Raw genomic sequence first — 43,526 nt, forward strand, 5'->3', positions numbered from 1 at the left:
CCGATGGTGGCAATTGCAAGCACCCTTGACCGGTGGGCGGAGCGGTCACTACTGCAGTATGCCCCGTAAGTCCGCATCCAGCCTGCCCTACCCCACGGACCTTGAATCTGGCGAGCTTCGCAAGAGTGCAGACACGCGCCGACGCATCATGGACGCGACCGTGCACTGTCTCGCACATTTCGGCTATGCCGGGACAAATGCGATCACAGTCGCTGAGCTGGCGAAGATGACGCGTTCGGCCCTGCTCTACCATTTCCCGACGCGGATGGACCTGATCGGCGCGGCGATCCACTACGTGACCCTGCGGCGAATCGAGATGTTCGAGGTCGCGATGAGCAAGATCGAGCCGGGGCACGACCGGGTGGCCGAGGCGATCGACGAGGCCTGGCGGCAGAACCAGACGGAGGAGTACCGCGCCTACAGCGAACTCTCGAACGCCGCTCACACCGACCCCGATCTCGCCGCAGTCTTTCGACCCGCGATGGCCGCCTACGACCTTGCGCGACGCAAGACTGCGATGGCTCTGTTTTCCGCTCAAGAAAAGCGTGCCGAAGGCTTTCATCTCAGGCGCGACGTCACGCGTTTTCTGCTGGACGGCCTCGCCACGCACGGCTGGTTCGGCGACGACGGCGATACGCGCGCAGCGCAAATCCTGCAGTTCCTGAAGGTGCTGGCTCGCGAACCGGAAAGTCGCCGCCTGCTTGCAAAGGCCGCGCGTGATGCGACCGCGCGACCTGATCGACGCGAGCCCCGGAAGCCGCCGTCGCGGCGGGGATAGGGGGGACAGCGTCGAAGCTGCCACATTCGCGCGCATCCTGGCCCGGGCCAGCCGAGACCGTGCTTTGGAAAGGGTCAGCCGACCTGCAGCAGCTGCTTACCCAGATTTTCGCCGGCGAAGAGACGCATCAGTGTGCGTGGTGCGTTCTCGAAACCTTCCTGGACGTCTTCCCGCGTGCGGACACGGCCTTCCCGAATCCAGGCCGCCATGCGCCTTCGCGCCATCGGGTACTCGCTCACCCAGTCCAGCACGATGAAGCCCTGCATCGTGGCGCGCATGAAAATGAGGTTGAAGTAATTCTCCGGCCCCGCTGGCATCTTGCCGAGCGTATATCGCGAAATGCCGCCACAGATAACGACCCGGGCATGCATTGCGATCTTAGCAAGCATATCGTTGAGGATGACGCCGCCAACATTGTCGAAGACGACGTCGATCCCATCCGGACAAAGCTCACCAAGGCGGTCACGCACATTCTCCGCCTTGTAGTCGATCGCTGCGTCGAACCCGCACTCGTCGACGATCCAACGACACTTCTCAGCGCCGCCTGCAATGCCGACCACGCGGCAACCGGCGATCTTCGCGATCTGGCCGACGACCGAGCCCGTCGCCCCAGCAGCGCCTGAGACTACGACGGTGTCCCCCGCCTGTGGCTTACCCACCCGCAGGAGCCCGAAATAAGCGGTCATACCCGTGGTGCCGAGCACCCCGAGCCGTGCGGTCGCCATCTCCGGATCTGAGATCCTCTCCAGCTCATCGCCGGCGACTGTCGGAAACTCCTGCCAGCCGAAGCGTCCGGCGACGATATCGCCGACGGCGAACTTCGGATGTTCGCTCGCCATCACCGACCCGATTCCGGAGCCGGGCATGACATCACCGATGTTTGTCGCCGCGACATAGCCGCCGACATTCTCCATCCAGCCCTTCTGCGCGGGATCGAAGCCGAGCCAGTGCGTACGGAGCACCACCTCGCCCGCCTCAGGCGCGCGTATGTCACGCGTCACCAGCTCGAAATCGCTGTCCTTCAGCGGACGGCCGTTAGGACGGTCCGCGATCAACCACTGCCGGTGGGTTCGGGGCCAAGTGTCAGCCATAGGCCAGCACCGCATCTACCGCTTCGCGGATACGCTTTGAGTTGGGAATGTATTCGTCCTCCAGATTAGGCGCAAAGGGAACCGGGGTATGTGGGCAGGTTACCCGCCGGATTGGCGCCTTCAGATGCTTGAACGCCTTGTCGGAAAGCATGGCTGCAATGTCGGCGGCGACCGAGCAGCGAGGCGGGCTCTCTTCCACGATCACGACGCGTCCGGTGCGCTCGATACTCTCGATCAGCGTCTCCTCGTCGAGCGGCGAGGTGGTGCGCGGGTCGATCACCTCAGCGTCGATGCCATCCTTCTCCAATTCCTTCGCAACCGCGAGCGCCCGCGGCGCCATCGCGGCGATCGCCACAATGGTGATGTCGTCGCCCTCCCGAGCCACCCGCGCTTCTCCAAACGGGATGCGATAGGCCTCATCGGGAACGTCATCTTCCGTATCGTATAGCGTCTTCGACTCCAGGAAGATCACGGGGTCGTCGTCCCGGATCGCCTCGATCAGGAGACCCTTGGCGTCGTAGGCGTTGGAGGGCGCCACCACCTTGAGACCCGGCACCATGGTGAAGAGCGGCGTCAGTGTCTGCGAGTGCTGTGCGCCGGCTCGGAAGCCCGCGCCAATCATTGCGCGGATCACCAGCGGCGTCCTGGCCTTGCCGCCGAACATGTAGCGGAACTTCGCAGCCTGATTGTAAATCTGGTCAAAGCAGACGCCGACGAAGTCGACAAACATGATTTCCGCCACGGGCCTCATACCCGTCGTCGCTGCGCCGGCGGCCGCGCCAATGATGGCGCTTTCGGTGATCGGCGTATCGATCACCCGCGACGGACCGAACCTGTCGTAGAGCCCGGCAGTGACACCGAGAACGCCGCCGACCTTTCCCGGACCCGCCGACCCACCCTGACCGCCGGCGATGTCCTCACCGATCAGAATGACGCGTGGATCGCGCTCCATCTCCATGCGCAGCGCCTCGTTGATCGCCGTGCGGTAGCTCTTCTTCGGCATCGGCGATCCTCAATAGCTGACGTAGACGTCCTGTTCGAGCGAGGCGAGCGACGGGGGCGGCGCGGCCAAGGCGGCGGCCACGGCGTCTTCAATCTCCTGCGCGACGGCGGCGTCGATGTCGGCGAAGTCCCTGTCACCCAGAAGGCCGCGTTCCTTCGCGGCGACCCGGAAGTTCTCAATCGCATCGATCGCCATGGCCGCAGCGAGTTCACTCTTTGTCCGGTAAGCCTGTGGATCGCCGACGAAGTGTCCGCGCCAGCGCGGCGTTCTGGTCTCAATGAACGCCGGTCCGTGACCGTTGCGGGCACGGTCTAGGGCGCGGCGCATGGCGTCGACAACAGCGAAAAAATCTGCGCCGTCAACAGCCTCCGCCGGCAGGCCGAACGCCTCAGCTCGGGCCGCGATGGAGGGCGCCCCGACGGCATAGCTCGCGGCGGTATGCTCGCCATAACCGTTGTTTTCCACCACGAAGATCGCTGGCGCTTTCAGCACTACGGCCATGTTCATGGCTTCGAACATCGTGCCTTGGTTGGAAGCGCCGTCGCCCGAGAACGCGACGGAAACATGGCCGCCCCCGCGCAGCTTTGCGGAGAGCGCCGCACCCACCGCGAGCGGTGGCGAGCCGCCGACGATGGCGTTGGCGCCCAGCATGCCCTTGGAGAGGTCGGCGATATGCATCGAGCCGCCCTTGCCATTGCACAGGCCGCCCTCGCGACCGAAGATTTCCAGCATCATCCCGCGCACGCCGCAGCCCTTGGCGATGCAGTGGCCATGGCCACGGTGGGTCGAGCCGATGTAATCCTCGTCGGTGAGATCGTGGCAGACGCCCACGCCAGAGGCTTCCGATCCGATATAGACGTGGACGAAGCCAGGAATGTTGCCGAGCGCGAACTCTTTCTCCACGCGCTCCTCGAACGTGCGGATAGTGCGCATGCGCTGATAGGCGCGACGGACTTCATCTGCGCTGAACTGCATACGCGCTTCCTCAACGGCTTGCGCCCTTCCGGCGACCGCTCTGCAGACAGTCGCGGGAGGTAGGCGAAAAAGTCAAGACTGCTTGTTTTGGCCTGTGACCAGAGCCAGAGTGCTCGGAGCGACCAGAGGAGAGCGCCATGCGCTGCAGGTTCGAGGGGAGGACGGCGTTCGTCTCGGGAGGCGCTTCGGGGATCGGCGCGGAAACCGTCGCCGCGCTTGTCGGAGAAGGCGCGCGTGTCGGTTTCGGTGACCGGGATAGCGCAAAGGGCGAGGCTTTCGCCCGCGAAACGGGTGCGGCCTTCTTCCCCCTGGATGTACGAGACGAAGCGGCCTGGCGGTTGGCGATTGCGCAAACCGAGCAGCGGTTCGGCCCCGTCTCCATCATCGTCAACTCGGCGGGAATCAGCCAGCCCGCGAGCATCGAACAGGCTTCACTGGAGCATTGGCGCGAGACAATGGCCATCAACGCAGACGGCTGCTTTCTGGGCTGCAAAGTGGGCGTGGAGGCGCTGAAGCGCGCGGGTGGCGGGGCGATCGTCAATGTGGCTTCGATGCTTGGCGCGCGCGGCGGAGCGACTTTCCCCGCCTATTCCGCATCGAAGGGCGCGGTGCGCTATCTCACACGTTCGGTGGCGCTACACTGCGCGCAGGCGGGCCTTAACATCCGCGCCAATTGTGTGCTGCCGGGCGCCATAGATACGCCGATGTACCGCAGCTACATCGACCGCGCCGTGCAGGCCGGCGCTACGCAGGACGCTGCGGAAAGGCAATTCGCAGCCATGCACCCGATGGGACGCGTCGGCAAGGCTTCGGAAGTTGCGGCCGCGATCCTATTTCTCGCTTCCGACGAAGGGAGTTTCATCACAGGCGCCGACCTGCCCGTCGAGGGCGGTGCGCTCGCATGAAGGAGACATCCATGACCGATGTTGCAACGGCGCCCCTCGACGCGATCAACTCGTTGGACATGGCGATCCTCCAAGATCCCCACCCCTATCTGGAGCGCCTGCGGACAGAGGCGCCAGTCTATCGTGACCCGCACACTGGTTTCGTGTCGGTCGCGACATACGACCTTATCCGCGCCGTCTGCGCGCAACCCAATCGCTTTTCCAACAGGTTCAGCGAGGTGCTGCGCAAGGGCGCGCTCCAGGAGATCGACCCGGAAGAGCAGGAGGCCCAGCGTGCGCTAATCCCCGCCGTCGAGACGCTGCTCACCGCCGACCCGCCGGTCCACACCCGCTACCGAAAACTGGCGATGAAGGCGTTCACCATGAAACGCGTGGAAGCCATGAGCGCTCGGGTGTCAGAGGTCGTCGAGGAGCTGGCCTCCGCTATCGCGCCCCTCGGCGCGTGCGAGTTCAAGAGCGCTTTCGCCAACCACCTGCCAATGATCGTGATCGCTGACGCATTGGGTGTGCCGAGGTCGGATATGGACACTTTCCGCCTCTGGTCCGACGCTTTCATCACCCGCATGAACGGCCTCGCGAGCAAGGACGCGCGCATCGAGGCCGCTCGGCGGATCGGGGAGTACCAACAATACTTCCTCGGAATGATCGAGGCCAAGCGCGCCGTACCGACCAATGATGTGATCTCTGACCTCGTCCATGCCGACCTCGCCGAGGAGGGCGATGCGCGGAAAATGACCGATGCCGAGTTGCTCTCGATCTTCCAGCAGCTTCTGGTCGCCGGCAACGAAACCACCGCGCACTCGCTGACCGCGGGCATGTTCTACCTGATTTCGAACCCTGGCCTGGAAGGCCTGCTGCGCAGTGAGCCAGCGGTTGTCCCTAACTTCGTCGAGGAAACGCTCAGGTATCTCAGCCCGACCAACAACATGTACCGGGTCGCGACCGAGGATTGCGAGATCGGCGGCGTCTCCGTCAAAGAGGGAGATCTCGTCCTCCTCCGCTATGGTTCGGGAAATCGCGATGGCGCCGTATTCGCCGACGGTGACCGGTTCGACGTACGCCGAGAGAATGCCAAAGACCACCTCGCCTTTGGCGCAGGCATCCACCACTGCATCGGCGCTCAGCTGGCGCGAAAGGAAATGACTATCGCCTGGCCGATCCTGCTCCGCAGGATGCGCGACTTCCGCTTCACACCTGGCCGCAACACATTCATGTATCTGCCCACCATTCTGATGCGGGGCGTGTCTGAACTGCACATCGAGTACGACCCCGCATAGTCCTCGCGCTCCCGCCACAGGCTCAGTCGGTCCCGAAACGGGGTTTGCTTACCCAATCCCCATCAGCTCTTGAGCGTGACTGTTCGGGGCCGGGCGCGGGGCGATGACTGTGACGAAGAACTGGCGCATGACCTTCCTCAGGATCGATGGGAAGACAATCGCCGACCTTCACCTGCAGGATCAGCACCGATAGCCATGACCCGGCATCCCTCGCTCGCGGTTCACCGCGGTCATGGGCCGACGAGCGAGATCGTCGAGAACCATAGCGTGAAGGCTGATACGCTGCAGAGGTCGACCAACCGGGCGCCGCGCACCTAGGCGTTAAGCAAGGCGCGCTGGGGGGGCAGTCGAGCCCCTCGACAGCTCAACCCAACTTCACCTGGATTTTCGCTGTTGGGATGGCGGTGAGAGAGGGATTCGAACCCTCGATAGAGTTTCCCCTATACACGCGTTCCAGGCGTGCGCCTTCAACCACTCGGCCACCTCACCCCACGGGCCGGAGGCGGGCCTCCGGCGTGGACGGGTGGAGATATACCGGCGCGAGACGGCGGGCAAGGCGGCAGGTGCAATCGGCGGCGGCCGGGCCTATCTTGGCGCGTACAGGCACACCCGCCCCTCAGGAGCCCCGCCATGGTCTTCTTCCGTAAGTCGCCCGACATGCCCACCGCCGCGACCGCCCTGCCGGGCCGGCCCGATCCCCTGCCCACGGCGGCGGTCAACTTCGTCACCGGCCAGCCGCTGAAGGGGCCCTTCGCCCCTGGCCTGCAGGCCGCCCTGTTCGCCATGGGCTGCTTCTGGGGCGTGGAGCGCAAGTTCTGGCAGACGCCTGGCGTGGTCGCCACGGCTGTGGGCTATGTCAACGGCTTCACCCCGAACCCGACCTACGAGGAGGTCTGCAGCGGGCGCACCGGCCACACCGAGGCCGTGCTCGTGCACTTCGACCCGAAGGTCATCTCCTACGAGGGTCTGCTGAAGGTCTTCTGGGAAGGACACGACCCCACCCAGGGCATGCGCCAGGGCAATGACATCGGCACCCAGTACCGGTCGGGGATATACGCCTTCGACGCGGCGCAGGAGGCCGCGGCGCGGGCCTCCCTGGCCGCCTACCAGGGCGCCCTGACGGCGCGGGGCTTCGGCGCCATCACCACCGAGATCGCTCCGGCCCCGGCCTTCTACTACGCCGAGCCCTACCATCAGCAGTACCTGGCCAAGGTACCCAACGGCTATTGCGGCGTCGGCGGAACGGGCGTGGCCTGCCCCATCGGGGTGGGCGTGAAGGCGTGAGCCCGGAGGCCTTCGAGGCCGCCGCCCTCGCCCTGCCCGCGACGGAGAAGGTCGTCCAGTGGGGCGGCGCCGACGTCTACAAGGTGGGCGGGCGCATCTTCGCCATCACCGGCCTGGGCGGCGCCCTGTCGATCAAGGTCAGCGACATCGCCTACGCCATCCTGGTGGAGGACGGCCGCGCCCGTCCGGCGCCCTATCTGGCCCGGGCGAAATGGGTGGCCTTCGACCGGCTGGCGGACCTGGACGCGGACGAGGTGCGCGGCTGGCTGGCCAGCGCCCACGCCCTGGTCGCCGCCAAGCTGACGCGCAAGGCCCGGGACGAACTGGGGCTCTAGGCCCCCGCCACAGTCCTCGAGGATGACGCTGCGCGCGGGTTTGGCGGCGCGGACGCCTTACGCCTCCGTCCTCTCGCCCCGGGCGCCGCCGTCAGGCCTGGTCGGCGGTGTGCTGCTCGGCCTGGTCGGACGTCAGGCGCAGATAGGCCAGATGGCCGATGAAGGCGCCCTTCACGATGGGCAGGAGAGCCAGGGTCACCAGCGCAAGGGGCGTCAGGACCAGGGGCACGGTGATGACCGGCGGTCCCTGCCAGACATAGGGAATGAAGAGGATGGGCACGACGACCAGATGGCCGATGATCAGGATTGTGAAATAGGCCGGGCCGTCATCAGCCGGATACCGCGTCAGGTCGACGCCGCAGCTGGGACAGTCGGACTGCACCTTGAGGTAGGAACGGAACATCCGGCCCTCCCCGCAGTGCGGGCAGCGGCCGCGCAGTCCGCGGGAGACGGCGGTGAAGAAGGCGGGGCTCTGGGTCATGGACCCCATATGCGCGCAGGTGGGGCGAAAAGCCAGAGCCCCCCGACCTGCGAGAGCGGCCTCAAGCCAGCTGCGCAGTCAGGACCTGGGCGTCGAAATAGTCGCGGTAAAAGACGATCTTGCCGTCCTTGACCTCGAAGACGCCGGTGACCGGCAGCTCCACCCACTTGGCGCCGAAGAGATGGCGGTCCAGCCGCTCGATGAAGACGACGTCGCCGGCGAAGGCGCGGCGCAGGACGTGGAACTCGTTCTTCGAGATCGGGGCGAAGAAGGGCTCCAGGAAGCCCACCACCCCGGCCGGACCGACGTGCACCGTGCCCGGCGCATTCATGTTCTCATAGCGGCAGTCCTCGGCCACGAAGGGTGTGGCGGCGGCGTAGTCCTTGGCCTCCATGGCGGCCAGGAAGGCGTCGACGACGGCGGCTGGATCGGAAGGGGCGCTCATGGGCGGCGGTCTCCGGAGTTCAGGTCAGGCGCGGGCATCGCCCAGGAGCACGCGGCGCATGTCGCCGCCCGTCCGGGAGAGGAGGTAGAGAAGATAGATGCAAAGGAAGGGCATGCCGCCGAAGAAGGCCACGACGGCCAGGCCCAGCCCGCCGGCCGAAAAGCCGTTGCGCCAGGCCGTCCAGAGGGCCGAGAGGGCCAGCATGAACATGAAGTCCAGATTGAACTGCCCCGCCCAGCCCATCCGGGCCATGTCGCCGAAGAAGGCCGGGAAGAGGTTCAGCCCGTGATTTGCAACCACCACGCCGGTATAGACGGTGATGACGCCCAGGGCGGCGACGAGGAAGATGCGGAAGAGGGTCATGGCCCGGACTCCGGAATGTAGCGGTTGCTACATTCCTGGCATATTGTAGCGGGTGCTACAAGGAGAAATCATGGCGCTCCGCGCGGCGCAGAGGCAGGTGGTGACGGAGCGGCTGGCGGGGCATTTGCTGGCCAGCGGGCTGGCGCGCACCAGCGTCCGCCAGCTGGCGGCGGCGGCCGGGATCTCCGACCGCATGCTGCTCTACTATTTTCGGGACAAGGCCGAGGCCCTGGGCGAGGCCATGGGGCATGTGGCGGCCCAGCTGGGCGGTCGGCTGGAGGCGGCCCTTCCGGCGGGCGCGCGCCGGCCCCCCGAGCGCCTTCTGGCCGAGGCGGCGCGGATCGCCACCGATCCCGAGGTCCGGCCCTTCATGGCCCTGTGGATGGAGGTCATCGCCGCCGCCGCCCGGGGAGAGGCGCCCTTCGCCGGCATCGCAAGGCAGGTCACGGCCGGCTTCCTGTCCTGGATCGAGACCCGGCTGGACATCGAGGACGCGGAAAGGCGGGCCGCCACCGCCGGCCTGATCCTGGCCGCCATCGACGGCCTGGCCCTGCTGGAGATCGGCGCCGGGGCCGAGCGGGCCGCCGCCGCCGCTGAACGGGCCGGGGATGTGCGCTTCACCTCCTGAAATCGACAAGGCCCCGGGGGAATCTTCCCCGGCATTGACGGTCCGGTAGCCATGGCCGTGGCAGTCTGCCTCCTTCGACGGCGTAGGAGCCCTTCATGGTGCTGGCGGAGACCCGGAGAGCGGCGCTGGAGCGCATCGCCCGCTTCCTCATGTCCGGCGACCTGTCCCGAACCAGCCTGCGCGGCCTGGCCCTGGCGGCCGGCCTGAACGACCGGGTCTTCGCCCTGCACTTCCGTAGCCGTTCCGAGGTGCTGAAGGAGGCCTCAGCCCTGCTGCGGGGAGAGTTCGGGCAGCGCCTGGCGACCGCCCTGCCCGGCGCGACGCGGATGTCTCCGGAGGCCATGTCGGAGACTGCCCGGCAGGTCATCGAGGCCCCTACGATCAAGCCCTACATGTCCCTCTGGCTTGAGATCATCGGAGCGGGCGCCCGTGGCGAGGCCCCGTTTGTGGATATCGCCGCTTCGGTCATCAACCAGATCCTCGACTGGTTGGAGACCCTCCTGGATATCGAGGATCCGGCTGACAGGCGCGCCATGGCGGGCCTGATCTTCACCTCCCTGAACCCCATCGTGATGGGGACCGTCCTGACGGGCGTCAACGCGCGCGTGCTGCGTCAGGCCCGCTGGGCCTAATCCGCGTCCATCTTCAGGGCGGCGATGAAGGCTTCCTGGGGGATGTCGACCTTGCCGAACTGGCGCATGCGCTTCTTGCCGGCCTTCTGCTTGTCCAGCAGCTTGCGCTTGCGGCTCATGTCGCCGCCATAGCACTTGGCGGTGACGTCCTTGCGCAGGGCGCGGATGGTCTCGCGGGCGATGATCCGGCCGCCGATCGCCGCCTGGAGCGGGATCTGGAACATGTGCGGGCTGATCAGGTCCTTCATCTTCTCCACCATGCCCCGGCCGCGGGCCTCGGCCCGGTCGCGGTGGACCAGCATGGACAGGGCGTCGACGGGCTCGCCATTGACCAGGATGCTCATCTTGACCAGGTCGCCGACCCGATAGTCCTCGACCTGGTAGTCGAAGGAGGCGTAGCCCTTGGAGACGCTCTTCAGCCGATCGTAGAAGTCGAAGACCACCTCGTTGAGGGGCAGGTCGTAGATCACCATGGCCCGGCTGCCGACGTAGGACAGCTCGCGCTGCACGCCGCGGCGGTCCTGACAGAGCTTGATCACCGCGCCGAGGTACTCGTCCGGGGTCAGGATGGTGGCCTTGATCCAGGGCTCTGCGATGGTGTCGATCTTCACCGGGTCGGGCATGTCGGCGGGGTTATGGAGCTCCAGCACCTCGCCGTTGGTCAGGGTGATCCGGTAGACCACGCTGGGGGCGGTGGCGATCAGGTCGAGGTCGAACTCGCGCGACAGGCGCTCCTGGATGATCTCCAGGTGCAGGAGGCCCAGGAAGCCGCAGCGGAAGCCGAAGCCGAGGGCCGCCGAGGTTTCCATCTCGTAGGTGAAGCTGGCGTCGTTCAGGCGCAGGCGGCCGATGGCGGCGCGCAGGTCCTCGAAGTCGGCGGCGTCCACGGGGAAGAGGCCGCAGAACACCACCGACTGGGCGACCCGGAACCCCGGCAGGGGCGTGGTGGTCTGCCGCTTCTCCTCGGTGAGGGTGTCGCCGACGGCGGCGTCGGCCACCTGCTTGATCTGGGCGGTGATGTAGCCGATCTCGCCGGGGCCGAGTTCATCGACCTCGGTCTGCTTGGGGCGGAAGACGCCGATCCGGTCCACCTGGTGGACGGCGCCGGAATTGATCATCCGCACCTTCATGCCGGCGCGCAGGCGCCCGTCCATGACTCGCACCAGCACGACGACGCCCAGATAGGGGTCGTACCAGGCGTCCACCAGCAGGGCCTTGAGGGGGGCGTCAGCGTCCCCCTTGGGGGCCGGCAGGCGGGTGACCACCGCCTCCAGGACGTCGGCGATCCCCTGCCCCGTCTTGGCCGAGCACAGGACGGCGTCCGAGGCGTCGATGCCGATCACGTCCTCGATCTGCTCACGCACCCGGTCGGGGTCGGCGGCGGGAAGGTCGATCTTGTTCAGGACCGGGACGATCTCATGGTCATTGTCGATGGCCTGGTAGACGTTGGCCAGGGTCTGGGCCTCGACCCCCTGGCTGGAGTCCACCACCAGGATGGAGCCCTCGCAGGCGGCCAGGCTGCGGCTGACCTCGTATGCGAAGTCCACGTGCCCGGGAGTGTCCATCAGGTTGAGGACATAGGTCTCGCCGTCCCGGGCCTTGTAGTTCAGGCGTACGGTCTGGGCCTTGATGGTGATGCCCCGCTCGCGCTCGATGTCCATGTTGTCGAGGACCTGTTCGGTCATCTCGCGCTGGGTCAGGGCGCCCGTCTCCTGGATGAGGCGGTCGGACAGGGTCGACTTTCCGTGGTCGATGTGAGCCACGATCGAGAAGTTGCGGATTCGGCTGAGCGGGGTGGTCATGTCGCCGCGCCCTTAGCACACTCCGGCGTCCTGGGGCGAGGCCGGTTCAGAGCCGATCGCGCAGGGCGTACCAGGTCAGGCCGGCGATGGTCAGAGGCCGGCGCAGCCAGCGCCCGCCGGGGAAGGCCGGGGCGGGCAGGCGGCGCAGGGCCTCCAGGGCTTCGGCTGCTGCGACATCGCCCGTCGCCTCGAGACCCAGAAGGTGTCCGACGTAGGGCGCCAGCATCACGCCCTGCCCCGAGTATCCAGCAGCCAGGGAAACCCCTGGCGCAGGAAAGGCCACCAGGGGCGTACGATGCAGGGTCACGCCTACCGACCCGCCCCAGGCGTGGGTGATCCTCACGTCCGACAGGTCCGGATAGATCTTCAGGAGGCTGCGCCGGACATAGCCGGCCAGGTCGGCGGGATAGGTCTCGCGGTAGGTCTCGCCGCCGCCGAACAGCAGCCGGTCGTCGTCGGTCTTGCGGAAGTAATTCACGACAAAGCGGGTGTCGGCGGCGGCGGCGTTGCGCCTCAGAATTCGGCCGGCCCGCTCACCCAGCGGCTCTGTGACGAGGACGAAGTTGTTGATCGGCATGACCCGGTCACGGGCCGCCCCGGCGATGGGGGTGAGATAGCCGTCTCCGGTGAGCACCAGCCGGTCGCAGATGACCCGGGCCGTGGGGGTGGCGACCTCGATCGTCCCGCCCCCCCGGGTCCAGGACAGGGCGGGCGCGCCCTCGCAGATCTCCCCGCCGGCAGTCAGGACCGCCCGCGCCAGACCAAGGGCCAGGTTGAGGGGGTGCAGGTGGCCACCGTCCCGGTCAAGAACGCCGCCATGGTAGACGTCCGTGCCCAGATCCTCCGCGAGCTCGTCGCGGGACAAAAGGCTGAGAGCCTCACAGCCGTACACCCGAGCCATATGCTCCACATGGGCGGCGTCCTGTCCCTCCCCCCCCGGACGGTGGCGAGCGAGGATCAGTCCGGACCGGTAGTCGGCCTCCGGCGCGACTCTGGCGACCAGGCCGGAAAGGTGCGCGCGGCCGGCCTCCGCCAGCTTCCAGAGCCTCAGGGCCTCGTCGGCGCCGACCCGGGCCTCCAGCCAGGCCTGGTCCTGCCGGTGGCCGGGATGCGCCTGGCCACCATTGCGACCCGAGGCGCCCGAGCCGACCCGGGCCGCTTCCAGGACAAGGCAGGGAACCCCGGCGCGGGCGAGGGCCAGGGCGGCCCCCAGACCTGTGAAGCCTGCGCCCACGATGCAAACCCCCGTGCGGACCTGACCCTGAGGGGGCGGAAGGTCCGGCAGGTGGACGGCGGCCGTTTCGGCATACCAGGAGCCCGCAGGGTGTCCGTCATTGCGCATGGCGCGGTCAGACGTTCAGCAGGAGGAATTCGCGCTCCCAAGGGCTGATCGTCTGCATGAAGGTCTCGTACTCAGCCCGTTTCACGGCAGCATAGGCGCTGCAGAACCCCCCGCCGAGAACATCTCTCAGGGCGTCGCTCTGCTCGAACAGCACCAGGGCCTCCAGGAGATTGCGCGGAAGCTCGATGCCGAGGGCCGCAGCGTCGGTGGCGACCGGCTCCGTCGGCGTCAGGTTCTGGGTCATCCCCAACCAGCCTGCCGCCAGGACGGCGGCGGTGGCCAGATAGGGGTTGGCGTCGGACGAGGGGATACGGTTTTCGAGTCTGCGGTTGGCGGGGTCGGAGGGCGGGACCCGCAGGCCGCAGGTTCGATTGTCATATCCCCACTGGGTGTTGACAGGTGCTCCGGTGCCTCGGGCGATACGGCGGTACGAATTCACATACGGCGCCAGCACGGCCATGATCGCCGGCAGATAGCGCTGCTGTCCGGCGATGAAGGACAGGTAAGACCGCGTGGCCTCGCCGGTCTTCCGGTCCGAGAACAGGGGCCGGCCGTCGGCGTCCAGAATGGACTGGTGGATGTGCATGGCGCTGCCGGGCTCGCCGGCCATCGGCTTGGCCATGAAGGTGGCGTAGATGTCGTGCTCCAGCGCCGCCTCGCGGATGGTGCGCTTGAACATGAAGACCTGGTCGGCCAGCTCCAGCGGATCGCCATGCCGCAGGTTGATTTCCATCTGGGCCACGCCGCTTTCGTGGATCAGGGTGTCGATCTCGAGGCCCTGGGCCTCGGAGTATTCGTACATGTCCTCGAAGAGGGCGTCGAACTCGTTGACCGCTGCGATGGAATAGCCTTGCCGGCCCGTCTCTGGCCGCCCGGACCGGCCGATTGGCGGGCGCAGGGGATAGTCGGGGTCCGTGTTCTTATCGACCAGGTAGAACTCAAGCTCCGGGGCGATTACGGGGGTCCAGCCTTTATCCTGGTAGAGGTCGAGCACCCGCCGCAGCACCTGCCGCGGCGCCTCTTCGACGGGGCGGCCATCGGGGTGGAAAGCGTCGTGGATAACCTGAGCCGTCGGATCCTGGGCCCAGGGGACGACAGCCAGTGTGGCGAAGTCCGGATTCATGAAGATGTCGGTGTCGGACTGCACCGCGGCGACCGCGCCCAGGACCTCAGGAAAATCGCCGGTAATGGTCTGATAGAAGACCGCCAGCGGAAGGTTCATGGACGGCGCGCCCAGGAACTTCCTGACCGGCATGATCTTGCCCCGGGCCACGCCAGCAAGATCCGGCACAAGGCACTCGATCTCTTCAATGGACTGCCGCGCCAACCACGGTCCGGCGGCTTCCAGCGAGGCGACTCCGCGCTTCTCCCGGGAAGCCGGGGGCGGACGCTTCTTGCGGGAGGTCATGCCGCCGCCTCCGGTTTCAGGGCCCGGAGGACGGGCTCGGCCTCGTCGAGGGACTTGCGGATGATGGAGACCAGCCGGTCGATCTCGGCCCGGGTGATGACCAGGGGCGGGCAGCAGACAATGGTGTCGCGGATACCCCGCACCATGAGGCCATTGCGGATGCAAAAGTCCCGCACGACGGGTCCAGCCTCGCCCTCCTTGTCGAGGAAGCGCTTGTTCGTCCCCGGCTCGCGGACGATCTCCACCGCCCCGATCAGGCCCAGGGAGCGGGTCTCGCCGACCAGCGGATGGTCGTTCAGGCTCGCCAGGGAGCGGGCGAGATAGGGGCCGGTATCCTCGCGGGTGCGCTCGACCAGGCCCTCGCGCTCGATGATGTCGAGGTTGGCCAGGGCCACGGCGGCGGCGGTGGGATGGCCGCTGTAGGTGTAGCCGTGGACGAAGTCGCCGCCCTTCTCGCGCAGCTCCGCCACGATATGGTCCGCCACCCCGGTGGCGCTGATGGGCAGGTAGCCGGAGGACAGACCCTTGGCCATGGAGATCATGTCCGGCTTCACGCCGTAGTGGTGGTGGCCGAACCACTGGCCGAGCCGGCCGAAGCCGCAGATCACCTCGTCACACACCAGCAGGATGCCGTACTTGCGGCAGATGGCCTCGACCCGGGGCCAGTATCCCTCCGGCGGGATGATGACCCCGCCGGCGCCCTGGACAGGCTCGCCGATGAAGGCGGCGACGTTCTCCGGCCCGACCTCCAGGATCTTGTCCTCGATGGCCTGGGCGGCCCGGGCGGCGAAGGCGTCCGGATTCTCACCGAAGGCCTCGCCGAAGAGGTAGGGCTGCATGACGTGCTCGACGCCCGGCACCGGAAGGTCGCCCTGGGCGTGCATGGCCTTCATGCCGCCCAGCGACACCCCGGCCACGGTGGAGCCATGATAGGCGTTCCAGCGGCTGATGAAGATCCGGCGCTGGGGCTCCCCCTTCAGCTTCCAGTAGTGCCGGGCCAGACGGAAGACCGTGTCGACGGCCTCGGACCCCGAGGAATTGAAGAAGACATGGCTCAGGTGACCGCCCATCTTCGAGGCGATGCGGGTGGCCAGCTTGACCGTGGGCGGCGTCGCCGTCCGGAAGAAGGTGTTGTAGTAGGGCAGCTCGAGCATCTGCTCGTAGGCCGCCTTCGCCAGCTCCTCGCGGCCATATCCGACGTTCACGCACCAGAGCCCCGCCATGCCGTCGAGGATGGCGTTTCCCTCCCCGTCGTAGATGGTGCTGCCCTCGGCCCGGGTGATGATCCGGCTGCCGCCGAGGCTGGCGATCAGCCGATGGTCCGCCTGGGCAGGCAGGTGGTGCGCCAGATCGAGGCGGCGCAGTTCGGCGATGTCGTGGTTGCGGATGGGAACGCTCACGCGGGTCACTCCTGAAAGGGATCAGCTGACAAGCGGCTCGCCACGGAGGGCCCGCCCGAAGATGCCGAAGAATACCTGACTTTGCGGATTTTCGCCCGTCCGCCATTCGGGGTGCCACTGGACCGCCAGGACCGGGGCGGTGTTCACACGGGTGGAGAAGGCCTCGACCACCCCGTCATCGGCCTGGGCCTCCACGGACAGGCCCTCGCCCAGGCGCTGGACGCCCTGATAGTGCACCGAGTTCACCCGAATGCGGGCCTGTCCCAGGGCGCCGGCGAGGATGCCGCCCGGGGTGAGTTCGACATCATGGACATGATCGAACATCTCATTGAATCCGACCTCGTCGGGCGCATGGTGGCGCAGGAGGTCGGGATTTTCCGAGACGTCCCGGCGCAGGGTCCCGCCAAAGGCGACGTTCAGCTCCTGGAAGCCCCGGCAGATGCCGAACACGGGCCGGCCCAGGTCGAGCATGGCGCGGATGAGGTCCCCCGTCATGGCGTCCCTGGCGGGATCGAAGGGCCCGGGCGCATCGTCCGCCGCTTCGCCATAGGCGCCCGGATCGAGATTCGAGGGGCTGCCGGTCAGCAGAAGCCCGTCCAGGCGGCTCGCCACGTCGGCGGCGCGCATGAGCCCGGGCATGGACGGCACCAAAAGGGCCGCAGCGTCGGCATAGGCCATGGCCGAGGCCACATAGCGGTTCATTACCGCCTGGGCGGGTTCGATCCCGACGGTGCGGGTGCAGCAGATGATGCCGGCGACGGGACGCGCCATGTCAGTTCAGCAGGACGGCAGGCGAACAGGCGTGCCAGCCGAGCCAGACCTCCTCGCCGAGGGCGAAGTCCTCCTGGTCCCAGCGGGTCAGGTTGGACCTGAGCACCTTGACCCGCCGACCTCCGGCAATCTCCACCTCGTAGGTGCTCTCGCTGCCCAGGTAGGATTCATGGCGGATGACCCCCCGCACAAGGTTGGCGCCGGCCGGGGAGTCGTCCAGCACCGGCGGGGGCTGCCCGGGAACGTACTTGTGCAGCTCTATCTTCTCGGGCCGCAGTGCGGCCCAGACGGTGGTTCCCTTGGCGCCGGTCACGCCGTGGTCGAGGTAGATGTCCGTGGGAAGCTCCGGCGAACGGATCACGGCCTCATCCTGTTCATCGACGGCGAGGACGCCCTCGAACAGGTTCACCGAGCCGATGAAGTCGGCCACAAAGCGGCTGCCCGGGAACTCGTAGAGGTCGTTGGGGGTGGCCACCTGCTGAAGGAGGCCGCGGTTCATCAAGGCGCAGCGGCTGGCCAGGGCCAGGGCCTCGTCCTGGTCGTGGGTTACCATGATGAAGGTGATGCCCACGGTCTCCTGCAGGGTGCAGAGCTCGGTGCGCATCTGGTCGCGCAGCTTGGCGTCGAGAGCGGACAGGGGCTCGTCCAGCAGCAGGACCCGGGGGCGCTTGACCAGGGCCCGGGCCAGGGCCACGCGCTGGCGCTGACCGCCGGAGAGCTGGTCCGGCTTGCGCCCGCCCAGGCCGCCCAGCTGGACAAGCTCGAGGGCCTCTTCGACCCTCCGGTCGCGCTCGGCTGAAGGGACCCGATCGATCTTGAGGCCATAGGCCACGTTGTCGGCCACGCTCATGTGCGGGAAGACCGCATAGGACTGGAACACCATGTTCACCGGCCTGCGGTTCGGCGGCACGGTGGAGATGTCCTGCCCGTCGATCAGGATGCGCCCCTCGGTGGGGGTCTCGAAGCCCGCCAGCATGCGCAGCAGGGTGGTCTTGCCGCAGCCCGACGGACCCAGCAGGCAGAAGAACTCCCCCTCGTCGATGGTCAGGGAGACGTTGTCCACCGCGACCATGCGGCCGAACCGCTTGGTGACGTTCTCGAAGGTGATGATGGGTTTGCTCATGGCGCCTCAGGGACGGTCTTTGGGGCGGTCGAGGGCCGCGTGGCCGCCTGCTGTCGAGGCTGGATCCCCCTGGAGTTTGAGGGCTACGGCGGTGAGGATCACGGTGACGAGGATCAGGATTGTCGACGCGGCGTTGACCTCTGGAGTCACCGAGAAGCGGACCATGGAATAGACCTTGACCGGGAAGGTCACCGTGTCCGGACCCGATGTGAAGAAGGTGATGACGAAGTCATCCAGGCTGAGGGTGAAGGCCAGGAAAGCTCCGGCGACAAGGGAGGGCGCCATGTGCGGCAGGATCACGTCCTTCAATGTCCGCCACTCGCTGGCGCCAAGATCTCGCGCGGCCTCCTCGAGCTCCCTGTTGAAGCTGGCCAGCCGCCCCCTGACCACGACCGCCACGAAAGGGAAACAGAACGAGACATGGGCGATGATGATGGCGCCCAGGTTGAGGGGCCAGGGCAGATCCTGCGGCCATGGCAGCACCTTGGCGAAGAAGACCAGCATGGCGACCCCGAGACAGATCTCGGGCGCGACAATGGGCAGGGCGAGGGCGCCGTCGAAGCCCGTCTTTCCGGGAAAGCGGAAGCGCCAAAGGGCGAGGGCCGCCAAGGCGCCAAGGATCAGACTGAGGACGGTCGAAACTGCGGCGATCGTCAGGCTGTTGACGAAGGCCTCGATCAGGGACGCGTTGTTTAGGGCCTTTTCGTAGTACTTGAAGGTGAAACCCTGCCAGACGACGTTCCGACGGCTGTCGTTGAAGCTGAACACCATGAGGGCGATCAGCGGGGCGTAGAGGAAGATCCCGACGGCGGCCAGCCACAGCCGCAAAGGCCAGCGTCGCAGGTACTCGAGCGGTCCGGGCGCGGAACGACGGGCCATCACGGCCGCTCCCTTGGGCGTCGCGACATCAGCGCCTGAAGGGCGATGGCGATGAAGGTCATGTACATCAGGAGGAAGGACAGGGCCGCGCCGAAGGGCCAGTCATTGGCCCGTTTGAACTGTCGCTCGATGATGTTTGCGATCATCTGGCTGTCAGGGCCGCCCAGGAGATCAGGCGTCAGGTAGGAGCCCAGGGCCGGGATGAAGGTGATGACCACGCCCGATGCAATGCCCGGGAGGGCCAGGGGCGCGACGATGATCAGCAGCGTCCTCAGGTGGCCGGCCCCGAGGTCAAGGCTGGCCTCGATCAGCGAGGTGTCCAGCCGATCAAGCGCGGAATAGAGCGGCAGGACCATGAAGGGCAGGTGCACGTAGACCAGGCCCAGCACCACGGCGAAGTTGTTATGCAGGAGATCCAGGGGCTCGAAGGGGCCCAGAACACCGATCCCCAGAACCGAAACCGCCGAGCTGAGTCCGTTCCAGACCCATTCCAGGGACTGATTGATGTAGCCCTCGGTCCGCAGGAAGGCGATCAGGGCGTAGGTCCGGATGAGAAGGTTTGTCCAGAAGGGCAGCATCACCGCCAGCAGGAGCCAGGTCTTGGCCTTGGGCGGGGCGAAGGTGATGGCGAGGGCGACGGGGAAGCCGATGATCAGGCAGATCAGGGTGGTCAGAGCGGCTATGCCGACCGACTTCGCGAAGATCATCAGGTAGAGCGGATCGAGGGCCCGGAGATAGTTTGAAAAGGTCCCCGTGAGGGCGATTTCCGTGAGACCCCGGTTCTCTCCGAAGGAATAGAGCCAGACGATCCCCATCGGGATCAGGAAGAACAGGACCAGCCAGAAGAGGGGCGGTCCGAGAACCGCCCCGAAGAGACCCTTCGCCGACTTCCAGTGCTGTTCCATCCCGGAGGGTTTCCGCGTCAGGTCAGGCGGCGCGCACCCGGGTGATGACCTCCTCGTAGAGGCTGGCCTTCTCGGCCCCCTCAAAGGCCCCGTACTCGCACTTCGCCAGGACATCGGCGGGCGGGAAGATAACCGGATTTGCCCGGTAGTCCGCCGGCATCAGCGCCTTGGCCGCCGCATTGGGGGTCGGATAAAGGATGGTCTCGCTGATCTTCTTCCCGGCCTCGGCATCCAGCAGGTAGTTGATGAAGGCATGGGCGTTGTTGGGGCGGGGCGCGCCCACGGGAATGCAGAGCGTGTCTGAGTTCAGGAGGCTGCCCTCCTTCGGCACGACGAAGCCGATGTCCGGATCTTCGGTCATGATCTGAGCGATGTCGCCGTTGTACTCAAGGACGAGATCGACATCGCCGGAAAGCAGCATGTCCTGGCCGTTGTCCTCATGGAAGGCCTTGATGTTCGGCTTCTGGCGCACGAGCATCTTCTCGATCTCGACGACCAGTTCGGGAGGTATGTTGTTGACGGAATGACCCTTGTACTTGGCGGCCAGGCGGATGAGGTCGGCAGACTCCGACAGGAGCGCAATCCTGTTCTTGTAGGCGTCGGAGTCGAAGAGCCACTTCCAGCTGTCCGGCACGCCCTTCACCTTGCTCTTGCGATAGCCGATCCCGAGGACCAGCCAAGTGTAAGGGATCGACATCTTCCGGCCGGGGTCGAAGTCCGGGTTCATGAAGCTGGGATCGACGTTCTTGAGGTTCGGGATCTTCGAATGGTCAAGGGGCTGGATCAGCTTGGCCTCGGTCATTCGAGTCACGAACTCGTTCGACGGCACGATGACGTCGAAGCCCGGATTGCCAGCCTTGAGCTTGGCGAAGAGCTCGTCGTTCGTGGCGAACAGGCTCATGTTGACGTCAACGCCAGACGCGGTCTTGAAGTCCGACAGGGTCGTCTCGCCGATGTAGGTGTCCCAATTGTAGAAGTTCAGCTTCGGCTCCTCGCCTCCGCCGGCGGGAGCCCCGCCCGGGCGCGAGCAGGCGCTGAACGAGACCCCGATGGCGGCGGCGCCCAGTGCGGTGAGAAGGCTGCGGCGGGACGCGCCGCGTCTGGAAAACATCGACATCGGATAGGTCTCCCCGGGGTTGGCGAACTGCACAAGAAGATGACGGCGCCTGAGCGTCGGGATCAATCCCGAAACCGACCGGAGCGACACGGATTCAGGCGTTGCCCAGATACCAGTCATAGTCGAGGGCGGTGACGGCGGCCCCGAACCTGTCCTGCTCCGTGCGCTTCACGGCGACATACATGTCCACGAAGCGGGTCCCCAGATACTCCCGCAGCACGCTCGAGGCCTCCAGCCGGTCGACTGCCGAAACCCAGTCGGTCGGGAGCTTCACGCCGTCCCGGGCCGCGGCGGCGTAGCCGTCGCCCTCCACCGCGGGGCCCGGATCGATCCTGCGGGTCAGGCCATGGTGCGCTGCGGCCAGCAGGGCGGCGAGAACCAGATGAGGGTTGGCGTCTGCGCCGGCCACGCGATGCTCGACATGCCGGGTGGCGGGCGGGCCGGCGGGCACCCGCAGCGAGACCGTCCGGTTGTTCACGCCCCAGGTCGGCGCGACGGGCGCATAGGAGTTGGCGCGAAACCGTCGATAACTATTGGCGTTGGGCGCCAGTATGGCCATGCAGTCGCCCATCAGGGCCTTCATGCCGCCGATGGCGTGACGCAGCATGTCCGATCCCTCGGGCCGCGGGTCTGCGCAGAGGTTGGCGCCCGAAGCGTCAGCAAAACTGACGTGGACGTGAAAGCCGCTGCCCGCCCTGTCAGCCCAGGGCTTGGCCATGAAGGTGGCCTCGCACCCATGTCGTGGCGCTATGCCCTTGACCGCGCGCTTGTAGCGCACGGCGTCATCGGCGGCCGCCAGCGCGTCCGGCTTGTGATGCAGGGTCAGCTCCAGCTGAGCGGGCGCAAACTCCGATATGGCGCCCTCGAGCGGCAATCCCATGATATCGGCCGTGTCCCAGAGCTCCCGGAGGAAGGGCGCATGGTCCTCAAGCTCCGGCAGCCCGTAGACCTGTATGCCCTCCGGCCTCCGACCGGTGCGGATGGAGCGGGCGGGCAGAACTTCTCCCCCCGGTCCCCTCTGGAGATCCACCAGATAGAACTCAAGTTCGCAGGCGGCGACTGGGGTCAGACCATCGGCCGCATAGCGGTCGAGAACCCTGCGCAGAACGTGGCGTGGATCGAGATCGTTGGGAGACCCGTCAAGCTCGTACATCGACAGCATGACCTGAGCGACATCCGGACCAAGCCAGGGGGCCGGGGTAAGGGTCCCGGGCACCGGGCGGGCCCTGCGATCAGCGTCGCCGTCCTCCCAGACAAGACCCGTGGCCTCGCAGTCGGCGCCCTGGGTGTCGACCACCAGGACCGAGCCGGGCAGGAAGCGGCCGTAGTCATAAACGGCCGGCAGTTCCTCAATGCGAAGCCGCTTGCCCCTGGGCACCCCGGTCATGCCCGTGAAGACGACCTCGACGAACCGCATTTCAGGATGGGCGGCCATGAAGGCCCGGCATTCCTCGGGATCGGCGACGGGATTGACGGGCATGGCAAGGAAACCTCGGAGCGGAAGACGCGATACCTTCTGCCACGCCGGGCCAGGCCCGCCAACCTGGCCGCAGGTTTCAGCGCGCGGCCCGTCGCTCGGCCTCAATCGCCTCGGCGACTCTCTCCATGGGCGCCTGGGAGGTTACGATCCGGCCGGAGGCCCCGTTGTCCATGTCCGAGACAAGACTGAGGGCGAGGCCGACCAGTATGAAGAGACCACTGGTCACGACTAGGTGTCTGGACCCTGACGCTGCGAGAGACAGCCCGACCAGAAGCGCCGAACCCAGAGCGAAGGCATGCAGGCTTTGCAGAATTCGTTCCGGAATCTTGGCGTCGAACGCTGCATACCGCCGCTCTGCATCATCGAACATCTCATTCGTCGCATTGAGCAGCGGGACCGAGACCCGCTGACCGGAAGGCGTCTCAAGGGCGCTGTCCGTGACCTTCCAGATCGCAGTCTGGAGCCGGGCCGTCTGCAACCGCGTTTCCTGCAAGGCGGCGGGATCGGCCCGGTCCGTACTGAAGGACATGCGAACACGCACATAGTCCGCCATCAGCGCATTCAGTTCAGCTCTGTGGGGATCATCCAGGAGCTGGTGGCGAAGATGGGTCGTCGAGATCGCCGTAGCCTCCTCGGTGACGAGATCCCGCCGGAGTTCGTAGTTGGAATGCGCCATGCCGAAGGTGAAGGCGACCAGGAGGGCCAGCAGGGTCAAGGCGGCGGACAAGACAAAGGATGTGTCTTCCTCACCGACAATCTCCCGGCGTCTCCTGTACCAGGCAAACCCTCGGTACCCCGCCTCAACCACCAGGATCAGGGCGACCGAGTAACCAATCCAGGTCAGGGCGGGGGTGAACACGGGCGGCTCCTCCGTTTGCCGGCCTAGGTCTTCGGGCCAGCGCTTGTCGGGACATACACCTCGCCGCCGCTGTCACGGAAGCGCCTGGCCATGTCGGCCATGCCCTCCGCAACGTCATTCTGTGCGGCGGCGGCGTCGCGGATCTCCTGGCTGATCTTCATGGAGCAGAACTTCGGGCCGCACATGGAGCAGAAGTGGGCGGTCTTGAAGGCTTCTTTTGGCAGGGTCTCGTCGTGGTAGGCGCGCGCCGTCTCGGGATCCATGCCGAGGTTGAACTGGTCTTCCCAGCGGAACTCGAAGCGCGCGCGGGAGAGGGCGTCGTCCCAGGTCCGGGCGGCGGGGTGTCCCTTGGCGAGGTCGGCGGCGTGGGCGGCGATCCGGTAGGCGATGACCCCGTCCTTGACGTCCTTGCGATCCGGCAGGCCGAGGTGCTCCTTGGGCGTGACGTAGCAGAGCATTGCGGTGCCGAACCAGCCGATCATGGCCGCGCCGATCGCCGAAGTGATGTGGTCATAGCCCGGGGCGACGTCGGTCGTGAGCGGACCGAGGGTGTAGAAGGGCGCCTCGCCGCAGGCCGCCAGCTGCTTGTCCATATTGGCCTTGATCTTGTGCATGGGCACATGGCCGGGCCCCTCGATCATGGTCTGGACGCCATGCTTCCAGGCGACGCGGGTCAACTCTCCCAGCGTCTCGAGCTCAGCGAACTGGGCCGCATCGTTGGCGTCGGCCAGGGAGCCCGGGCGCAGGCCGTCCCCCAGGCTGAACGAGACGTCGTAGGCCCGCATGATCTCGCAGATCTCCTCGAAGTGATCGTAGAGGAAGTTCTCCCGGTGATGCGCCAGGCACCACTTGGCGAGGATGGAGCCGCCCCGTGATACGATGCCGGTGACCCGCTTCGCCGTGAGGGGGATGTAGGCCAGCCGGACTCCGGCATGGATGGTGAAGTAATCGACACCCTGCTCGGCCTGCTCGATCAGGGTGTCGCGGAAGACCTCCCAGTTCAGGTCCTCGGCCACGCCGCCGACCTTCTCCAGGGCCTGATAGATGGGCACCGTTCCGATGGGGACCGGGCTGTTGCGCACGATCCAGTCGCGGATGTTGTGGATGTTCCGTCCGGTGGACAGGTCCATGACGGTGTCGGCGCCCCAGCGGATGGCCCAGACCATCTTGTCCACTTCGTCGGCCACGGTGGAAAGGACGGCGGAGTTGCCGATATTGGCGTTGACCTTGACCAGGAAGTTGCGGCCGATCGCCATCGGCTCCAGCTCGGTGTGGTTGATGTTGGCCGGGATGATGGCCCGACCCCGCGCCACTTCATCTCGGACAAATTCGGGGGTCACGAAGTCCGGGATGGAAGCCCCGAAGTCCTCGCCGTCGCGCAGCGCCGGGTCCGTCGCCTGACGGCGCAGGTTCTCGCGGATGGCGACGTACTCCATTTCGGGAGTGATGATCCCGCGGCGGGCGTACTCAAGCTGGGTCACGGCGGCGACGCCCCGGGCGCGGTAGATCCTCCGGGGCGCGTCGAAGGCGGGCGCCAGCAGGGCGCCTGAGGCCCCGCCATTATCCTCAGGCCGAACCTCCCTTGGAGTCTCGACAATCTCCACGTCGCCGCGCGAGACGACCCAGGGCTCCCGGGTTCTGGGCAGGCCCCGGGCGATATCGATGCTGGCCGCCGGGTCGGTGTAGGGGCCCGAGGGGTCATAGAGGGTCACCGGCGGCTCATTGGCGGAGGGGTGAACGGCCACCTCGCGGAACGGAACTCGGATGTCCGGCCAGACCTTTCCCGCCTCGTAGACCTTGCGCGAACCGGGAATTCCGCCGGTCGCGACGGCGGCGGTTGTGGGGGTCTGGGCGTTCATCAACTGGCTCCGCGGTTGGGCGGGCGACCGGCGCGGTCAAGCGTCTGTTCGGCGCCTTTCCCTTCGCCGGCATGACCCGGATCAGGTTCTGCGGGTCGCGGGTTCACCCGCCTCTCAGCCGCCTGAACGCGACTCCCCGAGGACAGGGAACCCTAGGCCGGAATCCCGGCTCTGGAAAGAAAAAGGGCGGCCGCCGGACCAGCGGCCGCCCCATTCCGTTCCCGAGCGGGGCTCAGCCCTTCGGCGTCGCCGCCGTCCCGGCCGCAGTGCGGGTCTGGGACTTTTTCGACTCGGTGAGGATGTAGGCGCGCAGGTCCTCCACCTCCTTGGCGTTCAGGAACCGCGAGAAGCTCGCCATGCCGCGGCTGGCCAGGGCCCCGTCCAGCATGACCGACTTGAAGCTGTCGGCGGTGAGCAGCATCTGGGACTTCTTGAGATCGGGCAGGTAGGTCCCCGAAACGCTGGGTCCATGACAGACCTGGCAGTTCTCGTGGTAGAGCGCAAAACCGTTCTTCACATCGCCCTTGCCGGCGACGACCTGGGTGAGGTCCAGGGGCGGGATCTCCGGTATGACGTAGGGCTTGGCGGTCGCCTTGCCGCCCAGCTTGAAGACCATGAGCCTGCCCGGCAGGCGCGGGCGGTCCTTCAGCATGATCGAGGCCGATGTCGCCGCTGCGCCGCCGTAGCCCACCATCAGGGCGACATACTGCTCGCCGTCGATCTCATATGTGGATGGCGCCGCGACGATCCCGTTGAAGGTGTTGTAACTCCAGAGTTTCTTTCCGGAGGCGGCCTCGTAGGCGACGAAATCGCCCTCGCCGGCTCCCTGGAAGACCAGGCCTCCCGCCGTGGACAGGAGGCCGCCATTCCAGAAGAAGGGATGCTCAATCGTCCAGCGCGCCTTTCCGGCGACGGGATCCCAGGCGATCAGCTGGCCCTTGTACAGGGCCTTGATCGCCTTCAGCTGCGCAGCGTCGTCAGGAAGAGCGTTGGCGAGAAAGTCGGTGCCAAGGTTCCAGGCGCCGGGCCGATACTTGAAGTCCTTCACGCGGGTGTAGGCGAAGGGCGCCGTATGGGCCGGAATATAGACAAGACCTTCCTTCGGATTGAACGCCATGGGATGCCAGTTGTGGGCGCCCAGCGGGCCCGGCAGCGCCATGGCGGGCGCGTTCTCGTAACGCGCGCCTTCCACCTCGATTGGCCGTCCGGTCTTCAGGTCCACCCCCTTGGCCCAGGTGACGGGCGCATAAGGCGTGGCCGAGATCAGCTGACCGGTCGCGCGGTCGATGACATAGAAGAAGCCGTTCTTCGGCGCCTGCATCAGGACCTTGCGCGGTTGCCCGCCCACCGTCAGGTCGGCCAGGATCATGTGCTGGGTGGCGGTGTAGTCCCAGCTCTCGCCCGGGGTCGTCTGATAATGCCAGACATACTCGCCGGTGTCGGGCCTCAGGGCCAGGATGGACGAGACGAAGAGGTTGTCGCCCTTGCCGTCGGAACGCTCCTGGTGGTTCCAGGGCGTTCCGTTGCCGACGCCCAGATAAACAATGTCCAGGGCCGGATCGTAGGCCATGGAATCCCAGATGGTCCCTCCCCCGCCGGTCTTCTTCCAGGTCTCTCCGAACCAGGTTCCCGCGGCCTTCTCCGCCATGATCTTGTCGGAGGCCGCACCATCGGGCTTACCCTCCGGATTGGGGGCCGTGTAGAAGCGCCAGACCATCTTGCCGGTGTCGGCGTCATAGGCCGAGACATAGCCGCGAACGCCGTACTCGGCTCCGCCATTCCCGATCAGCACCTTGTCCTTCACGATGCGCGGGGCGCCCGTGATGGTGTAGGGGCGGGAAGTGTCTGTGGTCTGGACAGTCCAGGCGGGCTTCCCGGTCTCCGCATCCAGGGCGATGAGTCTCCCGTCGAGGGCCCCGAAGTAGACCTTGCCCTTCCAGACGGCGACGCCGCGGTTAACGACGTCGCAGCAGGCGTCCATGCCCTTGGATCCGTCAACCTTGGGATCATAAGACCACTTCACGGCCCCGGTGCGGGCGTCGAAGGCATAGACCTTTGACCATGCGGTCGTTGTGTAGAGCACGCCGTCGACCATGACCGGAGTGGCTTCCTGGCCGCGGTCGGTGTCGAACTCGTGGTACCAGGCAAGGCCGAGGTCCTTCACGTTCGAGATGTTGATCTTGTCGAGGGGGCTGTAGCGCTGCTCGTCATAGGTCCGGCCAACAGCCAGCCATTCGCCGTTGGCGCTGGCCGCTGAAAGCCGCTCGCCATCGACGCGTCCCGCCTTGCCCCCAGCCTGGCTGCAGGCCGCCAGCAGTGCGGTCACGGCGAGTATTCCCACAAGGCGCTGAAGCGTCATCGTTTCCTCCCCCGGATGCCCCATCTGGGCCTCTGCGGAGTATGCCCAGCAGGAACAGAACGGCAAGCCGTGACGTTACGTCACTTGCCTTGGACGGCGGCCTCGTGCTCTTGGGCCGGAAACTTGGCCTTTACCTGAACCTGCGAGGCTCTCGAGCTTGGCGGGTCCGACCGCCAGCAGAAGACCCGCGGGGGAAGCCGGTCCATGAGCAAGACCATCCTTGTGGTGGACAATGATCCGACCCAAAGGCGCCCGATCACGGCGGTCCTCGAGCGGGAAGGCTTTGCAGTGACCCTGCTTCTGAGCGGGGACGCCCTGCTGGATCATCTGGCCAAGGGTGGAGCCTGCGACGTTATCCTCCTCGACCTGGTCTTGCCTGGCCGGTCGGGTATCGAGACCCTTGTCGATCTGAGGGCGCGCGGACACCAGCACCCGGTCATCGTCCTGACCGCCTCTGGCGGCATCGACACCGTTGTCTCGGCCATGCAGGCGGGCGCCTGCGACTTTTTCGTCAAGCCCGCCTCGCCCGAGCGGATCGCCATCTCCATCAACAACGCCCTGTCCATCGGCGCCCTGAGGTCCGAGGTCGCCCAGCTACGCAAACGCGCAGAGGGTCGCGCGACCTTTGACGATCTCGTCGGGAGTTCGCCTGCGATGCAACTCGTCCGGCGCATGGGAGAGCGGGCCGCCCGATCCTCAATCCCCATCCTGATTTCCGGGGAGAGCGGAGTCGGCAAAGAAGTGATCGCTCGCGCCGTTCACGGCTCCTCGGACCGCGCCGGCCGACCCTTTGTCGCGATCAACTGCGGCGCTATTCCGGCGCCCCTGGTGGAGTCCATCTTGTTCGGCCACGAGAAGGGGAGTTTCACGGGCGCTACCGAGCGTCACGCCGGCAAGTTCCAGGAGGCCAACGGCGGCACCTTGCTGCTCGACGAGATCGGCGAACTGCCGATGGACATGCAGGTGAAGCTGCTTCGGGTGCTCCAGGAGGGCGAGGTGGATCCGGTGGGCGCGCGACGCCCTATCAAGGTCGATGTGCGCATCATTTCAGCGACGAACCGGAACCTCGCCCAGGCTGTCTCCGACGGCTTTTTCCGGGAGGACCTCTTCTATCGCCTCAATGTCTTCCCCATCGAGGCCCCGCCCCTGCGGGACCGGCGGGAGGATATTCCGGCCCTTGTTCACGCCTTCATCCAGCGTTTCAGTATTGAAGAAGGACGCCCGGTGTCCGGAGTGACACAGGAGACGATTGACCTCCTGGTCCAGTACGACTGGCCGGGGAACATCCGGCAGCTCGAAAACGCCGTTTACCGCGCCATCATCCTTGCGGACGGTCCCCTGCTTCAGCCGTACGATTTTCCGGCGATCTCCGGTCTGTCGCCGCCGACGGGACCGAACCCGGCGGCATCCTGTCCCGAGGTCGATCTACGGCCGGCCCCGGGCCCCCTCAATCTCCCGCAGGCGGATTTGCCGGTCCGTATCCTGGATGATGAAGGACATGTCCGGGCCCTCGACGCCATCGAGGGGGACCTGATCAGGCTGGCGATCGAGCGCTACGAGGGTCATATGAGCGAGATCGCCCGGCGCCTCGGGATCGGTCGCTCCACGCTCTATCGAAAGGTCCGCGAGAACGGCCTGGGAGAATTCGCTGGCCTCGGCGGCGACTGAACTTCGGCTCAGGCCTGCCCGTCCCCTCCCTCAGAGTCCTCGGGCCTACGGCTCCGGCCGGGACGACGATGGCCGAAGCGGCGGCCCGGGATGGGCGCCTCGCCTGAGGCCTTGGCGGCGATTTCCTTGAGCTTGCGGTGCTGAAGGGCGGACAGGGCCTGGCCGGGGGCGCCTTTCTCGGGGTCACCGAAGGCGCGGCCGTAGGTCTGTATCCGGGTCTCCACCGACCCAAGGAACTCGCCCTCCCAGTCTGAAAGGTCGACGCCCGCGCGCTCCGCTTTTCGACGGGTCCGCCGCAGCGCGTTGAGAGCGGCCCTGCGCGCGGCCTCTCTGGGGTCGGCGGGACCGCGCCTCAAATCTCGCCGATCGCCGAGAGATAGAGGTCGAGGATGGCTTCCTCCTCCTGCCGCTTGGCGCGGTCCTGTTTACGCAGCCGGACCACCTTGCGGAGAATCTTCACGTCGAAGCCCGCACCCTTGGCCTCGGCGAAGACCTCCTTGATCTGCTCCATGACCTCCGTCTTTTCCTGCTCGAGGCGCTCGATCCGCTCGACAATGGTGCGCAGCCGCCCCTGGGCGTCCTGGTTCAGAACATCGGAATGGGCGTCTTCGCCGGCCATGAGGTCAGCCTCCTGCAGAATTGTGTCGGGGTTGCGGCGCAGACCCTAGCGAGGGCCGCTGGTCGTGTCGCGCGCACGCTTCGGGCTGTGGAGCCCGAATACAGGATCATCTGTGGAAAACCGCCCGACCGCGCCGGGCGCAAACCGCCTCAGCCCTGCTTGGCCTTAAAGCGAGGGTCGGTCTTGTTGATCACGTAAACCACACCCTTGCGGCGCACCAGCTTGCAGTCGCGGTGGCGGGTCTTGAGCGACTTCAGCGAGCTTCTGACCTTCATGACCTTCGTCTTCTCTGGGTACGGGACATTAGCCCTGGCGACCGAGTGAGCGGCGCGTATACGGAACCCCCGGCGGCAAGTCAATCAGCTGTCCGGAGGCCAGGCTCGCGCCGGCGACGTTGCCCCTGACCCCGGCGCACCTTAACTCTTTCCGCATGAAGCGTCGCACCTTCCTGGTCACTGCAGCGGCTGCGCTCGCCACACCCGCCGTGGGCGCCGGTCCGAAGAGCGATCCTTTGACCGCCCAGGAGGCGGCTTTCGCGGAGTGGCTATCCGCGTTCAGGATCACCGCCCTCGCCTCCGGCTTGCCCGCAGACGTCCTGGAGCGAGAGCTGGCGGGCCTGCAGCCGGACCCCCGGGTCCGGGGATCCGACCGGAACCAGCCGGAGTTCTCCCGCCCGTTCAGTCACTACGTAAAGCAAGCCGCAGGCGAGGATCGCGCAGCAATCGGTCGACGCCGGATGGCGGAACTCGACGCCTCGCTTGCGGGCGTCGAGGCCGCCTCAGGCGTACCCCGGGAGATGCTCGTTGCGATCTGGGGCATGGAATCCGGCTACGGCGCCTTCCTGGGAGACCATGACGTCATCCGCTCGATGGCTACTCTTGCAGCGGATGGCCGCCGCCGCGTCTTCGCCGAGGACCAGCTCCTGGCGACCCTGCGTATCATCGCGTCTGGGGAATGGCCGCGGGCGCGACTGGTCGGATCCTGGGCCGGCGCCATGGGGCAGACCCAGTTCATCCCGTCCAACTTCCTCTCCCTGGCGTTGGACGCCGACGGCGATGGCCGCCGCGATGTCTGGGGCTCCCCGCTCGACGCCCTCGCTTCCGCCGCCAACCTTCTGGCGACGTCTGGCTGGGCCCGGGGGCAGGGATGGGCCCTGGAGGTGGCCGCCCCGGACAACTTCGACTACTCGGTGAGCGAGACCTTGAGCGCCTCTCCCGCCGTCTGGAGCGACCTTGGGCTCATGCGGGCCGACGGCGGCCCGCTGGGCCTGGATGCACCTGAGGCGACGCTGCTGTCCCCGACGGGGGCCAAGGGTCCCCTCTTCCTGTTGATGGCCAACCACTTCGTGATCCGGCGCTACAACAACGCCGTCACCTATGCCCTCGCCGGCGGCCTGCTTGCTGACAGCATCGCCGGCCGGCCTGGCCTCGTCCGGCCCTGGCCTGAGGAGGTCCCCCTCTCTCTCGCCGATCGGATCTCCGCCCAGGCGGCGCTGCAGGCGGCGGGCTATGACGTCGGCGAGCCGGATGGCGTCATCGGGCTGAAGACCCGCGCTGCCCTGCGGGCCTGGCAGAAGTCTCGCGGCCTGGTGGCGGACGGGTACCTCTCGCCAGACATGATCGCCCTGCTACGGGACCCCAAAGCCTAGGGGTTCAGCGTTCGCGCCTGGTGGAAGGAAGTCGGAACCTTTGGGGGCATGTCCCGTCGAAGAGCCTTCACACGCAAGACCTGGGCTCCGTCCCCTGTTCCCGCCCCAGCTCGGTGGCCCGAACGAGGAGCCGCTCCATGCTGCGGTCCCGGACGCCCGCATCGCGCAGATGGGCCACAAGGTCTCGAAGATAGTCGATGTTGCGCCCGGACAGGCCGCTTGCCCCGGCGATGAGACGCGCTTGGGCTTCGAGCGAAAGGCTACCGGCCCACTGTGGGTGGCGCCGATCGGAGAGGAAGGTCAGGCACGGCGCGCGCTCCCCGGCGTCCAGCCTGACAGTCACTTCGGCCTCCACATAGGTCTCGGTCGGCTGTTCGCGCTCGCGCAGGTAGGCACGGACCTCGGGCCAGAGGTCGGCGGTCACCCGGTAGGCGACCCCGCGCACGGAGCCGCCGGGGGTCAGGCCGAGCACCAGACCTGGTCGCTCCGGCGTCCCCCGGTGGTGGACGGAATAGATGCAGAAGGCGCGACGCCGACCCTGTAGTATAGCGGGACGGCGCTCGGCCCAATCAAAGCCTGGTCGCCACATCAGAGACCCGTAACCGAACACCCACCGATCCGCCGACATCGCCGACCGCATGCCCTCTCCTGCCAATTCCGACTCCATGCCCCAGGCGCCCGGCGCGCGCAAACCCCGACGACTCGGCCTCTGGATACCCTTGGGGATCACCGGGATTCTGGCGGCCGCCTGGAGCGCAGGCTGGTTTCTCGCCGCACGAGAGGTGGAGCGTCGCCTCGACGTCGGCGTCCGCACCCTCGCCTCGGGCGGCATCGCGGTCGAATGGTCGGGAAAACGGTTGTCCGGCTATCCCTTCCGTCTCAACCTGGACATGACCGACCTGCGGGTGGACGCCGGGAGTTGGGCGGTCAGGGTCCCACAGTTCGAGGCCCAGGCCTTCCTCCACGCCCCTCGCTCCTGGCTGGCGGCTGCGCCAGAGGGGCTGACAGTCTTCCGGCCGGAGGGCGGTGGCCTTGAGGTGCGCGGTCGACGCCTGCTGTCCAGCCTGGTCCTGCCCGAGGCCGGCCCGATGCGTCTCTCCGCTGAGGGGCTGGACCTGTCCTTCTCCCCGACGCCCGGCGCCCGGCCCTTCGCCCTGGTCTCGGCGGGGCGGCTGGAGTTTCACCTGCGACCCGGCCCGGGCGATCGTGCGGCGGTCTTCCTGCGACTGGAGGAGGGGGCGCCCACTCCCGGCCGGCTGTTCGCCGACCTCGGGAGCGGCGGCGGCGTGTCGGCGGCGGTGGACGCCCGCATTGACCACACCTCCGCCCTGCGGGGCGGGACCCCGGCCCGGGCCCTGGCCGCCTGGGGTGCGGCGGGGGGACAGCTTGACCTGAACGAGGCGGGAATGACTGCTGGACAAACCCGGGTCTCCCTGGGGACTACGGGCCTGCGGGCTGCAGCCGATGGACGCCTGGAGGGCCGGGTGACAATCACGGCGGCAAGGTCTCCCACCCTGCTGGCCACCCTCGCCCGGCATGGCGTCCTTTCGCCGACCGAGGCCGCAGGCGGCATCGCGGCCGCCCTCCTTCTCGCAAAGGATCGCGGAGACGATATCCGCCTCGACCTCGACCTGTCCGGTGGCGACGTGCGGATCGCCCGTTAGGGCGGGGATCAGGCGGCCTCTTGCACCTTTGCGATCGGGTTGGAGAAGTGCATGACGCCGTCTTCCAGACCGGAGAACCTCAGCGAAGCCAGGTCCAGGGCGTAGTTCTGATGCAGCTTCCAGGGCGCGGTCACGCCCTGCTTTGGGAAGTCGCCGATCGACCTCTGGACATACCCCGAGGTGAAATCCAGCCAGGGCGCGGTCTCGGGGGGTAGCGCCTCGAGCGCCGGGGTGCACTGGCGCAGACCCTTGCGGCGCATATGGTTGAGCAGCCGACAGACATACTCGCAGGTGAGGTCGCACTTCAGCGTCCAGGAGGCGTTAGTGTAGCCGAAGGCCGAGGCGAGGTTGGGTACGTTCGAGTACATCATGCCCTTGTAGCTTAGCGTATCCGCTGGCCGGACCGGGGCGCCGTCCACGGTCAGGGCGATGCCGTTCATGGCCTGTAACCTCAGACCCGTCGCGGTGACGACGATGTCGGCGGCCAGCTCGACGCCGGACTTCAGCTTCAGGCCGGTCTCGGTGAAGGTCTCGATCTCGTCGGTCACCACCGAGGCCGAACCGGTCTTCAGGGCCTGGAAGAAGTCGCCGTCAGGGGCCAGGCAAAGGCGCTGGTCCCAGGGGTTGTAGCGCGGGGAGAAGTGGGTCTCGACGTCGAAGTCCGGGCCCAGGGTCACGCGCACCTGATCGACGATGGCCTTCTTCACCTGCTCCGGTTTCCGGCGGGCGAAGCGGTAGAAGACCATCCCCATCAGCACGTTGCGCCAGCGGATGAGCTGGTAGGCCAGGGTCTCGGGAAGGAACTGCCGGAGCTTCAGAGCCAGGGCGTCCTCGCCAGGCCGGGCCACGATGTAGGTGGGCGAACGCTGGAGCATGGTCACATGACCGGCGGTTCGCGCCATCTCGGGGACCAGAGTCACCGCGGTCGCGCCCGAGCCGATCACCACCACCCGCTTGCCGGAATAGTCCAGGTCGTCGGGCCAGGCCTGAGGATGAATGATGCGGCCGGCAAACCGGTCCATGCCGGCGAAGTCCGGGGTGTAGCCGCCCTGGTAGGAGTAGTAGCCGCCGCACAGGAAGAGGAAGTTGCAGGTGAAGGCAGCGGGGCCGTCAGTCGTCTCGGCCGTGAGAGTCCAGAGGGCGCTCTCGCTGGACCAGGCGGCGGCGGTTACCTTATGCCCGTAGCGGATCCGGTCCTCGATGCCCTCATCACGCGCGGTGTCGCGGATATAGCGCAGGATGGAGGGACCGTCGGCGATGGCCTTGGCCTCAGTCCAGGGCCGGAAGGAATAACCCAGGGTGTACATGTCCGAGTCCGAGCGGATGCCCGGATACCGAAAGAGGTCCCAGGTGCCGCCGATCGACTGCCGGCCCTCAAGCAGCAGGAAGCTGCGGTCGGGACAGGCCGTCTTGAGGTGCCGGGCGGCGCCGATCCCGGACAGGCCCGCCCCGATGATGACCACGTCGGCATGGGTCGCTGAACTGATCTCCGCCATCTCGTCCCCCGGCTCATCGCATCTCGGTGCTTCTGTCATGACGGTGGGGCGTGACGGGCGCAAGCGTCTTGCCGCCCGGCGGCGAGGGACCTAGCCTCGCACCGGTCCTTCGAGGTGTCCGAGATGTTCCGCCGCCTGCTCCTGAGCCTGGTCCTGCTCCTTGCCTTGCCCGCCATGGCGACCGCCGCCGCGACCGCCGCCACGGCGCCCTCCGGGGTGAGGACGACTGCCTCTGCGATCCCCTCCAAGGAGATGCTCCGCTGGCGCGAGACCGCCCGCCGGGTCACCATTGTCAGGGACGATTGGGGCATAGCCCACATCCGGGGCAAGACCGACGCCGACGCCGTCTTCGGCATGATCTACGCCCAGGCGGAGGATGACTTCCCGCGCATTGAGGCCAACTACCTGACGTCGCTGGGCCGGCTGTCCGAGGCCGAGGGCGAGGCGGCCCTGATGCAGGACCTCCGGGCTCGGCTCTATGTCGATCCGGACATCCTCAAGGCCCATTACGCCAAGAGCCCGCCCTGGCTGCGCAAGCTGATGGACGCCTGGGCGGACGGGCTGAACTATTACCTGGCCATGAACCCCCAGGTGCGCCCGAAGGTGTTGACGCGCTTCGAGCCCTGGATGGCCCTGAGCTTCTCCGAGGGCAGCATCGGCGGCGACATCGAGCGCATCGCTTTGGATGGCCTTGCGGAGATGTACTCGGACCGACCCCGGGTCCTGGCCAGCGCGGCCCCGGTTGGGCCAGAGGAGCCGCGCGGGTCCAACGGGATCGCCATCGGCCCCTCGCGCGCCTGGGGCGGACGCCCCCTGCTGCTGATCAACCCCCACACCAGCTTCTACTTCCGCTCCGAACAGCAGGTGACCTCCGACGCCGGCCTCAACGTCTACGGGGCGGCGACCTGGGGCCAGTTCTTCATCTACCAGGGCTTCAACTCCCGGGTGGGCTGGATGCACACCTCCAGCGGCGTGGATTCGGTCGATGAGTTCTCGGTCCAGGTGAAAAACCGCGGCGGGAAGCTGACCTATCGATATGGCGCCGGCGAGCGACCGATGTTGACCCGGACGATCGCCATTGACTGGCGTACGCTAAGTGGCGCCCTGGTCCGCAGCACCTTCCGGGTGCACTACACGCATCATGGTCCTGTCGTCCGCAAGGAGGGGGACCACTGGGTCGCCTTCGCCATGATGAACCGGCCGGTGGAGGCCCTCAGCCAGTCCTTCCTGCGCACCCGGGCCCGCAATTTCGATGAGTTCATGAAGGCGGCGGCCCTGGTCGGCAATGCCTCGAACAACACTCTCTACGCCGACGCAGACGGGGTGATCGCCTACCTGCATCCCCAGTTCGTGCCGCGGCGGAACGACCGGTTCGACTACACCCGGACGGTCGACGGATCAGATCCGGCGACAGACTGGCAGGGACTGCACGCCCTGTCCGAACTGCCCAGCGTGAAGTCCCCCAAGGGCGGCTGGGTCTATAACACCAATGACTGGCCCTGGACCGCGGCGGGCCCGGAGAGCCCCCGACGGGAGCGCTTCCCCCGCTATATGGACACGGTGGGTCCGAACCCCCGGGGGGCCAACGCCGTCCAGCTGCTCGAGGGAGGGCAGACCTTCACCCTCGACACCCTGGCCCAGGGGGCGTTCAACACCCGCCTGCCGGCTTTCGAGGCCCTCCTGCCCGGCCTCGAGGCCGCCTGGGATGCGACCCCCGGCGCCGATCCGCTGCGCCTTAAGCTGGCCGAGGACATCCGCCTGCTGCGGGGCTGGAACCGGCTTTGGTCGGCCACGTCCGAGGCCCTGACCCTGGCGGTCTTCTGGGGCGACCTGCTCTGGCCCGAGGCCGAGGAGATCGCCCGGAAGGAGGGCTTGAGCGTCTGGGAGGTGATGGCCAGCCGGATCGCGCCCCGGCGCAAGCTGGAGGTCCTCGCCCAGGCCTCCGACCGGCTTCAGGCCGACTTCGGGACCCGCAAGGTCCCCTGGGGCGAGGTGAATCGCTTCCAGCGCCGCAGCGGCGATATTCGTCAGGACTTCAGCGACGCCGCGCCGAGCCTCGCCGCCCCCTTCCCCTCGGCGCGCTGGGGCGCGCTGGCCTCCTTCGGCGCCCGCCGCCCTGAGGGCCAGAAGAGGCTCTATGGAAGCAGCGGCAACAGCTTCGTTGCGGTTGTTGAATTCGGGCCCCGGGTCCGGGCCCGGGCGGTGACGGCGGGCGGCGCCTCCAGCTCGCCCCTGTCGAAGCACTTCACCGACCAGGCTCCCCGCTATCTGAGCGGCGACCTTCGGCCGGTTTACTTCTGGCCTGACGAGATCAAGGGCCGCGTGGCCCGCACCTACCGGCCCGGGCAGTAGCGCGGTATTGCGCCGCCCGGCGCAATGACCTATCGCCCAAGCCTCCAGAACGCCGGGACCGACATGGACGCCTCCGAACCCTCGCCGACCGCACGCCCCCTCGAGGCCGTGCGCGCGCGCCTGGACGAGGTCGACCGGCGCCTACTGGAGCTGATCGACGAGCGGGCCACCCTGTCGGGCGAGGTGGCGGCGGCCAAGGCGGCGGCGGGCGAGTCCGGTCGATTCGCCCTGCGGCCGCAGCGCGAGGCCGAGGTCCTGCGTAATCTCCTGGGCCGCTCCCGCAGGGCCGCGCCCGCAGGCCTGATCGTCCGGATCTGGCGGGAGCTGATGAGCGACAGCCTGTCGCGTCAGGGGCCCTATCACGTCAGCGTCTACGGCGGACAGACGCCCGACGGGGTCCGCGAGGCGGCCCGGATGCGGTTCGGGGCCGCCCCGTCCTTCACCGCCGTGAGCCGTCCCGAGGACGCCATCGCCGCCGCCCGGACGCCCGGCGGGGTTGCGGTCCTGGCCCTGGACACCCGAACCCCCTGGTGGGGGCGGCTGCTGGCCGAGCCGGCCCTGCGCGTCTTCGCCGCCCTGCCCTGTCTGAACGCCTGGGGCCGCCCCACCGCCCTGGCGGCGGCGGAGGTGGAAATCGGTCCGACCGGCGGGGACCGCACCTACTGGGTCACCGACGCCCCCGGCCCGCCTGGGCGGCTGGTCGAGGCCCTGAGCAAGGACGGCGTGGCTGCCGAACTCCTGGCCGATGCTGGCGGCCTGCGCCTCTTCGAGTTGGTCGGCTACTACCAGACCGACGACGAGCGCCTCGCCCGGGCGCCCGGGCGGCTGACCGGCGTGATCGGCGCGGCCTCGGCGCCGCTGGACCTTTGAGGGCAAGCCATGACCGATCGTCCCCAGCCCAAACCCGGCATCCTCGACATCTCGCCCTACAAGCCCGGCAAGGCCGCGGTGGAGGGCGTGGTGCACCCCCTCAAGCTGTCGGCGAACGAGAACATCCTCGGCTCCAGCCCGGAGGCGAAGATGGCCTTCGCCTCGGCCATCGACGAGTTGCATCTCTATCCGGACGGGCGCTGCAACGCCCTGCGCGAGGCGATCAGCGCGAAGTACGGCCTGGAGCCTGAGCGGCTGCTGTTCGGCTGCGGGTCGGACGAAATCTTCCAGCTGATCGGCCAGGTCTTCCTCCAGCCGGGCGACAACGCCGTCCAGGGCGAGCACGGCTTCGGCGCCTTCGCCATCGCCACCCGCGCGGCGGGGGGTGAGGTGCGCATGGCCCGCGAGATCGACCTGCGGATCGACGTGGATGAACTGCTCGCCTGCGTGGATGAGCGGACCCGGATCGTCTGGGTGGCCAATCCCGCCAACCCGACAGGCACACTGGTCAAGGGCTCTGAGATCCGCCGCCTGCACGCGGCCCTGCCCGCCGATGTGGTCCTGGTGCTTGACGGCGCCTATGCCGAGTTCGCCGAGGACCCGGATTTCGAGGACGGGGTCGACCTTGTCCGGAACTTCACCAACGTCATTATGACGCGGACCTTCTCCAAGCTGCACGGCCTGGCCGCCCTGAGGGTGGGCTGGGCCTACATGCCGCAGGACATGGCCGACGCCATCGACCGGATTCGCCTGCCCTTCAACGTCTCCATCCCCGCCCAGCGCGCCGCCATCGCCGCCTTGGCGGATGAGGACTTCCAGGCGCGCTCACTGGAGCTGGTGCGGACCTGGCGGCCCTGGCTGGCCCAGCAACTGGGCGGCCTGGGGCTGGAAACCACCGCGTCGAGCGCGAACTTCGTCCTCGCCCGCTTCCCGAAGACCCCCGGCCGGACAGCGGCGGACGCCGACGTCTTCCTTTGCGCCCGCGGCCTGATCCCACGGATGGTCGGCGGCTACGGCCTGCCTGATCATCTGCGCATCACAATCGGCCTGGAAGAGCATAATCGGGCGGTGGTGGACGCCCTCGCCGAATTCCTGGGGAACCGACCTTGATCTATTCGCGGATGGCGGTGATCGGCTGTGGCCTGATCGGGTCCTCGGTGATCCGCGCCGCCCGTGCGGCCGGGGCCGTCGGCTCCGTCGCCGTGGGCGACGCCAGCGAGGCGCACCGGGCCGAGATCGAGGCCCTGGGCTACGCCGACCTCGTCACGGGGGACCTCGCCGAAGCGGTGGCGGACGCCGACCTGGTTGTCTTCGCTGTGCCCGTCCTGGCCATGGGCCCGGCGGCCGCCACGGTGGCGGCGGCGCTGAAGCCGGGCGCCACGGTTACGGATGTGGGTTCGGTCAAGGTCGGGGTGGCCGAATCCCTGCGCGCAGCCCTGCCGGCCTCAGTTTACCTGGTCCCGGGACATCCTATCGCGGGCACCGAACAGTCTGGACCCGCCGCCGGCTTCGCCGAGCTGTTCCGCGGCAGGTGGGTCATACTGACGCCGGAGGCGGATGACCGGTCGGCCTACCGAGACGCCGTCAACCGCCTCTCGGACTTCTGGATCGCCCTAGGCGCCCAGGTGGACATCATGGATGCTGCGCACCACGATCTGGTGCTGGCCGTCACCAGCCACCTTCCCCACCTGATCGCCTACAACATCGTCGGCACGGCCGCCGACATGGAGGAGGTCACCCGGGCCGAGGTGATGAAGTACTCGGCTGGCGGGTTCCGTGACTTCACCCGGATCGCCGCCTCGGACCCCACCATGTGGCGCGACGTCTTTCTGGCCAACAGAGACGCTGTCCTGGAAGTCCTCGGCCGGTTCACCGAGGATCTCCAGGCTTTGTCCAGAGCGATCCGCTGGGGCGAAGGCGACAAGCTGTTCGACCTGTTCACGCGAACCCGAGATATCCGGCGCGGCATCGTCGCCGCCGGGCAGGAGAGCGCCGAGCCGAACTTCGGCCGTGACCGGGCGGCGTCCGGCGGCGGGCCGAAGCCGTGAGCGGCTACGCCTGGCTGGCGGGGGCCATCGCCACCGAAATCGTCAGCACCAGCCTGTTGAAACTTTCCGAGGGCTTCACCCGCCCGCTTCCCGGAGCCGGCGCCATCGCCCTGGTGGCGGTGTCCTTCTACTGTCTCGCCCAGGCGCAGAGGACCATCCCGATGGGGATCGGATACGCCATCTGGTCCGGCGTGGGTATCCTGGCCATCACGGCGATCGGCTGGGTGGGCTTCCGCCAGAAACTGGACTTTCCCGCTGTGGCCGGGATCACCCTGATCCTCGCCGGCGTCCTGGTGATCCGTCTGTTCTCCCGCGCCGAGGCCTGACCCTTCGCCTTGAGACGGCGCTTCCCGTTTGGGGCGCGGGTGGGTTAGGTCTGGCCCGTGACCGCGCCTCCCGCCCTTGTCGTCCTGCCCGGCCCCAAGGCCGCCCTCGCCGGGGAGGCGGGCGTGCGCCGGCTGGTCCCCGCCGAGGCCCGGGAGAGGTTCTCCCAGGAGACCCTGATGGTGGCGCACGCCGCCCTCACCGCCCGCCGGCTGGGCCTGGCGCCGCCACCCCGCTCGGCCCGCCTTCGCGACGTGCTGGAGCTCTTCGCCTTCGTCCGGCCCGGCGCCTTCACCGCCCCCTCCGCGGCGGGTCTGGCCCTGGCCTTGGGCGATCCGGAGCCGGTGGGTCCGGAGGACATGGCCGTCGCCCTCTCCCGGGCGGCGGAGCGGCTCCTGGCGGAAATCGCGGCGACACCGACGCCCTCCCGCGAGGAAGCCCTGGCGGTGGCCGAGACCCTGGCCCGGGGCGGCTGGGCCTGGGGTGACGTCGTCGTCGCCGCCCTGCGCTCCCGACCTGTCTCCAACGCCTTCCGCACCTCGGGCCTCGATGTCTGGACGCGGCTGGAGGAGTGGGAGGATCCGGGACCGGCCGGCGACCCGGGAAGCGCCCCGGTCCCGCCCGAAGCCGCCGTCCGTCGGTTGGGGGAGCTCCTGGAGCGGGCCGGCCTCGACGAAGCCCGTACCGCCCAGGCCGAGTACGCCCGGGAGGCCGCTTTCGTTTTCCGTCCCCGGGACCGCGAGAACGAGCCCAACATGCTGCTGGCCGAGGCCGGGACCGGGATCGGCAAGACCCTGGGCTACCTGGCGCCCGCCTCCCTCTGGGCCGAGGCGAACGGCCCCTCGGTCTGGATCTCCACCTACACCCGCGCCCTTCAGCGGCAGATCGAGCGCGAGAGCGCCGTCCTCTTTCCCGACCCGGCGGAGCGGGCGCGCCGGGCCGTCGTGCGCAAGGGCCGGGAGAACTACCTCTGCCTCCTGAACTTCCAGGATCTGGTCAACACCGCCCAGCTGGGGGCGGCGGACCTGATCGGCCTGGGCCTGACCGCCCGCTGGATCCGGGCCAGCCGCGACGGGGACATGACCGGCGGCGATTTTCCAGCCTGGCTGCCGGGCCTGTTCGCCGTACCCGCCGCCGGTCAGGCCGCCGCCGGGAACCTCGTCGACCGGCGGGGGGAGTGCATTCACGCCGGCTGCGCCCACTACCGGACCTGCTTCGTCGAGAAGGCCATCCGCGCTTCGCGCCGGGCCGACATCGTCATCGCCAACCACGCCCTGGTCATGGCCCAGGCGGCCTTCGACGGCGCCCGGGCCGGCCGGGGTGCGCCGGAGGACTCCGAGACCACGCGGCTGCGCCGGGTGGTGTTCGACGAGGGCCATCACGTGTTCGACGCCGCAGACGCCGCCTTCTCCACCGCCCTTTCCGGCCAGGAGACCGCCGAGCTCAGGCGCTGGATCCGGGGATCAGAGCGGCGGGGGCGCCGGGGCCGCGGGCTGGAGGCGCGGCTTGGCGACCTCGTGGGCGCCGACGGACCCGCCCGCCAGGCCCTGAACGACGTGGTGCACGCCGCCGGCCGGCTGCCCGGCGAGGGCTGGAGCGGCCGGCTGTCGTCTGCGGACCCCGAGGCGCCCCAGGGCCCTGTCGAGACCTTCCTGGCGGCCATGGCCGTCCAGCTTCGGGCCCGCGCCGAGCCCACCGACCTGGCGCCCGCCTGCGCGGCCCGCCCGGCCCTGCCCGAGGCGGTCGCCGCCGCCCGGGCCGTCGCCGCCGCCCTGGCGGACATCGAGGCCCCCCTGCTGGCCCTGACGCGGACGCTGGAGGACCTGCTGGACCAGGGCGCCGAGACCCTGACCGGGGCCGAGCGGGGGCGGATCGAGGGCGTATTGCGGGGCCTGGACCGGCGGGCGCGCATGACCCTGCCCGCCTGGCGCGGCATGTTGTCGACTCTCGACGCCGGGGAGACCGGACCCGGAGGGGAGGACCCTGACTTCGTCGACTGGTTCGAGGGAGTGGTGATCAGCGGCCGGCTGGCGGACGCCGCCTTCCGCCGTCATTGGGTCGACCCCACCGAGCCCCTCGTGCGCACCGTGCTGGAGCCGGCGCACGGGATCCTCGTCACCTCGGCCACCCTGACGGACAGCGCCGCGGAGGACCCCTTCGCCCTGGCCGAGCTGCGATCGGGGGGGCGCCGCATGGCCTCGCCGCCGGCGCACCTGCGCCTCGCCTCGCCTTTCGACTACGCCGCCTGCGCCCGGGCCTTCGTGGTCACGGATGTCAGCAAGAACGACGCCCGCCAGGTAGGGGCCGCCCTGCGCGAGCTCTTCCTGGCGGCGGGCGGCGGGGGCCTCGGCCTGTTCACCGCCATCCGCAGGCTGAAGGCGGTGCACGAGCAGATCGCCGCGCCCCTGGGCGACCGGGGCCTGTCGCTCTACGCCCAGCATGTGGACCCCCTGGAGGTCGGCGCCCTGGTGGACATCTTCCGGGCGGAGGTCGACTCCTGCCTGCTGGGCACGGACGCCGTCCGCGACGGGGTCGACGTGCCGGGCCGCAGCCTGCGCCTGCTGGTCTTCGACCGGGCGCCCTGGCCCCGGCCGGACCTGTTGCACAAGGCGCGCCGGGCCCGCTTCGGGAACGGCTGGGACGACGCCATCACCCGGGGCCGCATCGCCCAGGCCTTCGGCCGGCTGATCCGCCGCCAGGATGACAAGGGCGTCTTCGTCATGCTGGACGCGGCCACCCCCACACGCCTGTTCGGCGCCCTGCCGGAGGGGATCGAGGTCCGCCGCCTGACCCTGGTGGAGGTGCTGGAGGCGACCCGGGACTTCCTGGCCGGCGGCTGAGCGCTGGACTCAGGTCGCGGGCCTGCCCATGCTGTCGCCGCTTCGGGAGGCCACATGCTGCGTCAAAAGGTGCTGGTGCTCTACCTGGCCAATTCGGCGCTGGATTCGGCCGTGGTCGGCTGGTCCCTGTTCGATGGGACGGGGCAGACCCGGCGGATGGCCGGAGACGAGGATGCGCCGCCCTACGCCACCGGCCTGCACGCCCTGCGCGACGGCTGGCGGCTGATCCAGGCCTCGCCCCTTCTGCCCCACGCCCGGGGCGAGGAATTCGACCTCGCCTATCTCAAGTACGAGTTCCTGTTCGAGCAGATCGTGGAGACGCCCGCATGAACGAACTGCCCCTGCTGAACGCCGAGGCCATGGCCACCTTCGCCGCCCGCGGCTTCCTGCGCTTCGACGGCGTCGTGCCGGAGGAGATCAACCGCCAGTTCCTGGACGAGATGGGGGACATCGCCCCGCCCGAGCCGGGCAAGAAGATGATGCGCACCTACGGCGA

At 67.7% G+C, this 43,526-nt stretch carries 41 protein-coding genes, 1 tRNA gene and 1 riboswitch; of the genes, 17 read left to right on the plus strand and 25 right to left on the minus strand.

Annotated elements, in window-relative coordinates; all coding sequences use genetic code 11:
• On the plus strand, positions 1-778 hold a 778-nt coding region (locus tag IM632_RS03050; protein ID WP_296552008.1), incomplete at its 5' end, for a TetR/AcrR family transcriptional regulator.
• A 74-nt stretch (positions 779-852) separates the two neighbouring features.
• Here the strand turns inward: IM632_RS03050 and IM632_RS03055 are convergent.
• The 3 genes from IM632_RS03055 to IM632_RS03065 are packed head-to-tail and all read right to left on the minus strand — an operon-like array spanning position 853 to position 3,847.
• The gene (locus IM632_RS03055) at positions 853-1,833 is read right to left on the minus strand and encodes an NADP-dependent oxidoreductase (RefSeq protein ID WP_296519114.1); all 981 of its coding nucleotides are present in this window, start codon (positions 1,831-1,833) and stop codon (positions 853-855) included.
• A gap of 28 nt (positions 1,834-1,861) precedes the next feature.
• Positions 1,862-2,872, minus strand: a complete 1,011-nt coding sequence (locus tag IM632_RS03060; RefSeq protein ID WP_296482739.1) for an alpha-ketoacid dehydrogenase subunit beta — start codon at positions 2,870-2,872, stop codon at positions 1,862-1,864.
• A gap of 9 nt (positions 2,873-2,881) precedes the next feature.
• Positions 2,882-3,847, minus strand: coding sequence for a thiamine pyrophosphate-dependent dehydrogenase E1 component subunit alpha (locus IM632_RS03065; RefSeq protein ID WP_296482742.1), 966 nt, complete (start codon positions 3,845-3,847; stop codon positions 2,882-2,884).
• Between the two features lie 137 nt (positions 3,848-3,984).
• Here IM632_RS03065 and IM632_RS03070 point away from each other — a divergent pair, with 137 nt between their 5' ends.
• Positions 3,985-4,752: an SDR family oxidoreductase gene (locus IM632_RS03070; RefSeq protein WP_296482745.1), complete on the plus strand. Its 768-nt coding sequence runs from the start codon at positions 3,985-3,987 to the stop codon at positions 4,750-4,752.
• A gap of 11 nt (positions 4,753-4,763) precedes the next feature.
• Entirely contained in the window at positions 4,764-6,029 is a 1,266-nt protein-coding gene (locus IM632_RS03075; protein WP_296482750.1) for a cytochrome P450, read from the plus strand.
• 399 nt (positions 6,030-6,428) lie between these two features.
• On the opposite strand, the gene IM632_RS03080 is transcribed toward IM632_RS03075, so the two are convergent.
• Positions 6,429-6,518: transfer RNA gene (locus IM632_RS03080), tRNA-Ser, on the minus strand.
• Between the two features lie 141 nt (positions 6,519-6,659).
• Between IM632_RS03080 and msrA the strand changes: the two genes are divergently transcribed.
• Together msrA and IM632_RS03090 are read left to right on the plus strand one after the other, a co-directional pair.
• The gene (msrA, locus tag IM632_RS03085) at positions 6,660-7,313 is read left to right on the plus strand and encodes a peptide-methionine (S)-S-oxide reductase MsrA (RefSeq protein ID WP_296482753.1); all 654 of its coding nucleotides are present in this window, start codon (positions 6,660-6,662) and stop codon (positions 7,311-7,313) included.
• Positions 7,310-7,648 carry an MmcQ/YjbR family DNA-binding protein gene (locus tag IM632_RS03090; RefSeq protein ID WP_296482755.1) on the plus strand — a complete coding sequence of 113 codons (339 nt, stop codon included), beginning with the start codon at positions 7,310-7,312 and terminating at the stop codon, positions 7,646-7,648. Before msrA ends, IM632_RS03090 begins: the two co-directional genes overlap by 4 nt.
• Positions 7,649-7,739: 91 nt before the next feature.
• Here IM632_RS03090 and IM632_RS03095 read toward each other — a convergent pair whose 3' ends face one another.
• From IM632_RS03095 to IM632_RS03105, 3 genes are all read right to left on the minus strand, one after another.
• Entirely contained in the window at positions 7,740-8,129 is a 390-nt protein-coding gene (locus IM632_RS03095; RefSeq protein ID WP_363278498.1) for a DUF983 domain-containing protein, read from the minus strand.
• Positions 8,130-8,190: 61 nt separating this feature from the next.
• Complete coding sequence (locus IM632_RS03100; protein WP_296482761.1) at positions 8,191-8,574, minus strand: limonene-1,2-epoxide hydrolase family protein; 384 nt, start codon at positions 8,572-8,574, stop codon at positions 8,191-8,193.
• A 24-nt stretch (positions 8,575-8,598) separates the two neighbouring features.
• Positions 8,599-8,937 carry a hypothetical protein gene (locus IM632_RS03105; protein ID WP_296482764.1) on the minus strand — a complete coding sequence of 113 codons (339 nt, stop codon included), beginning with the start codon at positions 8,935-8,937 and terminating at the stop codon, positions 8,599-8,601.
• Positions 8,938-9,007: 70 nt separating this feature from the next.
• Here IM632_RS03105 and IM632_RS03110 point away from each other — a divergent pair, with 70 nt between their 5' ends.
• Positions 9,008-9,565 (plus strand): TetR/AcrR family transcriptional regulator, encoded by a 558-nt coding sequence (locus tag IM632_RS03110; protein WP_296482767.1) that lies wholly within the window; start codon positions 9,008-9,010, stop codon positions 9,563-9,565.
• Positions 9,566-9,660: 95 nt separating this feature from the next.
• Positions 9,661-10,197, plus strand: coding sequence for a TetR/AcrR family transcriptional regulator (locus tag IM632_RS03115; RefSeq protein WP_296482771.1), 537 nt, complete (start codon positions 9,661-9,663; stop codon positions 10,195-10,197).
• Here the strand turns inward: IM632_RS03115 and lepA are convergent.
• The 13 genes from lepA to IM632_RS03180 form a co-directional block, all read right to left on the minus strand.
• A complete protein-coding gene (lepA, locus tag IM632_RS03120; protein ID WP_293515692.1) occupies positions 10,194-11,999 on the minus strand; it encodes a translation elongation factor 4 in 1,806 nt (601 codons plus the stop codon). The two genes, IM632_RS03115 and lepA, sit on opposite strands and share 4 nt — an antisense overlap.
• Before the next feature lie 46 nt (positions 12,000-12,045).
• The gene (locus IM632_RS03125; protein WP_296482776.1) at positions 12,046-13,341 is read right to left on the minus strand and encodes an FAD-binding oxidoreductase; all 1,296 of its coding nucleotides are present in this window, start codon (positions 13,339-13,341) and stop codon (positions 12,046-12,048) included.
• 7 nt (positions 13,342-13,348) lie between these two features.
• Positions 13,349-14,749: a glutamine synthetase family protein gene (locus tag IM632_RS03130; RefSeq protein WP_296482779.1), complete on the minus strand. Its 1,401-nt coding sequence runs from the start codon at positions 14,747-14,749 to the stop codon at positions 13,349-13,351.
• Positions 14,746-16,149: an aspartate aminotransferase family protein gene (locus IM632_RS03135; protein WP_296482782.1), complete on the minus strand. Its 1,404-nt coding sequence runs from the start codon at positions 16,147-16,149 to the stop codon at positions 14,746-14,748. The genes IM632_RS03130 and IM632_RS03135 overlap by 4 nt, the downstream gene beginning before the upstream one ends.
• Before the next feature lie 21 nt (positions 16,150-16,170).
• The gene (locus tag IM632_RS03140) at positions 16,171-16,920 is read right to left on the minus strand and encodes a gamma-glutamyl-gamma-aminobutyrate hydrolase family protein (RefSeq protein WP_296482785.1); all 750 of its coding nucleotides are present in this window, start codon (positions 16,918-16,920) and stop codon (positions 16,171-16,173) included.
• Position 16,921: 1 nt separating this feature from the next.
• Positions 16,922-18,043 carry an ABC transporter ATP-binding protein gene (locus IM632_RS03145; protein WP_296482788.1) on the minus strand — a complete coding sequence of 374 codons (1,122 nt, stop codon included), beginning with the start codon at positions 18,041-18,043 and terminating at the stop codon, positions 16,922-16,924.
• 6 nt (positions 18,044-18,049) lie between these two features.
• On the minus strand, positions 18,050-18,922 hold the full coding sequence (locus IM632_RS03150; protein WP_296482792.1) for an ABC transporter permease: 873 nt from the start codon (positions 18,920-18,922) through the stop codon (positions 18,050-18,052).
• Positions 18,922-19,827: an ABC transporter permease gene (locus tag IM632_RS03155; RefSeq protein WP_296482795.1), complete on the minus strand. Its 906-nt coding sequence runs from the start codon at positions 19,825-19,827 to the stop codon at positions 18,922-18,924. The genes IM632_RS03150 and IM632_RS03155 overlap by 1 nt, the downstream gene beginning before the upstream one ends.
• A 22-nt stretch (positions 19,828-19,849) precedes the next feature.
• Positions 19,850-20,944 (minus strand): spermidine/putrescine ABC transporter substrate-binding protein, encoded by a 1,095-nt coding sequence (locus tag IM632_RS03160; RefSeq protein WP_296482798.1) that lies wholly within the window; start codon positions 20,942-20,944, stop codon positions 19,850-19,852.
• 94 nt (positions 20,945-21,038) lie between these two features.
• Positions 21,039-22,424 carry a glutamine synthetase family protein gene (locus tag IM632_RS03165; protein ID WP_296482801.1) on the minus strand — a complete coding sequence of 462 codons (1,386 nt, stop codon included), beginning with the start codon at positions 22,422-22,424 and terminating at the stop codon, positions 21,039-21,041.
• Positions 22,425-22,500: 76 nt separating this feature from the next.
• Positions 22,501-23,283, minus strand: a complete 783-nt coding sequence (locus IM632_RS03170; protein ID WP_296482804.1) for a hypothetical protein — start codon at positions 23,281-23,283, stop codon at positions 22,501-22,503.
• A 23-nt stretch (positions 23,284-23,306) separates the two neighbouring features.
• A complete protein-coding gene (thiC, locus tag IM632_RS03175; RefSeq protein WP_296482808.1) occupies positions 23,307-25,142 on the minus strand; it encodes a phosphomethylpyrimidine synthase ThiC in 1,836 nt (611 codons plus the stop codon).
• A 41-nt stretch (positions 25,143-25,183) separates the two neighbouring features.
• Positions 25,184-25,291: riboswitch (TPP riboswitch) on the minus strand.
• An 83-nt stretch (positions 25,292-25,374) separates the two neighbouring features.
• Entirely contained in the window at positions 25,375-27,501 is a 2,127-nt protein-coding gene (locus tag IM632_RS03180; protein ID WP_296482811.1) for a PQQ-dependent dehydrogenase, methanol/ethanol family, read from the minus strand.
• A gap of 204 nt (positions 27,502-27,705) precedes the next feature.
• On the opposite strand from IM632_RS03180, the gene IM632_RS03185 reads away from it, so the two are divergent.
• Positions 27,706-29,169 (plus strand): sigma-54 dependent transcriptional regulator, encoded by a 1,464-nt coding sequence (locus IM632_RS03185; protein WP_296482815.1) that lies wholly within the window; start codon positions 27,706-27,708, stop codon positions 29,167-29,169.
• A gap of 8 nt (positions 29,170-29,177) precedes the next feature.
• On the opposite strand, the gene IM632_RS03190 is transcribed toward IM632_RS03185, so the two are convergent.
• The 3 genes from IM632_RS03190 to ykgO form a co-directional block, all read right to left on the minus strand.
• Positions 29,178-29,525, minus strand: a complete 348-nt coding sequence (locus IM632_RS03190; protein WP_296482818.1) for a hypothetical protein — start codon at positions 29,523-29,525, stop codon at positions 29,178-29,180.
• A complete protein-coding gene (locus IM632_RS03195) occupies positions 29,522-29,788 on the minus strand; it encodes a DUF2312 domain-containing protein (RefSeq protein WP_296482821.1) in 267 nt (88 codons plus the stop codon). Before IM632_RS03195 ends, IM632_RS03190 begins: the two co-directional genes overlap by 4 nt.
• A gap of 149 nt (positions 29,789-29,937) precedes the next feature.
• Positions 29,938-30,063: a type B 50S ribosomal protein L36 gene (ykgO, locus tag IM632_RS03200; protein WP_056023006.1), complete on the minus strand. Its 126-nt coding sequence runs from the start codon at positions 30,061-30,063 to the stop codon at positions 29,938-29,940.
• 155 nt (positions 30,064-30,218) lie between these two features.
• Here ykgO and IM632_RS03205 point away from each other — a divergent pair, with 155 nt between their 5' ends.
• The gene (locus tag IM632_RS03205; protein WP_296497701.1) at positions 30,219-31,436 is read left to right on the plus strand and encodes a lytic murein transglycosylase; all 1,218 of its coding nucleotides are present in this window, start codon (positions 30,219-30,221) and stop codon (positions 31,434-31,436) included.
• 67 nt (positions 31,437-31,503) lie between these two features.
• Here the strand turns inward: IM632_RS03205 and IM632_RS03210 are convergent, their stop codons facing one another.
• Positions 31,504-32,076 carry a gamma-glutamylcyclotransferase gene (locus IM632_RS03210; protein ID WP_296549978.1) on the minus strand — a complete coding sequence of 191 codons (573 nt, stop codon included), beginning with the start codon at positions 32,074-32,076 and terminating at the stop codon, positions 31,504-31,506.
• Between IM632_RS03210 and IM632_RS03215 the strand changes: the two genes are divergently transcribed.
• The gene (locus tag IM632_RS03215; protein WP_296482830.1) at positions 32,075-33,100 is read left to right on the plus strand and encodes a DUF2125 domain-containing protein; all 1,026 of its coding nucleotides are present in this window, start codon (positions 32,075-32,077) and stop codon (positions 33,098-33,100) included. The genes IM632_RS03210 and IM632_RS03215 overlap by 2 nt on opposite strands.
• 8 nt (positions 33,101-33,108) lie before the next feature.
• On the opposite strand, the gene IM632_RS03220 is transcribed toward IM632_RS03215, so the two are convergent.
• Positions 33,109-34,596, minus strand: coding sequence for an NAD(P)/FAD-dependent oxidoreductase (locus IM632_RS03220; RefSeq protein ID WP_296531471.1), 1,488 nt, complete (start codon positions 34,594-34,596; stop codon positions 33,109-33,111).
• Between the two features lie 123 nt (positions 34,597-34,719).
• Between IM632_RS03220 and IM632_RS03225 the strand changes: the two genes are divergently transcribed.
• The 7 genes from IM632_RS03225 (at position 34,720) to IM632_RS03255 (ending at position 43,360) form a co-directional block, all read left to right on the plus strand.
• Positions 34,720-36,948: a penicillin acylase family protein gene (locus IM632_RS03225; protein ID WP_296552009.1), complete on the plus strand. Its 2,229-nt coding sequence runs from the start codon at positions 34,720-34,722 to the stop codon at positions 36,946-36,948.
• 24 nt (positions 36,949-36,972) lie between these two features.
• Positions 36,973-37,818, plus strand: a complete 846-nt coding sequence (locus tag IM632_RS03230) for a chorismate mutase (RefSeq protein ID WP_296479515.1) — start codon at positions 36,973-36,975, stop codon at positions 37,816-37,818.
• A gap of 9 nt (positions 37,819-37,827) precedes the next feature.
• Positions 37,828-38,928 carry a histidinol-phosphate transaminase gene (hisC, locus tag IM632_RS03235; protein ID WP_296479517.1) on the plus strand — a complete coding sequence of 367 codons (1,101 nt, stop codon included), beginning with the start codon at positions 37,828-37,830 and terminating at the stop codon, positions 38,926-38,928.
• Positions 38,925-39,866 (plus strand): prephenate/arogenate dehydrogenase family protein, encoded by a 942-nt coding sequence (locus IM632_RS03240; RefSeq protein WP_366817283.1) that lies wholly within the window; start codon positions 38,925-38,927, stop codon positions 39,864-39,866. Before hisC ends, IM632_RS03240 begins: the two co-directional genes overlap by 4 nt.
• Entirely contained in the window at positions 39,863-40,192 is a 330-nt protein-coding gene (locus tag IM632_RS03245) for an SMR family transporter (RefSeq protein WP_293528928.1), read from the plus strand. The genes IM632_RS03240 and IM632_RS03245 overlap by 4 nt, the downstream gene beginning before the upstream one ends.
• 177 nt (positions 40,193-40,369) lie before the next feature.
• On the plus strand, positions 40,370-43,030 hold the full coding sequence (locus IM632_RS03250; protein WP_296534502.1) for an ATP-dependent DNA helicase: 2,661 nt from the start codon (positions 40,370-40,372) through the stop codon (positions 43,028-43,030).
• A gap of 54 nt (positions 43,031-43,084) precedes the next feature.
• Positions 43,085-43,360 carry a hypothetical protein gene (locus IM632_RS03255; protein ID WP_296497959.1) on the plus strand — a complete coding sequence of 92 codons (276 nt, stop codon included), beginning with the start codon at positions 43,085-43,087 and terminating at the stop codon, positions 43,358-43,360.
• The last annotated feature ends 166 nt before the right edge of the window (positions 43,361-43,526 follow it).

This window comes from Phenylobacterium sp., assembly GCF_020402505.1.
In the GTDB taxonomy this organism is placed as follows: domain Bacteria; phylum Pseudomonadota; class Alphaproteobacteria; order Caulobacterales; family Caulobacteraceae; genus Phenylobacterium.

What these genes read in the sequence shown, in the direction of transcription:
- IM632_RS03125 (WP_296482776.1), bottom strand. Translation starts at nt 13,341, where the DNA reads ATGCGCAATGACGGACACCCTGCGGGCTCCTGGTATGCCGAAACGGCC.
- IM632_RS03180 (WP_296482811.1), bottom strand. Translation starts at nt 27,501, where the DNA reads ATGACGCTTCAGCGCCTTGTGGGAATACTCGCCGTGACCGCACTGCTG.
- ykgO (WP_056023006.1), bottom strand. Translation starts at nt 30,063, where the DNA reads ATGAAGGTCAGAAGCTCGCTGAAGTCGCTCAAGACCCGCCACCGCGAC.
- IM632_RS03250 (WP_296534502.1), top strand. Translation starts at nt 40,370, where the DNA reads ATGGTGGCGCACGCCGCCCTCACCGCCCGCCGGCTGGGCCTGGCGCCG.
- IM632_RS03225 (WP_296552009.1), top strand. Translation starts at nt 34,720, where the DNA reads ATGTTCCGCCGCCTGCTCCTGAGCCTGGTCCTGCTCCTTGCCTTGCCC.
- IM632_RS03150 (WP_296482792.1), bottom strand. Translation starts at nt 18,922, where the DNA reads ATGGCCCGTCGTTCCGCGCCCGGACCGCTCGAGTACCTGCGACGCTGG.
- IM632_RS03155 (WP_296482795.1), bottom strand. Translation starts at nt 19,827, where the DNA reads ATGGAACAGCACTGGAAGTCGGCGAAGGGTCTCTTCGGGGCGGTTCTC.
- IM632_RS03105 (WP_296482764.1), bottom strand. Translation starts at nt 8,937, where the DNA reads ATGACCCTCTTCCGCATCTTCCTCGTCGCCGCCCTGGGCGTCATCACC.
- msrA (WP_296482753.1), top strand. Translation starts at nt 6,660, where the DNA reads ATGGTCTTCTTCCGTAAGTCGCCCGACATGCCCACCGCCGCGACCGCC.
- IM632_RS03075 (WP_296482750.1), top strand. Translation starts at nt 4,764, where the DNA reads ATGACCGATGTTGCAACGGCGCCCCTCGACGCGATCAACTCGTTGGAC.
- IM632_RS03255 (WP_296497959.1), top strand. Translation starts at nt 43,085, where the DNA reads ATGCTGCGTCAAAAGGTGCTGGTGCTCTACCTGGCCAATTCGGCGCTG.
- IM632_RS03220 (WP_296531471.1), bottom strand. Translation starts at nt 34,596, where the DNA reads ATGGCGGAGATCAGTTCAGCGACCCATGCCGACGTGGTCATCATCGGG.
- IM632_RS03115 (WP_296482771.1), top strand. Translation starts at nt 9,661, where the DNA reads ATGGTGCTGGCGGAGACCCGGAGAGCGGCGCTGGAGCGCATCGCCCGC.
- thiC (WP_296482808.1), bottom strand. Translation starts at nt 25,142, where the DNA reads ATGAACGCCCAGACCCCCACAACCGCCGCCGTCGCGACCGGCGGAATT.
- IM632_RS03070 (WP_296482745.1), top strand. Translation starts at nt 3,985, where the DNA reads ATGCGCTGCAGGTTCGAGGGGAGGACGGCGTTCGTCTCGGGAGGCGCT.
- IM632_RS03230 (WP_296479515.1), top strand. Translation starts at nt 36,973, where the DNA reads ATGACCTATCGCCCAAGCCTCCAGAACGCCGGGACCGACATGGACGCC.
- IM632_RS03205 (WP_296497701.1), top strand. Translation starts at nt 30,219, where the DNA reads ATGAAGCGTCGCACCTTCCTGGTCACTGCAGCGGCTGCGCTCGCCACA.
- IM632_RS03160 (WP_296482798.1), bottom strand. Translation starts at nt 20,944, where the DNA reads ATGTCGATGTTTTCCAGACGCGGCGCGTCCCGCCGCAGCCTTCTCACC.
- IM632_RS03060 (WP_296482739.1), bottom strand. Translation starts at nt 2,872, where the DNA reads ATGCCGAAGAAGAGCTACCGCACGGCGATCAACGAGGCGCTGCGCATG.
- IM632_RS03195 (WP_296482821.1), bottom strand. Translation starts at nt 29,788, where the DNA reads ATGGCCGGCGAAGACGCCCATTCCGATGTTCTGAACCAGGACGCCCAG.
- lepA (WP_293515692.1), bottom strand. Translation starts at nt 11,999, where the DNA reads ATGACCACCCCGCTCAGCCGAATCCGCAACTTCTCGATCGTGGCTCAC.
- IM632_RS03095 (WP_363278498.1), bottom strand. Translation starts at nt 8,129, where the DNA reads ATGACCCAGAGCCCCGCCTTCTTCACCGCCGTCTCCCGCGGACTGCGC.
- IM632_RS03185 (WP_296482815.1), top strand. Translation starts at nt 27,706, where the DNA reads ATGAGCAAGACCATCCTTGTGGTGGACAATGATCCGACCCAAAGGCGC.
- IM632_RS03130 (WP_296482779.1), bottom strand. Translation starts at nt 14,749, where the DNA reads ATGACCTCCCGCAAGAAGCGTCCGCCCCCGGCTTCCCGGGAGAAGCGC.
- IM632_RS03140 (WP_296482785.1), bottom strand. Translation starts at nt 16,920, where the DNA reads ATGGCGCGTCCCGTCGCCGGCATCATCTGCTGCACCCGCACCGTCGGG.
- IM632_RS03100 (WP_296482761.1), bottom strand. Translation starts at nt 8,574, where the DNA reads ATGAGCGCCCCTTCCGATCCAGCCGCCGTCGTCGACGCCTTCCTGGCC.
- IM632_RS03210 (WP_296549978.1), bottom strand. Translation starts at nt 32,076, where the DNA reads ATGCGGTCGGCGATGTCGGCGGATCGGTGGGTGTTCGGTTACGGGTCT.
- IM632_RS03215 (WP_296482830.1), top strand. Translation starts at nt 32,075, where the DNA reads ATGCCCTCTCCTGCCAATTCCGACTCCATGCCCCAGGCGCCCGGCGCG.
- IM632_RS03065 (WP_296482742.1), bottom strand. Translation starts at nt 3,847, where the DNA reads ATGCAGTTCAGCGCAGATGAAGTCCGTCGCGCCTATCAGCGCATGCGC.
- IM632_RS03110 (WP_296482767.1), top strand. Translation starts at nt 9,008, where the DNA reads ATGGCGCTCCGCGCGGCGCAGAGGCAGGTGGTGACGGAGCGGCTGGCG.
- IM632_RS03165 (WP_296482801.1), bottom strand. Translation starts at nt 22,424, where the DNA reads ATGCCCGTCAATCCCGTCGCCGATCCCGAGGAATGCCGGGCCTTCATG.
- IM632_RS03145 (WP_296482788.1), bottom strand. Translation starts at nt 18,043, where the DNA reads ATGAGCAAACCCATCATCACCTTCGAGAACGTCACCAAGCGGTTCGGC.
- hisC (WP_296479517.1), top strand. Translation starts at nt 37,828, where the DNA reads ATGACCGATCGTCCCCAGCCCAAACCCGGCATCCTCGACATCTCGCCC.